The organism is Indolivaga capnocytophagoides DSM 22835 (assembly GCF_000426485.1).
Taxonomy (GTDB): Bacteria; Bacteroidota; Bacteroidia; order Bacteroidales; family Dysgonomonadaceae; genus Dysgonomonas_A; species Dysgonomonas_A capnocytophagoides.
Window position 1 is genome coordinate 115,344 of the sequence record NZ_AUFL01000011.1, and the last position, 57,671, is coordinate 173,014.

Genomic DNA, 57,671 nt, shown 5'->3' on the forward strand with positions numbered 1-57,671 from the left:
CTATACCCGGATTTATTCTTAAAGACGGATCTGAAAAAAATGACAGAATATTAGTCTGCGATGCTAATGGAACAGGTATATGGAAAGATGTACCTCTACTAAGAAAAGTTACAGCAGCCAAGGGAGCAGGTGTAACACTGAATTATACGACAGCAGGTGTTTATGTAAATACTGGTACAACTATTACCGTTCCTCCCGGCACATGGATGATACATACAGTAATGACTCTATCTAAGAATGCTAGTGCTCCAAATGAAAGTGTGTGGGTGAGATCTACTTTTGCGAATCAAGGTATGCTCACACCCTCTCCTGATATTCAAGGTTCACAGCTTATCTCTGGTTTAGGATGGAAAAACACATACAGCCTTGTGCAAGGTTTTATAATTATAAAAAACACATCGAATATCGATAAAGTGTATGATTATATTGCAGGAGCCACTGAAAATAATGGTGGGTTTGCAGGTAATTTCATCGGTTTTGGAGGAGGTTGGAATGAAGATAATATTGTAGGCTACCAAATCGAGCTGAATTGATACACGGCTACAAATCTCAAATCTCTAAAACGAATAAACAGGCGAAGGAGAGACTCTCCCCTAAGAGAGTAGTAAAGTTATATTGTGCAGCTGAGACTTTTCTTCTGCCCGATGGCTTTTCTCTTTTTTATCTATAGGGTAAGATCAGTGATTAGTTAACAGTGAAAAAGGTGACATCTGAAAATGTGCAAAAAGGATGTTACCTTTGTAACCTTTTCGGGAAAATAGAGGCAAATCCAAGAGGAATTTTTTTGGGGGGATAGCTAAATCCCCTTTAGTGGGCAGAGGGAGGAAATAGCAATAGAAAGTGTGTAATTCAGTTGTAACTTTTGTTACCTTTTTTTATAATGGTTTCTAAGTTCGTTATTTGTGGATGGGTGAAAAATAGATTACAGACAGCTGATTTTTTGTGCCAAAGAATGTATCTTTAAGGTCTTGTAACCAGATAAAAATAGTTAAGTCATAAGCGGATGATCCCATTTCTCTATAATGTAGCGGAGGCTTTTTTTAAGCAGTACGGCAACAAGGTGAGCGGTTTTACATTTGTGTTTCCGAATCGCCGTGCCGGATTGTTTTTTCAGAAGTATTTGTCTCAGATTGCAAAACGTCCTGTTTTTTCACCTGAGATACTTACTATTTCCGATTTATTTACCCGTTTGAGTGGTTTGGAAACAGCAGACCGCATAGAGCAGTTGTTCATTTTATATGATTCGTATAAGAATCTGAGCGGAACGGAAGAAACTTTTGATGAGTTTTTGTTTTGGGGCGAAATGTTGCTGAATGATTTTGACGATGTGGATAAGTATTTGGTGGATGCACGTCAGCTGTTCTCAAATATTCAGGACTTGAAAGAAATCGATGCCGGTTTCGGATTTCTAACTGAAGAGCAGATTATTGCAATCCGTCGTTTCTGGGCGAGCTTTATTCCGGTCGGTGACAGTGAGCGCAAGCGCGAATTTCTGGAAATGTGGCAGGTATTGTTTGAACTATACACTTCGCTGAGAGACGAACTTCGTGCAAGAGGACTTGCTTACGAAGGAATGATATTTCGAGAGGTGGCCGAGAAGGCTAAAGCAGATATGGAAATGGAACTGCCTTCGGAGAAGATCGTCTTTGTAGGACTAAATGCTCATAGTATTTGCGAAGAGCAGCTGCTGAAATATTTGAAGCGCAAAGGTGTTGCTGATTTTTATTGGGATTATTCCTCCTCTTTGGTGAAAGATCCTGATAATAAAGCTTCGGCTTTTATAGACCGGAATAAGGTGCAGTTTCCATCGGAGCTGACCTTAAAACCCGAAGATATACCAATGGAAAAACCGATATTGGAGGTTATTGGTATTCCTTCGGCAGTAGGACAGGCTAAGTTTGTACATTCTATTGTGAGGAAACTGATGGATGATAAGCAGATAACTTCTGCCGATCAGGCTTTGAATACTGCCGTCGTACTTTCTGATGAGAATCTGCTTTTGCCGGCTTTATATTCCATACCCGAAGAGATTGATAAGATAAATGTGACTATGGGGTACGGTCTGATCAATTCGTCAATAGCCGGATTAATGGATCATATATTTGAGCTGCAACGCAATATAAGGGAGTCATCAGGAGCAAGATTTTACTATTTCCGTTTTGTACTGCCTATCCTTAATCACCGTTATATACTGTCTATAGTAGGGGATATAGCGCGGAAGCTTCAGCAGCAGATTATTCAGTATAACAAAGTGCAAGTTGCCATATCTGAATTTGAGGTACATCCTCTGCTTGCTTTAATCTTTAAGCCTATAGATGATTGGACTTCATTTGCTCCTTATCTGAGGGATATTTTATCGCAATTGGAGTCGGCTTTAGCGCTTCGCCGTAACGACGATACCGATGACAATAGCACACGCTCGATAGATATGGAATGTGAATTTATTATCGAGTATTATAAGACGATCAATAAGATGGAGGATGCCTTGTCTAATGTTCGTGCCGAAATGAAGGTCGATACGTATGTGAAACTTCTACGGAAGCTGATTTCCGGTATCAGCGTTCCTTTTAGCGGCGAACCCTTGTCGGGTTTGCAGGTTATGGGTATTTTGGAGACCCGTGCGCTTGATTTCGAGAACTTGATTATGCTGTCGATGAATGAGGGGATATTTCCGATGAAGAAGGCTGCTAATTCTTTTATCCCTTACAACCTCAGACGAGGATTCGGTCTACCGGCTTATGAGCATCAGGATAGTATATTCGCATATCATTTCTACCGTCTGATCAACAGAGCCAGACGTATTTATATGTTGTATGATACCCGTACCGAAGGTTTACAGGGGGGGGAAGTGAGCCGTTATTTTTATCAACTGAAGCATTTGTATTCAGATATGTTCGATATCAGGGAGCGGTTGGCTGTATATGAGGTTTCGTCAAGTGAAAGCCTTGCTATATCTGTACCGAAAACACCTCAGATCCTGGAGAAGCTCAGATTGTTTCAAACCGGAGAACGAAGTCTGTCGGCTAGTTCTATAAATATGTATCTCGACTGTCCTTTACAATTCTACTTTTCGGTTGTTGAAAAGATGGAAGATGAAGACGAAGTTGCCGAGACTATTGAAGCTAATACATTCGGTAGTATTTTTCACTCGGTTATGGAGTGGATTTATGAGGAGTTTAAAGGGCGTATGGTTACGGTTGATGTTCTGAATAAGATCAGTAAGGATGATGTGTATCTGTCGTCTTTGATTGAAAAATCGTTTGCCGAGAATTATTTCAAGATCGAAAAGGTAAGGCAGCTTACCGGGCAGAATTTTTTGACAGGTGAAGTCTTAAAACGTTATGTGAAAAAGGTATTGGCTACAGATGCCAAGCAAGCTCCTTTTATTTATGTCGATTCGGAAAAGAGAATAACAGATCTATATCGGTTACCATCAGGAAAGAGTGTTTCTTTGAAGGGTTTTATTGATCGTATTGATGAGGTGAGAGGGCATACCCGTATCATTGACTATAAAACGGGTAGGGGAGTGCTTGCCTTTAAAGATATGCCTGAGTTATTCGATAAAGAGTTGAAGGAACGGCCTAAAGCTGTTATGCAGGTATTTATGTATGCTCTTCTTTATCTGAAAGAGCATCCGGATAAGGTCTTGGAATCGGGAATCTATTACCTACGGAATCTTTTTGATGACAATTTCAATCCTTTGGTTGAATACAAACCGTCAAAAGATGAACGGAAACTGGTGGCAGATTTTGCTGAATTCAGAGAGGAGTTCAAAAAATATTTTGAGGACTGTTTAGATGAGATTTTCGATGAAGAAACCCAATTTGCTCAAACTCCGACAGGTAAGGCTTGCGAATGGTGTGCTTTTACGGGTATCTGCAAAAAATAAGCGAAATATGTTATGAAAAAACGATCTTAAATATTTTGACTTTTCAAAAAAGTCCTTATCTTTGCAACGCTTTTGAGGAAAAGCACAATGCTTATTAAGCATTGGAGAGATGGCAGAGTGGTCGATTGCGGCGGTCTTGAAAACCGTTGAACTGCGAGGTTCCGGGGGTTCGAATCCCTCTCTCTCCGCCAATATAAGAAGAAAAATGAAGTAAAATCCTGAAATTCAATGAGTTTCAGGATTTTTTATTTTCTATAAAGTGGCAAAAAATGGCAAATTCGGGGATAGTTCACTGACAAATTCGGGGACAGTCGAAAATCCGAAAAATTGTCCCCGAATTAGATTGTAATCTATTCATTTTGTAGAATTTACCCGAATCTAAAACCTGCCCGTAACAGCTGAATCTCATACTTTTAAAATCAATAAATTATAAAAAATTAAAAGTTATGAGTAGAAAAACCTTCAAGACCTTGTTCTTGGTAAAGCCATCCCGTGTTTCTAAAAAAGGAGAAAGCCCTGTCTTTATGCGTATAACCGTTGGAGGGCAGCGTATCGAGACAACCATCGCCCTGAATGTGGAACCCGACAAATGGAACAAGTTTGCAGAAAAAGTAATTGGTAAAGACCGTAAATCACAAGAGGTGAATAACCGCTTAGATTCTATCCGGTTGCGGATAATGGAAATTTATCGGGAACTCGAACTTGACGGAGTCGAGATTAACCCGAAAATTATTTTAGACCGCTATCTGGGCAGGGAAGACGAAACCCGTAGGACACTGTTATCTGTTTTTATGGAGCATAATGAAAGGTGCAGGAAACTAGCAGGAAAAGATATGTCGCCGGCTACGGTTATGCGCTACGAAACCTCTTACCGGCATACACAGGAGTTCATACAGTTCAGCTATAGCAAAGACGATGTTTATCTGGAGGAAGTTAATCACCAGTTTATAAAGGATTATGAGTTCTTCTTAAAGACAGAACGTAACTGTAACCATAATTCAGCAACTAAATACCTGAAGAACTTCAAAAAGATTATTCGTATTGCCTTAGCCAACGAATGGATAAGGAAAGACCCCTTTGCTAATATCAAGTTTCATCTCGAGGAAGTGGAACGGGACTTCCTTGAAGACCATGAATTGAAAATGCTGATGGAAAAGAAATTTGAGATAAAGCGTTTGGCGATTATCCGTGATGCCTTTGTATTTTGCTGCTGGACCGGTTTGGCCTTCAGTGATGTGAAGAACTTGAAAAAAGAGCATTTGGCGTTGGACAATGAAGGGGTTACATGGGTTCGTAAACGCAGGGAGAAAACCAACAACATGTGTAATATTCCTTTGATGGAAGTCCCGATGAATATTTTGGAGCGCTATACACAACATTCCGATTGTGTTCGTAAAGGTGTACTTCTTCCTGTTCCTACCAATCAAAAGATGAATGGTTACCTCAAAGAAATTGCCGATTTGTGCGGTATCAAGAAGCAACTTACCACGCACACAGGACGCCATACATATGCCACTTCTGTTTGCCTTGCCAATGGAGTCAGCATAGAAAATGTGGCTAAAATGTTAGGGCATTCAGATACTAAAATGACCCGCCACTATGCTCGCGTGCTGGATAAAAGTATTTTGAAAGATATGCGTAAGGTGAATGAAAGGTATAAGAATGTCCAGTCTGAATAATTGCATATAAATAGGATTATTTCAGTAAGATGAGGTAATCCTATTAATATTTATTGTTCGCCGCTATTTATCTTTTTGCATACAAATATTTGTTTCTCAGATTTGTTTTCAAATATTTCTTCTTTGAACCCATCGAATTTATTAAGAATTTTAAATCCATGAACACTTAAATATGCATCTAATTCTTGAGGATAAAACATTCGCATATCCAGTTTCTATGCCATTCATTTGAGTTCTGAAAGTATCAGTTTTTTCTGCTTAAATGTGTTTATCATTGCTTTTTCCCTCACAGCAGGGTCGTTACTATGTATCAGTTCAAAGTATTCGACAGGAACAACTTGCCATGATAAACCATACTTGTCTTTGCACCATCCGGAATCTCCTTCTTCTCCTCCATTTGAAGTAAGTGCGTCCCAATAATAATCAACCTCGGCTTGGCCTTTACAATTTATGACGAGTGAAATGGCCTCATTGAATTTAAAATACGGTCCTGCGGCAAGAATAGAAAATTCTACACCTGCAAGTTCCATTACAGCAGTACTGAAGCTACCAGCATTGCCGCTATCGTCAACTGTTGGTGTATTTTCAAATAGCCGATAGTCTTTCAGTTTTCCATCTTTAAATATCGAAAGATAATACGCTGCAACCTCTTTGGCATCTTTTTCAACCCAAAGACAAGGTGTGATTTTTTGATTATCCATGGAATTTATTCTTTAATTGTTAATTATAATTTATATGTTTCTCTTTTTATTCTGGCGGAACAAATCTATCGACTTGTAGCCTTGCTTCAATATAGAGGTCATTTCGGCAAAACGCTTTTCAGTGGTTGCTTCGCTTTTCGTGCTATATACGTAACGTACCCAACCACGCTGATAGCCGGGTGTAAGTTGGTCAAATAATGCCAACACATCCTTATTTGTTTCAAAATATTTCCTCACATCGGGGATGCGATCAACATAATCAGCTACACATTGACTTGGCTGATTGGATTTTTTCCTTTTTTCATCGAGCTTTAGTCCAATGACCGTAAATACATCACTGAAAGCAGCCATTTTATTGAATTTAATGAGACTGTCGTACACATAACCGTCGTTGTCCATATCCACTGCCGGCAGAATATCGTCGCGTCCAATAAATTGCTCGTATTGTTTGTTACCCTTTTTTGGATAGGCAAAATAAAGCATTCCGTAAGGATTCAACAGATCATTGTCAATTGCTTTTCTCAACAAGGCGGCAAATTCGTCCAACGAGAAAATGAAAGCAAAAATCATATCGTATTTTCCTTTTCTCAATGTTGTGCCGAAAGATACTCCATCGAAATCTGTAATATCGACAGGTTTATTGAGGATTACTTTCGCATCGAATTTTCCGATATTGAATTTCTTAATAATTTCGCTATTCATCTTTGATTCTTATATTTTCACATATTTACTTCATATTTTGATTGTAAAAAGTCGATCGTGCCTTTCATTAGTTTTTTCAGTACTTCCTGATTAATGTCAGAAAGTTTGTTGACATAAATACAAGCTTTCCCCATTTTGAATTTTCCCAAATCTTTGAGTAAATGTTCGTGTTCTTTGAGTCCTGTATAAACGTAAAGCGATATGGCTGCTTTGCGTGGCGAAAACCCAACAAGAGGCCAATCGCCTTGCTGACGGCTTCTGTCGGATTTGTAATGATAACTTCCAAATCCTATTATACTGGCGCCCCACATTTTTGGTTCATAGCTCGTGAAGTCCTGCATCAGTTTAATCAGTTCAAAACTGTCTTTTCGTCTTTGCTGGGTTGGGCAAACTGGTTGATAAATTCGTGAACATCCGTGTCGGTTTGTTTTGTTTTTATTTCTGCCATAAATAGTCGGTATAAACGGATTATTTGTTTCTCTTTTTTGCTTCAATGGCGAAAAATCAGGCAAATAGTTAGGTGTACAGCCCTTGGACACCATTTCTCCTTTGTAAAGCCCTGTTTTCTCTCCTAATGCAATACATCGTTTTCGATATTACTCTTCATAAACACCAATCCAGCCTGCAGTGAAATTCATGGCCCATTGAACTTCCGGCTTTTCTTTCAAAATAGTAGCTTCTAGTGCTGAAAGTAAATAAGCGGTATTGTCCGGAGGAATTTACCCGATCCATCTCAATCTTGCTTGATAATACCAGAATACCCTTCTTTGGAGGGAAGAAGCACTGTTTTCCCATAATTCGATCAGTGCAATTGTTTTTTTATCTTTTGTGAGTTGGTTAGCCATTAACCAATCCGTCAGTTGATTTCTCTCATTGACCGAGTGGGCGTGCATATCCTGATCCAATTTATTAACCAAATCTTGTGAAATCATCCGGATATCCATAATCAAAATTTCCAATTGCCGGGCTAGAAATATACCGGTTGACCATAGTTCCATAGCAAGACTGTGATCTTTTTTAATTTCTTTTGCAATTTTACGCAGGCCGCCTAATTTAGTTTTGCTATTGATTTGATTCAGGATGCTTTCTGCTTTTGAAGATGGGGCCATATCAATCTCTTGATTTGTTCATTATTCGGCCAGCATTTTTATTTTTTCCAATGCAACCGGAAACTGTTTGAAAAAATAATCTTCATATTCTTCTTCGACAAGTAATTCTACTGTCAAATGGGTTTTTCCATCAGATTCTGTCAGAATATAACTTTCTGTTGACGACTGCTTGTAGGGCGGTTGTTCCTTGTCGTTATCAATTTGTCCCAAATGCCGGAATAACATAAATTCATTGGGGCGTTTTTTCTCAATTACGCTATACATACCCTGTCCTTCCCCATTTAGAAATAAAATCCGGCTACCTTCTTTCCAGTCGCTTACAGCATGCGAACCTTCGCTGAATACTTTTGTCCATGCACGATAATTACTGTCTTCCTAAAGAATAGTCCATACTTTTTCTTTGGAAGCCTTGATCTCGATGTCGAATGATATTGTCTTCATACTAATTTTAACTCTGGATATAATTATAACGTAATAACATAAATCCCACCGAAAAGTTTATCGTTTTTTGCGTATGAAAGCAGCAACGATCTTAGAACTATAAAAACGACATGACGAACGAAAATAAACCAGTAGATTTTGGCAATATATATATCATGCTTCAACAATGTCTTTTCGATAAGAGGTTCTATGTGCTTCCATTTAATTCCGGCTAGTCCGCAGCCGATACGAGGCGTATACACACTTGCAATCAATGATTTGGCTTCCCTCTGTTAGTTTTTCTAAACAGGATTCGATAGCTTCATGGCGAACCTCCTTATGAAGCAAATGATTACATGACTTCTCGTTTTTAAAAGGTTATGAATTATACTCTACGATTTCTGATACAATGTCTTCTTCGAAACTTATTTTTAACCAATCAGGGTCTATTCCCATAATCTGAGGTTTGAACCCTATATAATATATAAGTGCATTTTTTTCTACACGATCCGGTTTTCCTAAATATTCTTTTACCTCTTTTTTTGTTTTACCTTGTAATAGTTTATCCTTCTTTAAACTAGATGAATATTCGTAACGTATTTCTCTATTATTAAGCCAAACTTCTCTGTCAAAATTTCGGTCAGGATAATAGCTCATGGTAAAAATTACGCATGATACTATGATGACATATAATATTGGAACTGTTATTATGGATGCAATTATACTATACAGAGATTTTGAGTTTTTTAGTATCCATCTCCAAATGAAAAATAATACTACCATTAATAGTAGTACAATTATATACACCTAAAAAGTAGAATTATATGGGCCGATAAATGCAAATCCTATATTTATTTGTACTTTTACATAAATATTACCACTATTACCATGAAAAAAATATGATGGATTATTCTAAGAATATGCCAACTGGTACTTACTCAAAAAATGTATCAGAACCAATCATACCTATCTTTCTGAAATTCAGGGACGATTACGCAGACACATGGGGAAGAAATGCTGACAATACGCTTCCATTCGCTCAGGTTAGACAGATTCTTACCACTAATCCCCACCGTTGTTTCTTTCAAAAGCAAAAAAGCGGTGGAAAGGGTGATAAGTCCAGGCACAAAATAATTGTACCCCTGGAAGATGAAAAAGCCATAGAATTAGGGGTTACACTTTGGAATGGCAAAGTAGATGCCTTTACAGAAGTATTTGGATATTTTGCAGGTAAAAGCAAAGAAATCCCGTTTTTTGCAGAACCAACCAAAGATACTTTGGCATACCATTGCTCTTTTCACGTAGGTGACTTAAAAGATAAGCAAGGTACACAATCCTCTTTATTCAAGGATATGTATAAGAGGGTAGAAGCGCTTCCTGTCCCCTCCGTGGATATCAACAAAGAAAAAGACAAACGCATATGGACCAATTATGTCATCGCATTAAAGAAGCTCATAAAGCAAAAAGAGCAGATCTGGAAAATCAAAGAAGTTCGTAGACCTTACACTGATACGAACAGCGACAACGAGCGGGTCAACTACATTGATATCCTCATAAACGAGAAAGACCTGAGCCGGCAGTTTGAAGCCGAACTTAAACATTATTTCAATGCGCAGGGGCTGGAAGACTATGGAGCCAATGAAGACAATGCCTTTATTGAATTCAACACATACCAGGAATTAACCTCCGAACAAAGAGATAAACTCCATGAAATAGCCAATGAATATTTTTACGATATTTCCAACGACTCTCCTATACATTATTTCGCAGGAGACATTATCTTTAAATATGTAGATAGTACCTCGAAAGAAGAAGTTATCTCTCAATTAAAAGGTATTTTAAAAGACGAATATCAGATAGAATGTACCATAGATGAATACGGCCGGCTGGATATTACAGAGACAGACCTGCCCCATATCCGGAAAGTTGTCAGCGACAATTTTGATTCCCTGTTGGAAGTAAAACAGAACAACGACATCGAACTGAAAGTAAATGTAGAGGCCCCCCTTATCACATCCGCAATCTTACTTCAGGCAAAATCCCTGTTACAGGAAGAAGGCCTGAACCCCGACCGGTTAAAAATAAGCATTACGGAAGACCAGCGGCAACTCATCCTTGAAATTAATGCGCACATACGGGCGGATATTTTCAAAGATCTGGGACTTTTCCAGAAAGAAAGGGCAAACAGATTTGGCACCAACAGAAAATGCAACCTACAGGAAATAGAAGGACTACAGATTGTAGAAGGCGAATACCAGGTTGCATTTATCTCCAAAAGAGAGGAAAAAGAGAGAATCCTGGAAACAATTAAACAAACAAACCAGGATCATTCCTTCCGTCAGCTTCCTACCCGGTATGTTTTTATTATCTCCCACGAACAGGATATAAATAAACTCCGTAGTTTTAAAACCGGAACCGACCAGCCAGGGATGACCAGCTTTCAGATTCAAAGATCCATGCTGACCATACAGGCTATGGATAACCAGGAATACCAGTCCCATCTCCAACGAATTCAAAAAGCATTCCCGGAGGTGATGATAGAGAAAAAAGAATACCAACCGACCTTCTACCTGGAATTTAAAACAGACCAGAAGGAACAACGGCAGGAAATAATCAACAAAATTCAGGAAGAAGTCAGCCGTCACCAAGTAGGAGACGTCAGGTATGACTCCGTAAAGAACGATACCCGTATATTTTTTACCTGCTATTTTCAGGCAAAGGAAGAAAGAAGGAACTTTCGCAAAGTAATGGCAGAAGCATGTATTCCCTATAAACATCTTTTGACTTACTCTTTTGAAAACAACTTGGGCAAGACTCGGTATGAGTTTGCAAAAAATGAAACACTCGAAAAAGAGAAAGAAAATGAGACCGTTAAGAATGTCCGGCAAGCCACATTTATTTACCTTACTCCTGACGAAAAAAATAAACTGGACGAAGTTGTACAACAAGATGGACTGGATGCCTATTTCAATGGAGGAAAATCGATAGGTACTCTGATGCGGAAGGAACGGGACAAACTCATCTTCCGGATGAATCATACGTTTGATGAGCTTGTCAATGCCCGGGAAGATGAAAGACTGACGCTGGAAGAAATAAAACGGGGATACATCAAACCCATTTTCCCCGGTGAACTTACCAACATTAGCCGCATGATAAAAGCCATGCGAAAAGTGACCGAACCCGGAGGAAAAGTAGAGTTTCCTGTCAATAAAAACCTGCCCAACTTCCTGTTCGACCCCAATACCGCCCGTCTCTCCTACGAAGATATCGAAGAAGAAAAGAGCCGGATACTGGAAAATCTGAACGAGCCTCTACTGAAAAATCAACCCAAACAGCTTGAAGCAGTTGCCAAATCTCTGCTTGCCACAGACCTGGCATTGATACAGGGACCTCCGGGAACAGGAAAAACTACGGTGATCGCAGAGATTATCTGGCAAACCTTACTCAGAGACCCCGGTGCGAAAATCTTAATTACCTCGCAAACCAATCTCGCCGTGGACAATGCATTGGAAAGACTGAAAGGAAAACAACTGGTACGGCCCATCCGCATCGGAAATATAGACAAGTTTGAAGACGAAGGCAAAGTCTATTCCGACAAGCGATTAAAAGACTGGATCGCCGCTAAAACGGACTCAGACGATGAGCAGATCAATGCGGACAACGCCATTTGCGAATGGATCAAAAACATAAGCCACAGAAGCAGCGACAGCGAAACCCACCAGAATACCATTGCCAAATGGAAAAAAGGGCTGAGCAGGAAAGATTCATGGATCAAAACCACCTTTTCCGGAAGGTATTTCAAACACGTAAATGTATTTGCCGCTACCTGTAGCGAATGCGGCAGCCGCAATTTCGGAGAATCCTATCGCACCATGTTTCAGAAAAACAACGAAAAGCAAGGAGAACCCGAATTTGACCTGGTCATCATGGATGAGGCCAGTAAAGCCACTCCACCCGAATTGATCCTGCCACTGACACTGGCCAAGAAAGTCGTCATTATAGGAGACCATAAACAGCTTCCGCCTATGATCGATGAAAATGAATTCAGCGAAGCGCTGGAAGCTGTCGGTGCCAAAAACCTGGTAGAAGATTGGACAAAAGATGACTACAAAATATCCCAGTTCGAGAAATTATTCGTGAATGCACCGGATAGATTAGTAGCAAGTCTGGATACCCAGTTCCGTATGCATGAACAAATCATGAACTGCATCTCCCAATTCTACAAAGATCAGAATACCCTGGAAAGCGGGTTGATCTGTGGTATAAAATCTCAGATGGATGTACCCAACCTGGCTGTAAAAGCCAGCAGGTGGCACGGGTTTAATTTGCCTCCTTTTATCGAACCCGATATTCACGCCATCTGGGTGAATGTAGAAACCCCCGAGACAAAAAAAGGAACTTCGTACGAAAATGAAGGTGAAATCGATGCCATCCGCACCGTATTGCAGGCATTGACCAAAGCAGAAGGTTTTCGGGAATACCTGGATTTTTTCGAAAAAGAAGAAGACAAAGAAATTGGGATCATCACCTACTACATGCCTCAGATGCAACAGATAAAAAGAGTCATCTATCCCACGCTTGACAAACACGACTGGCGTAATTTTGACCAGCACAAATATAGAAATGAATTTCAGATTCCTTTTCGCATAAACACCGTAGACCGCTTTCAGGGAATGGAACGCAATATTATTCTTATATCAACCGTACGAAGCGACAGGCAGATTGATGTAGAAGGCAAAGAACAAAAAAATAATAAATATCCTTATGCACTGGGATTTGCACGGGAATTGCAACGCGTGAATGTCGGCTTCTCCCGGGCAAAACGATTATTGATTATTGTCGGGAATGAAAAACATTTTGCCAACAAAGCAGAATATGCCGAAGCCATTCAGCGCATGCACCGGGTAGATATTGCACAACTTCAAAATTTGTAATCGCATGAGCACACGTTTGTCAAAAATAGCAAAAGAATTGAATGTTGGTATCTCGGTCGTTTCCGATTTTCTCCACTCCAACGGATATAGTTACGATGAGAATCCCAACGAAAAGATTGGAGACGAAGTCGTATCGTTCATTAAGAACAACATATATTCCTACCTGATCGACATCGGTAAATATACCAACGCGTCTGCAAAGGAGGTGTACGCGAAGCCGCAACGACAGCCTGCGGAACAGATACCCGTAGAATTAAAAATTATTGATGCAGCCAGCAAAGAAAAGAAACTCATTGAGCGCATCATCGGATTCACCGATTTTGACTGGCACTATACCGTAGCGAACTTTGAGGGAACCTGTTCGAGACCTGAGAACTTCACTCTATTCGATGAAGTCATCTGCGACCTGTTGCTGAAAGAGAATATGTCTTTGGCCCAAATAGGTAAACTCCTGGGACTTGATGTGAAATCAGATCCGGCAGAAGAAGAAATTCTTCTGGAAGCTATCAGGGAACTCACAAGAGATGAGATGGTAGAGAGTAACGGAATGGTCTACTGGCTTACCGAGGTGGGAAAGGAGTATGCCAGGAATGGAGTGAAATTTATTACCTTCACCCGGAAGTTTGATCTGTATATCGATGCCATAGGAGACCTGAAAGAGAAAGCAAAACAGATCTTCAGCAGCCTGCGCAGTGAGCGGAAACGCAGTTTCAAACGGGACAACCTGCCCAATAACCTGGAAGAGGTGAAGCCGCTTGCGGAATTACAGGCGCCCGAAATTCATTTCCCTCAAAAAAACTTTTTATTGCAATCCTGTACCCCGCTCGGTGCGGATGGATATGTAGCCAAAGTCTGGGTCGTGCTTCTGGAAAATTTCCGCGACAATACCATTCGTGCCCTTGTATACGACGAAAAACAGGATAAGATCATCGCTCCGTTGTCGGAAGCATTTGATAAACTGGAAGATGAAAAACTGAAGCTACTTGAAAAACTCGTCAGAGTAGGGGAGGACGAAGAATTTGAAGTCCGGTTTACCGAAGAGGAGAAAACAGAGGAGCAGCTGACCATTGAACGTGAATTGATCCAAAAGCAGGAAGCACTGGACTCTGCTGTACAGGCACAAAATAAAGAAGAGGTCCGGGCAATACAGGAACAGGTTTCGCAAATCAAACGTCATTTCAACTCCCTGGAATTTGAAGTGGAACTCAAACGATTGTTTGACGAAACGGCAAACGACCTTTGGATCATTAGTCCCTGGATCAAGCGTTATGCCATCGAGCGGAGAATCCCTTTCTTTGAGAGGTATCTGAAAAAAGGCGGGCGTATCTTCGTCGCGTATTCAAAGCCCGAAAAGGCAACCGACCACATGGCAGATGTGGAAGTACTGAAGAAACTTGTCAGATTGGAGGAGACATACCAGAACTTTTATCTGCACCAGTTGCCGGTATTCCATTACAAACGGGTATGGCTCCGCACCCATGACGAAACAAACTTATATTATACGGGAAGTTACAATATCCTTTCCTTTTTCGTGAAACAGAACGAACACAAGGTACGCCAGGAGGAAATGGCAAAACTGGACTGGGACCAGGAAAAAGAAGACGTCTATCAGGATACGCTTCGCATGTTTTGTCAGAAATACCTGGATAGGGCCGTAGATAACTTCAATGCCCTTTGCGATAACATACCGGAGAAAAGGGATAAAATGTTCCTGCAAAAACTCAGAACGGTGGACGATGGAAAGCTGAAACCGTTTATCAACCAGGGAATCGCAGGTTTTGATGAGAAATACAGCGAATTGCATGAAGAAAAAGAAAAGCAACTGATCTATTATGAAAAACAGTATTTTCTGACCGAACTACAAAACATCAGTCAGGAAGTTACTAAGTGGGGGAAAAAGGACATTAAACCGAAAGAAAAAAGGGCTTTGCAAGAACGTTTGTCTGCTTTACAGGAAGAAAGCAAAGACTATGCCTTGGAAGGAATAAAAGAAGTGGAAGAAGCTATCAGAAATCTAAAAGCACATATTGTTCTACCCAACAGACTGGATAAAAAATAAGAAGAGATGATAAGTCGGAAATTAATTTTATAAAACTTGATTCATAAAATCATAAATGAAAGCGAGAGTGTAAAACAGGTATAAGGTTTATTCTATACTTTTATATTTGAAAGCAAGTAAAAGTTACGTTTCAAACGAATTCTTCATTATACCAGTATCTCGCATTCCTCTTATCTCCTTCAACAGTAAGTATGCCTTTATCCACAGCCTTCTTAAGATCGACGCTTGCTGTAGCCGTCCCTATTTTATGATATTCCATATAATCTTTACGGGAGAAAGGCTCCTTAATAACCCCTTTAAGCATTTCGACACGATTAGAAACCGGATGAATCAACTTATAATGGAATTCAACACTTTTATCCAGTAATTGATCAATTACAGACAAATAAAACTCATAAAAAGGATATATCGAACCTTCATTTTTAGATTTAGTATCCAGGTCTTCGTCATAGTATTTCCCGAGTTTATCAATACCATACTTTTTTTCCATTATATCAGCATAGGGTAAATAAAGAACGAAACCATGTTCATGATAAAATAAGACAATAAGCCATAATTGAACGATTTCATCATCACATATATAATCATAACTATTATAGCAGAATTCAGCGATACGATAAAGAAAAAAATACCTCTGATCGGACAATGCCTTAAATATCAGATTCAGATTATGTTCATCAGCATGCTTAATTGATAAAAAGTCATAAGCCTTCGAAAATGATTCTATACTGTAGGCTTTGTAATCATCTAGCTTAGCATACATCGAAAAAATATCCTTAAATTTACGAAATTGGTAATTATCAATATCTACATCTTCTGTTGTTTTTTTCTTTAGGATATTAACTATCTCTACCTCGGAATGATTCAGATTCTCGCGATTAGCAGCCTCATACATATTTCTTGCATTACACAGCAAATCAAAATCGATATGCTTATTGGCAGACCTGATCTCCTTTATTCTTCCGATTTTTTCCGATATCGATGTCACGGAAGAAATCATCTTATTCGTAATGGTATAATCAATAATCATATATACTATTTTTAATACTATCAAAAATAAGAATATTTTTTGATGAATCCTTTCCAACTTAATAGTATATTATAAAATATAGTATTGGAGGGATCTTGAATATAATAGTTATAGTATTAATAATAGTATTTATTTATTCTATTGTTGTTATATATGCTAAATATTAAGACTTTATAAATAAGTCGTTCATTCCGTATCTCATTTTATTCATTTCCGACCCGATTTTCCGGTTTGTAATATTTGCATATCCTAAAGTTGTTCGTATGCTTGTATGGCCGAGCATTTTGCTCACGGACTCTAGTGATACTCCGTTATTTAGAGCCAATGTTGCGAATGAGTGCCTGCTAACATGGAAAGAGAGCTTCTTATTAATATTACAAATGGAAGCAATTTCTTTCAAATATTCATTTACTTTTTGATTACTTGGCATTCGAAATAATTGTGTGTCTCCTTTTTTTATGTAGAAATCCGGATGAAGCCTTTTCAATATGATCAAAGGAATATCTAATAATGGGATTTGAGATATATTGCTTGTTTTTTTACGGATAATAATAAGCCAATATTGATTGTTACGGTATTCGATATCAGATACTTTCAAGTTATATATATCCGTGTACGATAAACCGGTGTAGCAGCAGAACACGAATGCGTCTTTTATTCGGTTTAATCGTTCTGTCATAAATGGTTTGTTTATAATTGAATTTATTTCATTTTCATTGAGATATACAGGATATTTCTTTTCTATATGAAACCGGAATAAATGAAAAGGATTCACTTGCAATAATCCCGTCTTCTCTGCAAAATTCATAATAGCCGCAAAACGTTTCATGTAGTTGATGGTCGTATTGTTACTGCAATTGTATGTTTTTCTCAGATAAGTATAAAAATGCTCCAGAAACAGCAGGTCAATCTCATGAATGACAATATCCTTCTTTCTGAATCTCTTAATCAAATACTCTTCAATTCGCTGATGTGTTAATTTATAGCATTCAGCCGTCTTTTTGCTGATATTTCTTCCGTTTTTTGACCTGAATATCTTAATTTGTTCTCTGAATTGGTAGCTGAGTAACATCTCTGCATTATTTCCTAAATAGGCCTGTTTCAACCTTTCCGGAGATACACTTTGATACTTTAATGATAATTCGGCATAAATCCTTTGGATCTTGCTTCTTATTTCTTCTAAGTAAGTATTCAGGTAGAGGGAAGATCCTTCCGTTACCCTGTTTTCTTTTTGGTTCCATGCGGATGGCTCTACATCTAAACTACTACTGAATTGTATTTGTTTTCCCTTGATTGTAATACGAATCATAATAGTTGACAAACCATTGTTCTTCAGTTGGTCTTTTCTTGCAAAAAATAAGATTTTAAATGTCTCTTTCATATGTTCTTATAAATCATTGTATAATTATATCAACCTGATCGTACCTATAAATAGGAGGTATTTAGGTATGATTTAACATTCGTTTCGCTGTTTGATGAAATATTATAATCTATATACTATTGAATATAGTATATAGGAAAATTCTACTATAATTATTAATTGGTCATGTATTTTATCTCGCGGCCACGATTTAGCACAACTCTGGCATCATCGATCTTCATCATTTAGCGTTAAATTATTTCTTAAAATCAGTATATATAGAAATTGTTAACTCGCAAGTGTTTTATTATTAGATGTTTGCGCTTTTAGGGAAATGGAGAGTTCAAGTTCCAGGCAGTACTCTAACCCAGAGTCCCAACAAGGCTTTGGTTTATGGCTTATATTCAATGATTTGCATCATATTCGGACTTGTTGATTTGATATGTTAAATCTTGAGATATTTACTAGTTGGAGGAATAGTGTAAAGTATTGAAATTATACACAGAAGAATATGTATACTGACTATAAGATATGCCAATATAATAGATTTTATCAGTAATTAGCAGGTGAAAAATGGGAGGTCGAGCGTTCAAATCTGCCTGGGACTGGTAGTAAAATGATGAATTTTCATGAATTTGGATGCCTGATCAGCTCATTAATTATAAGATCGATAGCGCTAATTTTGCAGAATTGATGAATTTTCTTCTTAGATACCGGATACAAAGATAAGAAATATATTTTATTGTTGATATACGCTGATGTGTCGGAAAAGTAATCAATATACCATTATAATTTTGATTAGTCTGAATAGTATAGAAAGGTAAATAGCCCAATGATATAGATTCTATAACCTTAAACAGATTGAGATGAAAAGACATACATTTACAATCTACTTCTTTATTAAGAAGAGCAGGTTAAACTCACAAGGTTTAGCTCCGGTCAACATACGCATAACGATCGACCGGAAGGAAGTCTCTTTTACTTCTAAAATTCCCATTGACCCCGAATTATGGGATACGTGGGATACGCATGCCCAACGATTATCCGGGAGGTCAAAAACTGCCAGGGAGGTGAATTCTGCACTTAACAGGATATATACTTACCTGTCGGAGCTTTATCACAAAATAAGAGAGAAGGATGGAGGTGTTACCTCTGAAAGACTGCGTGATGTTTTTCTCGGCAGGGAAAAGCTTTGCGAACAACATACAGTCCTTGAACTATTTGATAAATTAATTGTACAGAAACAACTTTTGGCTCAGAGTGAGGTTGTTAAGGAGATCTCAGCAAATTCTTACATTTGTTCGAAAGAAAAGTTGATGGCCTATATGGAGCTTCATCAGAACATATCCGATATTGATATGAAAAAGATTGATTCTGGATTTATGGACATATCTTTTTACTCTTGGTGGTTGCGACCCTATGATAAGACATATGCGACATATAAAACAGGTGACCACAGATGCATATCGCAATAACGATATTGACAGAGATCCATTTTACGATATTACACTGACTGTTAAGAAAACGGAGCGTTTCTTCCTGAGCGAAGAGGAATTGGTTGTTCTTAAAGAAACAGAATTTAAAAATAAGATATTAGAAGAAGTCTGGGATCTTTTCTTGTTTTGCTATTATACAGGTCTTGGATATAGCGATTTGAAGAATTTAAGGTACACAGATATAGTTGATAATGTCGTTTATGTAGAAAGAATAAAGACAGGAAATGATTGCTGCATCCCACTATTGAAGATTCCTCAGGAAATTATAGAAAAGTATAAGGATGATAGTCGTGCCGATGATCATGTGTTTTCGGCATGTGCATGCCAGAGAATGAATTTATATTTGAAAGACATAGGTATCGCATGTGGTTTTAGAAAGGTACTAACCACGCATGTTACAAGACATAATAAAACACCTTATCAATTATTATACAGTACATTACATAATATTCGTTTTTCAATAGCTAACGATTTTGAAACCAGTTTGGTTATTAGATCTGCTTAATTTTCTAACTATACTAAAGAGCGACTTAATATTTGCAAGTATATAAAATAAGATTAAACATCAATTATATTTATAAAAATGATTTGTAATATCTCTATACAGTTTTAATCAAATGATTTTCTAGCGGTACCTAAAAATGGGTGATTTTACAAACTAAGAATTGTTTCTTTCATAATCCATAAGTTTATTTTTAATAACCACTCTACTGAAGAATTTTCCACATTCTTGTATGTTTTAATCTGCAATAAATAGTATCACGACTCATTATCATATATATATAAATGTTGGCTCAATATTTGTTATTACTAAAATAAAAAAACAAATGGCTCTTAGTAATGCTTTTGCTTTTATAAAGTATATTCAATCAAGTAATGATTTTAGAAAATCTTGTTACAGTTGCAAATCAAAGACTGATTTGATAACTATACTAGCATGTTATGAGATTGCATTTACAGATGAAGAGTTTCGTGAAGCAATTAGTGCATCATTATTTAAATGCCAAACGGAGAATGAATCCTTAGAAATTAAGCAAATAGAATGGCTATATAATTTATATCCCGAAAAATGACTTATTATGGATACAAAAGAAAACAAAAACATTATCATACCCAATATAGAAAAAATTCGTTTTATAATTAAAGATGCAACCGGCTTAGACGTTATGTATGCCTATGAAGATTTGTTCTTTGCTGAACACGGTGTTTTTCTAATCAAAGTTTGTGACAATAATCAAAACCTCTTAGAATGCTTCTTTAATCTAGATTGTGATGTACATAATAGTTTGATAATACTCGAGAAGTTAATGACTTCATCTCAACTAAATGGAATGACTCTCCTTAATAAGGGGAGATTCGATATGAAGCAAGATAAGGGAGAACAAACCTTCTCCCTCACATTTTATAAATAGACGTTTTATTTACAAAAATGTTTATTTTCCGATAAGCACTTCTGTTGACTTTATTATAGCGTGAGCTTCATCACCCACCTTTAGTTCCAATTCATCCACGCTATCCACCGTTACAACTGATGCTATAGTTTGTCCATTCCCCAAATCAATAGTTACCTTAGCCATTACAGCTCCTCTTTTGATATCTGTAATAATCCCCTTTAAATCATTGCGAGCACTTAGTTTCATATTTTACAGTTTTAATTGATTATAATAGCATAACAGTAAACCCGTTGTCTTTGTTATTTGATATCGGGGACTTTTTCTTTTGGGCATAAATTATCAAAACAGTAAAATAGACTAAACATCGTTATTGATAAAATCTAATCCTTCTACATTTCGGTAAAAACAACCTCATTAGACTACATAAATGTAGTTTTCCTAGATCAGTTCATTATACACTGAATCATATATTGCTGTATATCTAAAACTTACAACCAATGGCATGATTTCTGATATAATACTGAAAAGAAATAGAACATGCATCAACCCTTTCGAATTATATCTAAGCTAGAAATAGAAAAAAATGGAAATTGTTTTCTCAATGCAAAACGTATTGAACTATTGAAGCGAATTAATAGTCGGGGATCTATTTTGGGAGCCTCCAAAGATATGAAGATGTCTTATCAGCAAGCATGGGTTATAATCAAAGAGCTTAATAGTATCTCGCCATTACCTGTTGTTACACGTCAACGCGGTGGAACAAACGGAGGTGGTGCAGTAATTACAAATTTCGGATTCAAATTAATAGAAAGTTTCGAGAGAATGGTCTCAGAACAAAACAAGTATATATCTGAAATGGAAGATGATATACTGGCATGCTTTATTTGATTTTTTTGCGAATCGTTATTCTTTTTAATTTATATCGATCTATTTCATCTTAATTTATTTAGGTTATGGACAAAAAAAAGTTTTATTCAGGAATTTGTTTTGGCTTATTCTTAATTTTTCTTCAAGAGCCCGTTTATTCGCAATCAGTAAAGATTGACGGAGAAATACGGACGCGGGCAGAGTATCGAAATGGTTTTCAGAGCCCATTAGCAGATACATTGCATAATGCAACTATAGGTTCTCTTCGGACGAGGCTAAATGTTACTTACAGCGATGATAAAATCAAAGCTAAGATTACATTACAAGATTCAAGAACCTATGGTCAGACAGGTATTAATAGTACGAATAATTCTCTTGGACTGTATGAAGCATGGGGGGCATATATGTTTACCCCTGAACTTTCGGCGACTTTGGGACGTCAGTCTCTCGAATATGATGATAAACGCCTTTTCTCTGCGGCAAATTGGAGTAATACAGGTAATTCGCACGATCTGTTGTTACTGAAATATGAAACTAAAACAGGAGTCAAAGCACATCTTGGAAGCGCATGGAACAATGGCAGTGATGTCCTCTATGAATCTGCTTATACTGTAAGTAAATCATATAAAATGATGACTTATATATGGCTAGCTAAATCTTTCGGTAAATTTGATGCTACAGCGCTATGGATTAATGATGGTTTTCAACGAGGAACAACCAATGACTTGATAAACAGGTTGAGTTATCGAAATACAATAGGCGGAAATTTAGGCTTTAAGGACAAAACAATACCCTATTCATTCTATGCAACAGCCTATTATCAATTTGGACACAACCCCAAAGATAAAAGTTTAAGAGGCTATTTATTGGCTCTTAAAAATCAATATTCGTTAACAAATCAGTGGAGCATAACATTAGGAGGAGACTATTTTTCGGGATCGAAATCAGATCTGGAATCAGGAAAAGACCGCACTTTCAATAAGCTATATGGAGTAAACCATTCATTCAACGGATCGATGGAATACTGGGCAACATTGCCAACTCAAGGGCTATCTGATTTATATGCAGGCATTACATTTAAATCCAATTCAAAATTTAATGTTGATGCAACATTTCACACATTTTCTCTGACTAAAGAATTAAGCTCAACAGATAAAAAGAATATTGGTTCTGAATTAGATATCACGGCGAACTATACTATTTCACCTGAAATAACTTTGCAAGGAGGTTGGAGTGCTTATTTCAAAACCGATCAGACCAATACTGTAAAAAAGCAAGTGAATATTGATACTAAATTTCCGACTTGGGCATATGTGATGATTTCATTCAAGCCTACCTTTTTCTCTAAAAAATAAAATACTAATAATTAAATAATGAGAACTATGAAACGACTATTATTTACAGTAATATTACTACTATCTGTCTTTATATATACAAATGCACAGAATGTTAAAGTTGCAGCTGCTGCAAATCTCAGATATGTACTCGAAGACATAAAAAAACTATATGAAAAAGAAAATCCAAAATCTAAAATAGATATCACATTTGGTTCGTCCGGTACGTTAACACAACAGATAGTGAATGGAGCTGCATTTGATCTTTTTATGGCTGCAGATGTTGATTTCCCTAAAAAAGTGAAAGAGAGTGGCTTTGCAAATAGTGAAGTGAAAACATACATATATGGGAAATTAGCTCTTTGGAGTCTTACTCTCGACGTATCTAAAGGGATTAATACTGTATTTCAGTCATCAGTAAAGAAAATAGCAATAGCCAATCCCAAGGGTGCACCATATGGAGAATCCGCTGTTAACTTGCTCAAATCAAAGAAACTATACGATAAGATAAGCAGCCGGATTGTATGGGGCGACAATATTGGTCAGGCAGCACAGTTTGCCTTCTCCGGAAATGCCGAACTGGGTTTTGTTGCACTATCATTGGCTATGGCTCCGGAAATGAGAAATAAAGGTAAATACTATGTATTCAATGAAAAGGATTGCCCTCCTATTAAACAAGCTTATGTATTAATAAAGGGTTCGGAGAAAAATCCAGAAGCATCGAAGTTTATAAACTATGCGATGAGTCGAAAGTGCGATAAGCTTTGGAGTAGCTATGGATACGGCTTATTAAAGAAATAGTAACAGACCAATTCTCTATTGTTACACTAAGAACAATAGGGAACTTATTATATTGAGATATGGAAACTGATTTTATAGATACTCTCTTACTGACTGCTAAATTAGCGACAGCAACAACAGGCATACTTTTTCTTTTGGGATTACCTGTTGCATATATATTGGCTTATACCCGATATCGGATAAAAGTGATCTTTGAAGCTTTGATTTGTATGCCAATGGTATTACCTCCTACAGTATTAGGATATTATGTGCTAGTAGCGTTTAGCCCACAAAATGGATTCGGGCGATTCATTGAGCAATACTTCGATGTCCGATTAGCCTTTTCTTTTGAGGGAATATTGATCGCAAGCGTAATAGCCGGACTACCTTTTATGATACAGCCTCTTCAAAGCGGACTTGCCAGTTTGCCTGCAAGTTTTAGAGAAGCATCGTATATCTTAGGTAAATCAAGAATAACAACATTCTTCCGTGTCTTATTACCCAATATAAAACCTTCTATAATAACCGGTATTTCTCTCACATTTGCCCATTGCATAGGTGAATTTGGCATTGTACTCATGGTTGGGGGTAATATTCCGGGACAAACAAGAATAGCATCAATTGCAATTTATGATGAGGTGCAAACTTTGAATTATAGTGTAGCTAATAAATATTCTCTTATCTTGTTTGTTACTTCTTTTGTGTTGTTGACAATCATTTATAGTATTAATAAAGGATTCAGGATGAAAACCGGAGGGGAATAAACCTCCATATATATGCGAAAGGTATGATTTATATAAATGTAGAACGGAAAATGTTGACATCCGAAGGAGAACGCTCATTAAATATAGATATTAATATAGAAGATAAAGACCTTGTTGCTATTTTTGGTCATTCAGGTGCAGGAAAGACAACCTTGTTACGGATGATTGCAGGACTACAAAAGCCTGATAAAGGCGTTATCGCTATAGGAGATAACGTAGTATTCGACTCGGCAAAGAAGATCAATCTATCTCCACAAAAACGGAATATTGGCTTTATGTCTCAGGATTACGCCCTTTTTCCGAATATGACGGTCGAGGAAAATATCCGTTTTGGACAAAATAAAGGAAAAGAAAAACAGTATACAGACCAATTAATAGAAACATTTGGATTGGATATGCTGCGCAAGCGCAAACCTTCAAAACTATCAGGAGGACAAAAACAACGGGTAGCCTTAGCCCGCTCCATTGCAAGAAAACCAGATGTGCTCCTCCTTGATGAACCGTTGTCTTCTTTAGACGAATCGATGAGATTATCTCTTCAATCTGAAATACTAAAAGCTCATGAATTATTTGCTTCAACAACACTTATTGTAAGTCATGATAAAGAAGAAGTCAAAAAACTAGCGACACATGTCCTTTGTATAGGAACAGAGAGAATCAGTGAGCTGCTGAATCCTACATTTTTGTAGGATTCTCTTTTAAATCTTACATTTTAGAACATTTTATAAAATCAGCTATTTTTTATTTCAAAATGATCAAAGATTATTAATCTATCGATCAGGATATTAAACCGTTATATTATTCAAGGTATAACGGTTTAACATGTTATGGCACATGCTTTGGATATATATTTTCGTGAAACTAAAATTTCTATTATAAATATAATAATATTCAAGGTTATGAGAAAGATTGCGATTTATGGTAAAGGTGGAATTGGCAAATCAACAACTACACAAAATACTGTAGCCGGCTTAGCCGAAATGGGTAAAAAAGTAATGGTGGTTGGCTGTGATCCTAAGGCCGACTCTACTCGTCTGCTGCTTCATGGATTAGCTCAAAAAACGGTTTTAGATACATTGCGGGATGAAGGTGAAGACGTCGAACTTGACGATGTGTTAAAAGAAGGTTTTAAAGAAACAAGTTGTGTAGAGTCTGGGGGGCCTGAACCTGGTGTAGGTTGCGCAGGTCGAGGTATTATAACATCCATAAACTTGTTGGAGCAACTTGGCGCTTATGATGATGACAAACATCTGGATTATGTATTTTATGATGTATTGGGAGATGTTGTATGCGGAGGTTTTGCGATGCCTATCCGAGATGGAAAAGCACAGGAAGTGTACATTGTTTGTTCTGGTGAAATGATGGCTATGTATGCTGCTAATAATATATGCAAATCTATATCAAAATTCGGTAAAGTAGGAGATGTACGCCTAGGAGGCCTTATTTGTAATTCGCGTAAAGTAGACAATGAAGCAAATATGATTGAAGAGTTTGCTAAAAAACTTGGGACACAAATGATTCATTTTGTTCCTCGGGACAATATGGTTCAACATGCCGAAATCAATCGTAAAACAGTTATAGATCATGCACCCGAACATCCTCAGGCTGACGAATACCGTACCCTTGCAAAAAAAATAGATGGTAATAAGATGCATGTAATACCCAAACCTCTTGAGATGGAAGAGCTGGAAGAATTGCTTGTCGGATTTGGTATTATGAACTAATCAGACATTCAATATAGTCCTATTTTCATAAAATTATTCAATTTACAATCATTAAATATCAGGAGGATTTTTATGTTATTAATAAGAGCCATAGTACGTCCGGAGAAATCGCCAGTGGTTATGAAAGATTTATTTAATGCCGGTTTCCCGGCTGTTACGAAGTTGTCGGTTTTCGGTCGCGGGAAACAACGCGGACTAAAAGTCGGCAACGTAACATACGATGAATTACCGAAAGACTTACTAATAATTGCAATCAACGAAAAGGACAAAGAATTTGTCGTAGAAACGATTATAGAATCTGCCCGTTCCGGAGAAAAAGGACAGGCTGGTGACGGAAAAATATTCATTACTCCAATAGAGGAAACTTACACCATATCAAGCCGTAAGAAAGAATAAAATTAAATCGTTAAAAGCATGAAATTAATCTTAGCAATTATAAGAATCGCAAAAATGAGTGAGACTAAAGAAGCTTTGGCTGCTGCGGGTCTTCCGTCCTTTACAGCAATGCCTGTTTTAGGACGGGGACAAGGACATGGCGATTTAGAAAAGATAAAAGCAATATCTCAGCACAACGATGCCGCACCTGAAGATCTGAAAGATGCCTTGGAATTTATCCCTGAAGTGCCTCGTCTGAAGTCAAAACGAATGATAACACTTGTAGTTACCGATGACAAGAAAGAATTAGCTATAGAAACTATTCTGAAAGCAAACCAAACAGGGAAATCGGGCGATGGGAAAGTCTTTATTTTAAACGCATTGGGATCATATAGTGTACATACGGGCGAAGCCGGAGACGTTACACTAGATTAATTAACAAATCTGTTCGAAGAAAAGAACTATAATCAAAAGAAATTATGGTAGACGATAAAGATAAAATAAAGGATGGCATAATTGCCGATTTACAAACTTTCAAAGATGAGGTGATAACCAAATATCCCAAAAAGGTAGGTAAAAAAAGAGCCAAGTCAATTATACTTAGTGATACAGAACAAACACCCGAAATTCAAGCAAACGTACGTACCATACCGGGTATCATAACTCAACGAGGATGTACATATGCCGGATGTAAGGGCGTAGTATTAGGACCAACCCGTGATATCGTAAATATTACACACGGGCCTATCGGATGTGGATTTTACTCATGGCTAACAAGACGTAATCAGACAAAACCGACAACGGATGAAGAAGCAAACTTTATACCCTATTGTTTTTCAACCGATATGCAAGATAAAAATATTGTATTCGGAGGAGAAGATAAGTTAAAGCAGGCTATTCGGGAAGCTTACGAATTATTTCATCCGAAAGCAATTGCTATATTTTCAACATGTCCAGTCGGATTGATTGGAGATGATGTACATCGGGTAGCACGACACATGATGGAGGAAATAGGTGGTGATATCAATATATTCGGATTCTCTTGTGAAGGCTATCGGGGTGTATCTCAGTCTGCCGGTCACCACATTGCAAACAATGGATTATTTAAAAACCTGATAGGTCGTGATGATGAAGTAAGAGGAAGTCTTAAATATCGCGTCAATTTGTTGGGTGAGTATAATATCGGAGGAGATGCTTTCGAATTGGAAAGAGTATTCGAGAAATGTGGAATCAACCTTGTTTCTACATTTAGTGGAAACTCGACTATCGAGAGTTTCGAAAATGCGCATACAGCCGACCTGAATATGGTTATGTGTCATCGTTCTATCAACTATGTTGCTGAAATGATGGAAACAGCATTCGGTATTCCTTGGATCAAAGTTCAGCCGATAGGAGCACGATCAACAGCTAAAATGTTACGCAAAATTGCACAATATTTTGGAGATCAGGAATTAATAGATAAAGTGGAAGAGGTTGTAGCTGAAGAAATGGCTGAAGTAGAAGCTGTAAGGGAGAAGATATATGCGAAAACCAAGGGAAAACTATCCATGCTTTTTGTCGGAGGATCACGAGCACACCATTATCAAGACTTATTTGAAGAATTGGGAATGACTACAATCGCAGCCGGATATGAATTCGGACACCGTGACGATTATGAAGGACGCCGTGTAATACCAACGATACAGATTGATGCTGATAGTCGCAATATCGAAGAGATAACCGTATCTAAAGATGCTACACGTTACAATCCGCGCAAGACAGAAAGCGAATTACAAGAATTAAACAAAGAACTTGAATTCACTGAGTACAAAGGGATCATGGATCAGATGGAAAAAGGGACTCTTGTTATAGATGACCTTAGCCATTATGAGATGGAGAAACTGATTGAAATGTATCATCCGGATGTATTCTGTGCTGGTATAAAAGAAAAATTCTGTGTCCAGAAAATGGGTATTCCTTTGAAGCAACTTCACAATTATGATGTGGGTGGACCATATGCCGGATTTAAAGGTGCTATCAACTTTTATAAAGACATCGAAATGATGGTAGGTGCAAATATCTGGAAGGAAATAAAAGCACCTTGGGAGAGCGATGCATATGTTGAAGCTCAGTATGCTTGCTAAACTATTATGAACAACTAAAAAATAAAAATTATGTTACTACGTCATACAACAGCAAAAGAGATAGATCGAAAGGCATTGACTATTAATCCCGCAAAAACATGCCAACCGGTTGGTGCGATGTATGCAGCTTTGGGATTGCATGGGTGCTTGCCCCATAGCCATGGATCGCAAGGATGTTGCTCTTATCACAGAAGTGCTTTAACCCGACACTTCAAAGAACCGGTTATGGCTGCTACAAGTTCTTTTTCAGAAGGTTCTTCGGTATTTGGGGGATCATCCAATCTTGTGGCTGCAATCGAAACAATATTTACAGTATATGAGCCCGATGTTATTGCTGTACATACAACCTGTTTATCTGAAACTATTGGCGATGATATGACTCAGATTATATCGAAAGCGAATGAGGACGGGAAAATACCAGACGGAAAAAAAGTTATTTATTGTAATACTCCCAGTTATGTTGGAACACATGTTACAGGATATTCCAATCAATTGGCTGCATTTGTCAAATTCTATTCAACCGCCACCCCCAAGAAGAAAAATATAGTAAATCTTATTGCCGGATGGATGGAACCTTCTGATATGCGTGAAATAAAACGGATAGCGGCAGTTATGGAAGCTCGAATAATCATGTTTCCCGATATGTCCGGCGTTTTGGATGCGCCTCTAACAGGAAAATATGAGATGTATCCTAGCGGAGGTACGACTCAATCGGATATGATAGCGACCGGCGACAGTAAGTTTTCTATTGGTCTGGGAGCTTATTCGACAGAAGATGCCTGTATTAAATTGGAGAACAAATGCAAGGTCAAATTTGATGTATTGGAAATTCCTATTGGATTGAAGGCCACTGACCGATTCATCACTTCCCTTAGTCGTCATGCCAATCTTCCTGTTCCTGATTCTTTGACTGAAGAGCGAGGACGATTAATAGATCTTATTGCAGATAATTCTAAATATTTCTGGGGTAAGCGAGTTGCTCTTTTTGGTGACCCTGACACATTGATTCCACTTACTGAGTTTTTGGTAACATTGGATATGAAGCCTGTCTATATTGTTACAGGAACTCCCGGCAAGCACTTCGATGAAGAAATGGCGAATATATTGAAAGATATACCGGAAGCCAAATTCAAAAGTGGGGAACGGGCTGATATGTTCCAATTACATCAATGGATCAAACAAGAACCGGTGGATCTGCTTATAGGCAACTCATATGGAAAATACATTGCTCGTGATGAGAATATTCCATTCATACGTATGGGTTTTCCGGTCGTAGACCGTCCTGGTCACAATTTCTTTCCGCACACAGGGTATATTGGAGCTACTAATATTGCAATAAGTATTCTGGAAAAATTCTTAGATCATCAAGATAGAACTTGTCCCGAAGAAAAGGTAGAGTTCCAAATGTAACAAATAGAAATAATAAGAAAATGGCAGGCTTTTTAAAAGATAGAGAAAAACAGATTTTCACCAAAGGTGGAAATTCTCAAAGTTTGGTTGGAGGTAAGCCCAGCTTGGCGGGATCTGTCAGCCAAAGAGCCTGCGTCTTTTGTGGTTCTCGTGTGGTATTGTACCCAATAGCGGATGCACTGCATTTGGTACATGGTCCTATCGGTTGTGCATCATACACATGGGACATAAGAGGCGCTATGTCTTCAGGACCAGAACTCCATCGCAGCAGTTTTTCTACAGATTTGCGAGAAAAACACGTAATCTTTGGTGGAGAAAAGCAACTATATCAAGCCCTTCATGAGCTTATCGATAAGCACCATCCTAAAGCGGCATTTGTATATTCCACATGTATTGTCGGGGTCATCGGTGACGATGTCCAATCTGTGTGCAAGCGGGTAGCCAAAGAAAAAGATATCCCCGTAATAGCTGTGATGGCTGAAGGTTTTCAAGGCTCAAAAAAAGATGGTTATAAAATAGCCTGTGATGCTATGGCAAGCCTTATCGGAACTGACAATTCGAAAGAAATATCGACGATGAGTATAAATATACTTGGAGACTTTAATCTGGCCGGAGAGCTTTGGATGCTAACAGAGTATTATAAAAGAATGGGTATTCAGATACTAGCCTCTATAACAGGTGATGGCAGAGTAAAAGATATTCAGAATGCTCACAGGGCATCCTTAAATGTGGTTCAATGCTCAGGATCAATGATGCATTTGGCTAAAACAATGCAAGAACAATACGGCATCCCATTTATGAAAGTATCCTATTTTGGAATCGAAGATATGTCAGATGCACTTTACGAGGTTGCCAAATTTTTCAAAAGGGAAGAAACGATGGATAGAGCAAGAGATCTCGTAAAAGACGAATTGACAACACTGTTACCGGCATTAGAGCCATATAAGGTTGCCTTGCAAGGTAAAAAAGCTGCTATTTATGTAGGCGGAGCATTTAAAGCTATCTCATTAGTCAAAGCATTGCGTCTTATAGGTGTGAAAACCGTAATAGCCGGAACTCAAACCGGAAATACAGAGGATTACAAGTTGCTCGAAGCTATTTGCGATGATGGCTGTATATTGGTTGACGACTCTAACCCCGTAGAGTTATCCGAGTTTGTGAAACAAACAGGAGCTGATCTCTTTATCGGAGGAGTGAAGGAACGTCCGATAGCCTATAAACTAGGCATAGGCTTTTGCGATCACAATCACGAACGAAAATTGGCATTGGCAGGATACGAAGGTATGCTCAATTTTGCCAAAGAAGTATATGAAACAGTGAGCAGTCCCGTCTGGCAGTTTGTAAAGCGGTCATTCTAAAACATTAAGTAAAAGAAAGTATTTAATGATATGTTGTTAGCTGATGACAACCTCTGCTTTTTTACTTGCCAAGCAAAAGAATAGGTCTAAGACCTTAATATTGATCAACTGAAAATATAAGAATATGAATCTTGCAGAATCAAATAGAACAAAAGATATGCCTTCCGGTGATAACTTTTCTTCCTCCTGTAATGCCTGCAAACAATGTACCCCACTGGGGGCATGTGTTGCCTTTAAAGGAATTGAGGGAGTATTACCCATGCTTCACGGTTCGCAAGGTTGCGCGACTTATATAAGACGCTATTTGATAAGCCATTTTCGTGAACCGATGGATATTGCATCTTCCAATTTCAGTGAAGAAACAACCATTTTTGGAGGAAATAAGAACTTTAATACAGGAATTGATAATATCATCAGTCAATATCATCCGGCAGTGATAGCCATTGCAAGTACTTGTTTAAGTGAAACGATAGGAGAAGATGTTCAGCGTTTGATAAATGAATATAAAAGTATTCATAACGATACAGATAATCTTCCTGAAATGATTTTTGCCTCTACCCCTAGTTATCAGGGAACACATTATGAAGGATTCCACGAAGCTGTATATGCAACTGTAAAAGCTTTGGCTGATGGACGGGGAACCGTAGGATCTCACATCAATTTGTTTAGCAATTTTATATCGCCCGAAGATATTCGCCATTTGAAAGAAATAGTACAGGATTTTGAACTCGACACAATGCTGTTTCCTGATTATTCCGACACATTGGATAGTACTTCATGGGATACATATCATCGTATAGCACAAGGAGGAACCACAATCGCTGCTTTGAGAAAGAGTGCCCTTGCATCGGTTTCTATTGAATTGGGGTACATCTTAAATTCGGGAGGTAAGAATGGTAAAATAAAAAATAATGCAATAGCTCAATCGGCAGGAGATTATTTACAGACAGAATTCGATGTCGTTTGCCGTAAAACGGGTTTACCAATAGGAATAATTGAGTCTGATAAGTTTTTCAATCTCTTAGCCACTATATCCGGCAACCCTATTCCTGAGAAATATCAAAAACAACGAGGACGTTTGGTCGATTTATATATTGATGGACATAAATATGTTTCAGGCAAAAAAGCGGTCATTTATGGCGAGGAAGATCTGGTTGTAGCTCTTGCCGCCTTTGCCTCAGAAATCGGAATAAAACCGTTATTGTGTGCTACAGGTGGAGAAAGTGGAAAACTACGCGAAACACTCAAACAAACATTAGGTGAACTGTACGATGAAGATATAATTGTAGGTCAGGGTATGAGCTTCGAAAGAATGGAAGAGGTAATGAAAGATCTACAGCCTGATTTAATATTAGGAAACAGTAAGGGATACTATATTGCCCGCAAAATGGATATCCCTATTGTTAGAGTCGGTTTTCCAATCCATGATCGTATTGGTGCTCAACATACTAAAACTTTAGGATACGAAGGAACAACAGCTTTGTTTGAGCAAATTGTAAATACATTATTAGAAGATAAACAACGAAAATCACCCGTTGGGTATAAGTATATGTAATAAATAAAAGGAGGAAACATTATGAAAGATTTATCCCAACATCCATGTTTTAATGCTGAAGCAAAACATAAATATGCAAGAGTACACTTGCCGGTAGCTCCCAAGTGTAATATACAGTGTAATTATTGCAATCGAAAGTACGATTGTTGTAACGAAAGTCGCCCGGGTGTGACAAGTACAGTACTGTCTCCATTGCAATCGGTGCACTATATGAAAGCATTATCCGAGAAAATCCCGAATATCAGTGTCGTTGGCATAGCAGGTCCGGGCGATCCGTTTGCTAATGCTGAAGAAACATTGCAAACAATGAGGTTGGCTCAAAAAGAGTTTCCAGATCTTATATTTTGTCTATCATCCAATGGATTAGACTTGGCTCCATACATAGATGAAATAGCCGAAATAGGAGTGTCTCATGTAACGATAACCGTAAATTCGCTGAACCCCGAAACACTGGCTAAAATATATCGTTGGGTACGCTACAAAAGACGTGTATACAGAGGTGAAGAAGGAGGTAAAGTATTGTTGGAGCAGCAACTTTATTGTATACAAAAGTTGAAAGAAAAAAATATAACAGTAAAGATAAATACAGTTATATGCCCAGGGATTAATGATCACGAAATAGAGGACTTGGCTAAAAAGGTTTCTGAATTAGGTGCTGATACAATGAATTGCATACCAATGTATCCAACAGAAAATACTGAATTCGAAATTTTAAAGGAACCATCGAAAGAGATGATGAAGGACATAAAAGCTCGTATTTCTAAATATATTAAGCCAATGGCACATTGCGCTCGTTGTAGAGCAGATGCTGCCGGATTGTTGGGACACGATAATGCAGAGGCGATGAATATGATAGGTCAGTTTTCATCCTTGGTCGTCAATAAGGGAAAAGGTCGTGAGCGAGTAGCCGTTGCCAGTAACGAAGGATTATTAGTAAATATGCATTTGGGTGAAGCCCGTAAGGTATACATATTCGAACAATCTAAAAATGGATATCATTTTGTAGAAACTCGAAATACTCCCCCCGAAGGAACCGGAATGAGTCGCTGGAAGGAACTAGCAGAAAAGACATTGATGGATTGTCAGGCAATACTCGTTGCCGGGATAGGAGAAACTCCGATGAAGGTAATGCAGGAAAATGGTGTAAAGGTGATCCAAATGAATGGTCTGATAGATGCAGGTCTGGATGCTATTTACCTAAATCTGCCAATAAAGACGCTATGTAGAAGCGAATATACTAAATGTGGAGAAACATGCCGAGGTACCGGTAGCGGCTGCGGATAAGCTCTACTAATCAAAATGCAATTACAATTAAAAAACTAAAATAGAAAAATATATGAAAAAACCTAATTATATGATAATGGTATGTAATTCTTACAGAGTTGCCGGTGATGCACAAGGATTCTGCAATAAACAAGGTGCAACGTCTTTTGTCCAATATATTTCCGAAGAGTGCTCAGATAGGGGTATTAATGCAGTTGTTACCACCACCGCTTGTCTGAGTGTTTGCAGTCAGGGGCCGGTAGTGGTAATTCAGCCCAATAATTTTTGGTATGGAGGTGTGACTGAAGATAAATTGGATGAAATATTAGATGCACTAGAAGAAGACAAAGCTGTAAATGAATATTTGATTACAGATTAATGTTTAGGATTAAATAAAATACACTCTATGGAAGCGATGAAAAATATTCATATTATAGATTCTACACTTCGAGATGGAGAACAAGCCCCAGGTGTTGTATTTTCAGAACAAGAAAAAATACATATAGCTCAAATGTTGGATGAGATTGGCATTGATGAAATAGAAGCCGGGACACCAGCTATGGGTGAAGACGAATGTCTCATAATCCGCAAAATTGCAGATATGAATTTAAATGCTCGTATTTCGGTATGGAGCCGTGCCATAAAACAAGATATATTGACTGCAGCTAAGACCGGAGCTAGAGGGATTCATATTGCATTTCCATTATCAGATATTCAGTTAACAAGTATGAATAAAGACTGGACAATGATGAGAGACAGCCTTCCTGAGATGGTTGGAATAGCTAAATATTATTTCGACTATGTGAGTGTAGGTGCTCAAGATGCAAGCCGATGTGGGATAGAGAGATTGTTTGAGTTTATAGGTATAGCCGAAGAATTAAGTGTCAGTCGTATACGGCTTGCAGATACAGTTGGAATTTTCACTCCTTTGGGAATTATGGATTTGATAAAAAAAATATTGAATCTATATCCTCATCTGAATATAGACTTTCATGGACATAATGACTTAGGTCTGGCAACAGCGAATGCCATTACTGCATGGCAATCCGGAGCATCGACATTGAGTGTAACTGTTAATGGATTGGGCGAACGGGCTGGTAATTCGGCTTTAGAAGAGGTTGTTATGACCATGTTATTAACAGAAAAACAAAATAAATACTCAACTTCAACATTGTACTCATTATGTGAGTACGTATCCATAGTATCAAAACGTCCAATATCTGTAGGGAAAGCTATTTCCGGTAATATGGCTTTTAGCCATGAATCAGGTATTCATGCTAAAAGCTCTTTGATCAATACAAATGCTTTTCAAGCATTCGATGGAGAACTCATCGGTAGAGAAAGTTCCAGAAATCTTTTTGGTAAACATTCAGGTAAAGGTGCTGTTATAGATTTTTTAGACAAACAGCATGTTACAATAGATAATACTAAAATAGATAGGCTAATGGCAATAATTCATCAAATGGCACAGACTTATCGGCGAAATATATATGGTACAGAGATTATAGCAGCATATTGGGCTTTAAAATAGGATTGCAATATCAATGTGATCTAATTATCCATAAATACATATCATTAAGATATTTAAAATTGAAACAAACGGTGGATGTGTGTAAATAATAACTATTTTTGTTTCATAAAGTCGTTTTGTGTTTACTGTGTTAAAATGGGAAAAATATGTATTGCGATAAAATGAAACGTAGCTGCTATGCTGAAACTGATTTAACGTTTTTGGTTAATATAAGCAATGCGATTGGTCATAGTCAGGATATATATAAAGATCTGGAATTGGTATTAAATGATTTGTGCGACTTTTTAGATGCACAATACAGCATGATAACAATAGTTGATCGAAATTATGATAAAATTATGATTAGTGCAGCTCATGGCTTAACTAAAGAGGAGAAAAGCAGAGGAGTATACAAAATAGGAGAAGGCATTATCGGAGAAGTAGTTCAGACCGAAACACCTGTTGTAATAAAAGATATTTCTAAAAACTCTAAGTTTTTAAATAAAACAGGAATAAAAAGAAATAACAATCAGATGATGGCATTTCTTTGTGTTCCTATTATTCTGAAGAATGAAATAACCGGAACATTGAGTATTCATAAGGCTCATCAAGGTATTGTAGATTTCTCAGCAGAAATAAAATTCCTGAATATTGTGGGTATGCTAATAGGAAAGAATGTATCAATAAGACGTAAGCACATAGAAGAATTAGAAGAGTTACGAAAAGAAAATATAAAACTCAGAAAAGAAAACTATGTAAAGCCCGATAATATTGTTGGTAATTCATCTTTGATGAATGATTTATATAACCTTATAAATAGAGTTGCACCAACCAATAGTACAGTTATGATTAGAGGTGAAAGTGGAGTTGGTAAAGAACTAATAGCTGAAGCTATACACAATGCCAGTGAAAGAGCTTCTAAGCCTTTTATCAAAGTAAATTGTTCTGCTCTTCCAGAAAACCTCATAGAAAGTGAATTGTTCGGCCACGAAAAAGGTTCTTTCACAGGAGCTAATGCGTCACATATGGGACGTTTTGAAATGGCTAACGGAGGTACAATATTTTTAGATGAAATAGGAGATGTTCCGCTTTCAATACAAGTAAAGCTATTAAGAGTAATACAGCAACGGCAAATAGAAAGAGTTGGAGGAACTAAAACAATAAATATAAATGTACGGATAATAACAGCAACAAATAGAAATCTGGAAGAAATGATCAAGCAGGATACTTTTCGGGAAGATTTTTATTATCGAATAAATGTATTTCCGATCTACGTGCCGTCATTGAGAGAAAGACGAGCTGACATACCTATATTAACGGATCATTTTATTGCAAAATTAAACAAGATTAATAAGACAAATGTAAAACGTATAACAGGAGGCGCGTTAGATATGCTAATGATGTACTCATGGCCGGGTAATATTCGGGAACTGGAAAATGTTATAGAACGAGCTATGATATTGACTATGGACGGAGTTATACACTCGTATAATTTACCACCCACATTACAGACCGGAGTTTCCTCTGATACTGTAGATAAAGGAACATTAAACAGCATTTTAGAGCGAGTTGAAAAGCAACTAATTATAGATACTTTAATAGCTGTACGCGGAAGTATTGTTAAGGCCTCTAGCCAATTAGGAGTGACAGAGCGTATAATGGGATTAAGAATCAATAAATATAATATTCAGATACAGGACTATAAAAATCTTACGGATGAAGCCAGTTAATACAAACATAGTTAGTTGTGACTATACAAATACTGATCATCTGAATGCGTTAGGTGATTTAATGAATGCATACATTGCTGATAATATGGGTGGCGGTGATCCACTGAATAAGTTAAAGCAATTGAGATTAGTTGATGGCTTAAATCAACATCCAACCTCAATTGTATTATTAGCTATGTGCGAAGATATATTTTGTGGATTATTAGTCGCATTTCAAAATTTTTCCACATTTACAGTTAGCCCTATGATTAATATTCATGATCTGATAGTATTACCGGCATATAGAGGTAAAGATATTGGATGCTTATTATTGAAGGAAATCATAAATATAGCAAACGATAAAAAATGTAGTAGAATTACATTAGAAGTTCGAAATGATAATTTGGTCGCTCAAAATTTATATAAAAAAATAGGATTTGCCGAAGCAGAGCCATCTATGTACTATTGGCGAAAGAATTTACTCTAAATCAGATCATCATCAATCAATTTAAATAAAAATAAAGAATGAGTACAGATTTAATAATTCCGGAAAAAGATTTGTACGCTGTATTATGTACAAGTTTAGAATATGCAAACTCTTATTATTCAATGTTGGCAAAAAGCATCAATACCCCAAAGCCCCGTTTTGATAATGACTTTTTGTATAATCTGGCTATAATGAGCACCGAAAAATATTTTGTTGCGCTTCTAGCTCGTTATGATTGGAATGCTTCTCATCACATGCCATTAGCCATGTATAAAGAGGCATTAGACTTTGATTCCGAACTTCCTGAATCGATAAAACAAACAGCAATTTTTGTGGGTAAGTTTGAAGCAATCTGTTCCATTGACGGTTTCGGATATCGTACACCATCACATCAAGATCTGCAAGAAATGGTAAAGGGTATTGAAGAATTAAAGCAATGGGTTGAAAAAAGAAAAGATGAAATATCATACTTATTCAGCAAATGATCAAAAATAGTTTTTCAACACTAACTTAAAAAGTACGAGATTAAAAAAACGAAATCTTTGGACCATGTTATTGTTCGATAATCCTTTTTAGCCTAAAAATAAAAGAATAACTCACTTATATTTTACTAATCAAATCAATTCTTAAAAAGAGTGACTTAATTTGGTTTGGCATGCTCCTATTTTAATCTATAGATTTCGCCATGTAACAACTCTATAATACTTACTGTGAATTAATGGTTTGGCTACAAACTAATTTGAAGTATTTGGCTGTATTTTATTCCTTTCTGTTTTAAGTAGAGGATGGATGTAAACAAAAAACACGAATACTTATATTTCAAATTCTTCTATCCACTGTGTTTTGGACTTTTCTTATATAAAAAGATGGAAATTAAAAATCTGAGAAAATCTCAGATTTGCTGTTCGTTGCATATTCCCTAAAAGGTAACGACTATTATTCTGTGTTTTTCTTAGATTTACTTACTTGATTTTTAGTATATAAGGCCGTTTTTGTGTATTTTTCTGTGATTTGCTATGTTTTGGATAGGTAACGATTTAGAAACCAGCTTGGTTCTTAGATCTGCTTAATTTCCTCACTATATAAAGAGCGACTTACGAATGTAAAGATAAAAAATATCGGAGTATAATAAGCCTTTTTTAGACTTTTGTATTCCTCTAAAAAAATAACTAATACCTGTATTTAATATAAGTGAATTGTCTAGACAATAAGTATTTAGGGAGACTATCTCCTTTTCAACGAATAGACTGTTGCTGTGCTATTAAATAAGGCGATTTCTTATCATACCCTACTAAAGAATGCAGAAAAGGAAGAAATCGGAGTAAATAATAATTTTATATTCGTTAAATCTGAACATAGATATTTCAAAATACATTATGATGACATTTTATTCATAGAGGGATTAAAGGTGCATGTAATTATTCATACAAGTGACAAGCGTATCATAACAAAAATGTATATCCGAACTGTATTGGATCTGCTTCCCTGAAAGAATTCTTTTGAGCTAACAAATCGTATATAGTCAATCTTGATAAAATTAATTCTTTTAACAATAACAATGTCTACATCTTTAAGACTATAGAATAAATTTCTCTAAGTTTAGAATTTTCAAACAATTTAGACAACAATGATTTTATGTCTTGGATAGAAAAGTTAAAATTTTTTGTTATAGTTATGCGTTTTTTTACCAATAAAAAACACATAACTATAATACTCTCCGTACTTCTCAAACAAATTTATCTCGAGATCAATACCTTTAATAAAATTGAGTACTTCGTTATTAGTCTGATATTTTTCAGACAATCTTTCCAATTCTATATCTATAGGACAAAAATAGTTCCACCAACAAGAATCAGGCATTATATGATGAGAGACAGGAACTAAATCAGAATCAAACATGTCATTAATTCTATTATACAAATAATCAATTTCCATATTATTGTTTTGAAAAAAAGCAGCAACCTCCTCAGGAATATATGAAGTATTCCAGCAGTAAGCACATAAAACAATATAACCATTCTCCCGTATAAATTGGCTCCAATCAATCAATGCTTCTTTATAACTTATACTTGAAGGTAATAGCTCTGACCATATTAAATCCAATTCATTACTTTTCAAATGAATCTGATCCAATGGATAGTGTATCGGATGAATATATTTATCTAATTTTTGAAGATTCAGTTCCTTTTTGAAATTATTAATATATTCTTTACGATGATCTATTGAGATAATTCTTGCTTTAGTGAACTCATAAAGTTCTACACTTTGGTATCCATGGCCACAACCTATATTTGCTATTTTTTTTATATTATGAATATCATCTATTGAATTAATTACCTTTTTTGTCATAGAATAACTTCGAGGAGCTAAACCTTCCAGTTCGTATATAAATTCAGAAATTAATATATCTGGTAAATTCATGATCTTTTTAGATTCAAATATATAGTTATAGCAGGCTTTCTGAAATGATCTTGATCAATTTGGAAAAAGCCAATAATTTAAGTTTACTTTTGTGAATCTTTAATGTTTACGTGTATGAATAACATACCCAACTTGCTTGCAAGAAAATACAATGTTTATTTATCTGATAAATCAATTCAGAAGTTGAATCAAGCGCTAATTTCTGTATCGTACGATGAGGATGAAATTATAATTAGTATGAATCAGGTATGTAGGGATATATACATTATAGAAAAGGGTATAGTTCGACAGTTCTACTATAAGGAAGGACGGGATATTTCAGAACATTTCTCATGCGAAGGAGACATTTTCTTTTGTACGGAAAGTTTATTTCTACAAAAGCCGACTACTTTATTAGTTCAATCAATCGAACCGTCAGTTATACACAAATTAAATTATAAAAAATTCGAACATCTATGCGACCAATACACCGATATAAATCAATTATATAGGCGATTTGTTGAACAGGATCTTATTGAAACCCAGAAAAAAGCAGACTCATGGAGGTTTGAGAACGCAAGAGACCGTTATGTGCAATTTTGTGCTAATTATCCGCAAGTTGCAAGCAGAGCCTCCATCGCTCATATTGCGAGTTATCTGTTAATGACTCCCGAAACTCTGAGCAGAATCCGAAGTCGTAAGTAGATTCAATGACTTACTATTTTTATTTATTATAAGAATAGTATATTAAAAAGAATAATGATATGAAAATTTTTATTGGTAATACTCTGAATTAGCTTTATAAAGGGTAAAGATAAAATAAGGTCACTCTTAATAATTTTGCTTTTGATAATGTAACACACATCTTAGTCATTTGAATATAAAAAAAACTCTGACGGTAATTTCTTGGGCATATTTATTTAAGTACCATTCATTCCTTAAATCGATTCAAACACATACCTATATTTCAGAGGTCATTTTAGTCGGTTGAGTCAAAAAAATCATTTAAATGAATTAGTGTCATAATATCTTTGACATTATATATTATATAAATGAATAATTGATCGATGTATAAGTTATGTATGTGCCTTACTATCTTGTTTTTTATTTTTGAACCAACAAAGTCACAAGAAATAATAAAAGAAAGCCTTGATAGTATAAATGAATCTATTCGACAAACTCCTTTTTTTGTACACAAACAATGGGAGACTAGCGAAGAGGAAATTATAAAGTTTACAGACTCCCAGCCTGCGTTTGGAGTGTATAAAGATAATTTTTTTTGCAACAGGTTTTCCTTTAAATAAAACTCTAAATAGACAAACTTCAGATGTTCTTTTTCAAATAAGTATTCGTCATCGGCTGACACGCAGCCATCTTCCATTTCATTCATTCTTATACTTAACTTATACTCAAAAATCATTTTGGGACATCTATGCCCAGTCTGCACTATTCAGAGATAACAATTATAACCCGGGTATAGGATTGGGGCGATACATTGTGCATGACAATAAACTCTATGGAATAACATTTCTTCAGATAGAGCATGAGTCTTATGTCTTCGGAACTTTGGGTAAATTTTATATGCGGAACTTTGTCTGGAGGTTTGCTTACAAGTCTAAAGGATGATAACTTCTGTAATTCATTTAATACCATTTGAGTATGGATCGCAACATTTCCTTCGGCATGATGAATTTTATGCTGCTCAATAAATTGCATATCTGCTACCCATGAGAATTGTTTTTCAAGGGATGCCCAATCTTTATTTTCAGCTAGTTGCCAGATCATAATTCATTCTCTTTTCTATACTTGGTTTCCCAAAGTAGATTTGCCCGTTTCCAGCTACGAGTCCAATGTTCATCGGTTTTTACATGTCCTTTGCGGACATACTTGAACACATTATGCATAAAATCGCCAACCGGATATTCTTCAATATTTCGGGCGACAACGCCTTCACGAGTACAGTTTTCACCTGTAAATGGATTGAGCGAGCCAAAAACACTTTCTTCTTGTGCCCAACTTTCTATTTCAATTTGTAATGCTTCTTTTGTTAAATCTTTTGTTGGTTCGATAGCTAATTCGGGAACGGTTGGTAAATCAAACATCGCTGCATAAAACTTGACCTCTTCCCATGATAGTCATTTATCCATTTGGCGTACGGCAAAAATAAAATAATATTCATCAATACGTTTGTATTCAATAGAATGGACTGCGTACAGATTTTCTCCAAAGAGTTCTATATTTCCCAAGTCATTTTTCATCAGTTCGCAACGTTCCCGCAATTGGATTGTCCAAGGTGACGTGGTCGGTGCAGCATGTGAGCGGGCAAATACTCCGTACTGGTTGAGGCAGTTATTTTCTCCATCCAGTTTTTCAGTATGTAGAAGGGTTTCTATTTTTTGAATATCTTCCCAATAAGTATGATTGAATCGGTCATCGCTTGTCGTTCCCGGAGAAAACGAATAGTGATAGGTGCGACCATATTTTTGTGATAACATAATTGTAATTGTTTAATTTATAAATATATGAATTTCTCATCCAACGGATATATCAATCTGTCAGACTTCTTAAAACAGGGGTGATACCCCTTATGAAATAAACAATTACATGACTTCTCGTTTTTTAAGGCTATGAGTTATACTCTACGACTTCTGATACAATGTCTTTTTCGAAACTTATTTTTAACCAATCTGGGTCTATTCCAATAATCTGAGGTTTGAACCCTATATAATATATAAGTGCATTTTTTTCTACACAATCCGGTTCTCCTAAATATTCTTTTACTTCTTCTTTTGTTTTTCCTTTTAATAATTTATCCTTCTTTAAACTAGTTGAATATTCGTATCGTATTTCTCTATTATTAAGCCAAATTTCTCTGTCAAAATTTCGGTCAGGATAATAACTCATAGTAAAAATTACGCATAATACTATGATAAGATATACTATTGGAGCTGTTATTATGGATGCAATTATACTATATAGAGATAGTCTTTGTACTTTCAGCTTTTTTAATACCCATTTCCAAATGAAAAATAATACTACCATTAATAGTAGTACAATTATATATACTTCAATGCTAATACCAAATGGTTGAAACATACTGATATAATTTATTTTTGATAAATATATAACTTATTTTGATATATATTTCACATCCACATAATCAGTCAGCCATACACCATTATCCGATTGATAAAAAAGAATACCATCCTTTTGCATTTTACCCGTCATGATAGTCAGTATAACAACTTTACCATGCCTTGCACCAACTTTGGTTGCAGTTTCCTTATCCTTACTCAGATGAACGTGCTGGCGACTGCCTTTTACAATACCTTGTTCCATAATGGAAGATAGAAAACGGGTTGCTGTTCCGTGGTATAGAAATTCAGGAGGCTCGACCGGCGATAGCGCAAGGTCGATATTGATTGAATGCCCCTGATTGGCTCTTATCTTATTTCGTTTCTCATTGAACGAATAACGTTGCTTGTCATTTGTTTCTACGATTTCGATAAGTTCTTCCTCCGAAAAATGGAAACGGTGTTTTTTACATTTTTCAATAAGTTCCTTTACATTAGCCCAACCGTTTTCGTCAAGCTCCAATCCTATTTTATCCGGATCGTGCCTGAGCACAAGGCTCAGGAATTTACCGATCCGCTTTTTATCTTGTTCTGTCATTTTAGTCTTTATTATTTAGAAGGAGAAGTATTCGAAATACTTGTTCCATATTATTTCTTCGTACTTGAAAGCATAGCTTTCCGCATAATTTTCACCTCTGGCTATCCTTCTTGATTTGGTATTTATCCTGTCATGATGATGTCCCAGCTCATGAAGAAAAATATGTAAAAGCAGATATGCTTTAATCTGATTTTCAGTAAAATCACATATTACATAATCTTTCTTTACCTGGCTCTTAACCCCCAATCGGTCAAATATGCTTTTATGAGCTTTGAAATACCCTAAGCTATATTCTTTTCTCATTTCTTTCTCCCATGCACATATAGCAATTACTCCATTCTGATACCAACCATCTGTATAGTAATCACCACTTGCTAATAATACTGCATCAAACATAACATCAATTTCTTCCCTATTAGGTAATATCTCCAAAAATTGTTTTATATCCCTTTTCTTTAAGAAGTGTTTATATCCTTTTCCCGGATTTTCTATATCAATTTGAATTTCATCCTGACTAGTATTCCAATAATTAGAAGTTTCTATATTTCGATTTTTATTGCTTACTCTTCCATTCTTTATTTTTGTTGCTGTTCGTCTCGTAAACATAATTTTCTTTTTTAGTTCAACGATTCCTGTATTACTTTCACAGGATTTCCTCTGTCCAGATTGTTATGGTTATCCCAATTATCCTGTGCTTGTTGCATGGTCTGTTCTTGGTTCCAAGTCGAGAGTTTAATTAATAGCCGTTCGGTAGCCAACTTTTTATTCTGTAATTGTGACCGCTGATCAGATGCTGTTACACTCATTCCCGACGGAGCATGAGTAGCTCTCACTGCCGATTCGGTTTTATTGACATGCTGACCGCCGGGACCAGAAGATCGTAATGTTTGATAGGTGATATATTTCGGATCTATTTCACTCAGTTCTGTCGGAGTAAAAGAATTTACCCCTACGAACCAGTTCTTTCGTTTATGATAGATACGATAAGGGCTTTGTGTTATCCATTGAATAGTCCCTTCCCATTCATCCACTATTTCATCTACCTTACTGCCTTCAAGAAATACAATTGCTGAAAACAGCGTGCGATTCATATCTCCTTCCTCCCGTTCAATGACCTCAGCTATTAATCCCAGCTTTCGGGCTTGTATCAGTATCTTCTCCAATACCAATGCTACCACACGGCAACATTCAGCAGGGCCACGTCCGGAAGTTATTTGTAAATATATTTTATTATTATTCATCTAGTTTGTTTAATAAAAGGGTCTGCGACCCTCAGTCTTTATTCATTCTTACTATCCGTGGCATAAATTTGCCATGAATTTCTACAAGGGATTCCTGTGCCGGCATTATGCGGTCGATGTCTTTATAAGCTAAAGGCATTTCCTCTACACTACCGCCGATAAGGGTCACTTCATTTTGAGAAAGCAGTTTTTTTAATGCTGATTGTGTAAACTGGCTCTTTGCCTTTTGGCGCGACATGGCTCTCCCTGCTCCATGTGAGGCAGAGTTTAGCGATTGTATTTCACCTTTTCCACAAACCAGATACCCCGCCGTTGCCATACTTCCCGGAATAAATCCTGCAACGCCTTTCCCTGCCGGAGTAGCACCTTTACGATGTACAATAGCATATCTGTTTGGAGCAATCTCTTCTCTCCATGCAAAATTGTGGTGGTTGTTCACATTGGCTATGGCTTTCAGCCCAAGAGCCTTCGAAAGATTAATATGTATCCGTTCGTGGCATGCCTGTGCAAAGTCTCCTGCCAAATTCATACTCATCCAATACTCTTGTCCTGCTTCAGTATCTAAGCCTAACCAAGCAAAATGTTGAGCCTCTCTTGGCAACTTGCATACTTCACGGGCAATATCGCTATAATGCCTTGCAATAGCTGCTCCCATACCCCTAGATCCGGAGTGGGAGAGGAGTGCCATATAATTTCCCGATGGAAGATTCAATACATTATTTTCAACTAATTCAATCTCTCCGAATTCTACAAAATGGTTTCCTCCACCGGATGAACCTAATTGGCGTACTACTTTTCCATGTAACATTTTTAATAATGGTGTCAGCTGAAATTCTCTTCTATCGAGTATCTCGTGTTCCTGAGCAAAGCCCAAACATCCATCCATGCCAAAGTGGGTGTATTCTTTCAAAGCTTCTTTTATCTGGTGTGAATAGCGCTTTAGATAATCAGCTTTCGCATCAAATATTGTAAGGCTCATTCGGCAACCAATATCCACACCTACGGCATAAGGTATAACCGCATTTTCTACAGCCAATACACCACCAATAGGTAAGCCGTATCCAGCATGTGCATCCGGCATTAACGCTCCGCCGACTGTAATGGGAAGGCGCATAGCCAGTTCCATTTGTTGTTTGGCAATGCCTTCTATAAACTTACCTCCGTAAGTTTTAAATGATAAAGGTTCATCAAGTAGGTTGTAAGCTGAAAATTGTATCTCTTCTATAACCGGTGAAAAGTGCTCAGCCAATTTGCCCCATACTTCGTTGTTTTTATATTTTTCGGGATTGTTCAACAAATTGATTAAAGTTGCTTTAATCTCCTCTTTTGTATTGTGTTTGCAGTACTTGCTTATTGTGTTTATTGCCAGACTGCGAGCTATATTGTTGGTATATCCCAGTTTACTTAATTCTTTAGGTTGTATGCCCATGATTGTTGTTTGCTATACAAGGATATACAGGTGTCAGATCAATCTTTCTCCAAGACCGAATATCCTTTGGTTGTGACATAGTGCAGCCGGAAGGATATAATAATCCTACAAGCTGATATATCAGCAATTAATAATAAAATTTAATGATGGATTTGAAACTAACCAATGACTATCAACTTTGCAGCCGTAAATTGTGATAGATATGTTTGATATTGTAAGGTTCATCATCCCGATAAACCAAATTAGTTTCCTAGTAGCTGTGTTTTATTTTTTGACCAACATAATTATACCCTTTCTCTAAACTTTTAAGGGTTAGTATTCTTTTTTACGAATGCAAATATATAATAGATTTTATAATTAACAAATATTTAGAATGAAAAGATAATAAATTTTATTTTCAGAATAAAAGCTTTTACTTGTTTTATATCAGGTTGGAAGAGTTCCTGAACGATACCTGTTGCCTTATTGGAATATCATTAGGGGAAGTCAGAATCTTAAAAAGCAATAGAAAAAGGCATACATAAGAATATTTTTTGAGGAGACCATATTTCCGTTCTGGATAATATCTACTGTTGTTTGCGGTGTTTTTATTACAAAAAGACTTTTTTTAAGCTTGCCTTCGGGCGACTTTATAACACATAGTAATTGACGGACTATAGAATTGTATCCCTACTCCATAGACTCACCGTTTGATGTAAATGGCTGATTAATAATCGTAATAAAGATGTTAAATAAGATACAGTTTTTTTATCGTAAACAAAACGTATTCGGAGAGCGACAATTAAACAGATCCTTGATTTAACTATCCGTTTATCATTATCAATATTATCACCGGTAGTACGTATATTGATACTACCGGTAATAAATATTATATTAATATCCTGTGTTTTGAGACAAATTGCTATTAGTTAGAAGTATAGAGTTCGGTATTGGGTATAAATCGTGAGTCTTATTTTTTGTAGCATCATGCGAGAACCATGATTTAGTAGAGAAGACCCCAAATCTGATCAAATCCTGACGGCGACGACCTTCTTGTGTAAATTCCCATCCTAATTCGTCGAGGAATCTACCATATTGAATATCACTACCTCCCTCTTTAGTAGTACTGTATACATCACGGCGACCATAATCGTAAACGCTGCCCAGTTTCAATTCGGCATCCGTAACAACTGCTTTTGCCGGATTGGTATTTCTGAATGCTCTTTCTCTGACCTCGGTTACAAGTGCACCTGCTCCGGATTGATTTGATCTCATCAACGACTCCGCTTTCATCATTAAAATATCAGCATATCTGAACTGAGGCCAATCATTGCTCAAACGGTTAGTCGATCCTTCGGCATATTCAAATTTCCCCCACCTAAATCCGTCAGCTACATCAGAATTGTCGATAGAAGGAACAGATTTTATATAAACAAGTTGTCCATTACCATCACTACGTTCCAAGGGTTCTGTGCCGCTTAGTGATGTGTATTGAGGGCCTGAAATAAAATTTTCGCTCAATCTAATATCATCAGAGTCATAAGAATCTATAAACTGAGGAATAGCGCACACTCCACCCCAAGGTCGAGCTGTGAATCCGTAAGTCGTTTGATTCTCTGGTGCTAAAGTGTACAAATGAAAATCGAAAGCATTCCAGTCTGTTACATAAATTGCATCGAAAGGTAATCCGAATATGATTTCTTTAGAATTTTCATTTTTTGTTATAAAAACATTCTTTTGTTCACTTTCCAGTGCATATGCACCAGATTGTTTTGCATATTGAATAACCTTATCACATGCATCGATACAATTTTGCCATTGAGCTGTACCACTCCATACTTCGGCATTCAAATACATCTTAGCCAACAAAGTATAGCCAACCCATTTATTCATACGGCCGTAATAAGCCCCTCTGGGAGTTTCGGTCAGGTTATCGATATTAGAAGTAATTTCATTTACAATGAAATTATATACCTCAAGGCGAGTTGATTGCTTAGGAAGTGATACGTCTTTATAGTCGGTAACGATAGGCACATTGCCATACAAATCGACTAAAATATAATAATATGAAGCACGTAATACTTTTAGTTCGCCAACAAGAGCCTCTTTGGTTTCTCCTGATACTGAAATAGTTCCATCGTCGATCTGAGATAATAATCGATTGCAAGTATTGATCCCCTTATATGTACGTGCCCATCCTTGCAGAACGCCATCGTCTTCGGACGTCCAAGTATGCTGATGCCATCTTTTATAGATGTAGCCATCAACCCAACCGATACCGTCACGTCCCGGCAAAACATCCTGATCGGCACACAGTTCCTGAGCCCGAACAACACCATTCCAAAGTAGCATTGTTTCGCGCCACGATACATAAGCAGCATTAACTAAATAGCCAATTTCTTCATCTGTTGTAGGTTCATATTGGTCTGATGGGATTGACCCATAGCTATCGCTTTTCAGGTCGGTACAAGATGTGTTATTGAGCAATATGAAAATACCAAAAAGTACGAATGATAATATTTTTGTTTTCATTTTATATTCAATTTATTAGTTAGAATTTAACACCTACGCCAAGTGTGAATGAGCGAACTGTAGGATATCTGTCTCTACTGTCGTATCCGGGAGTTAACCCTGTAATACCCAGCTCAGGATCGATACCATCATATCCTGTTATAGTCAAGGCATTCAATACAGATCCATAGATACGAAGCGACTTGATGTATTTACTCACCTTATTGAAGCTATAGCCAAGTGTTATATTATCTATTTTCCAATAATCGCCATTCTCAACATAATAGCTATTAAATTCGGGCTCAACCGATTTGCTTAATTCAGTTTTCCCAAATACTTTATCAGTTACAGATTTTAATCTGTTTTCGGATCTACTATTTTTAGTATTCTCGTAATTCATGCGAGCTGCATTTATTATCTGAAAGTCAAAAGCACCGCGCATAGTAATATTCAGATCGAAATTTTTGTAGCGGAAACTATTATTCCAACCGGCGTACCATGTAGGAACACCATTTCCTATTATATGCTTATCTTCAGGGGCATGTGTAAATTTATCATAACCAACTTTATTGCCATCTCTGTCTAAATAAATCCATTTTCCCTGATCGTCTACATCTACCACTTTGAACCCGTAGAAGTTTCCTATTTTCTGACCTACCTGTACTCGGTGAGAAGTTGTCCATTGTCCTGAATACTCTGCACTTCCTGTATCAAAATAGTCGTATTCGGTTTTGAATGTACTTCCCGAAAGGCTTTTCAGTTTATTAGAATTAGTTGAGAATGTAACAGTTGTATTCCATTCAAAATCTTTACTGGTAAAAGGAATTCCAGATAAAAGAAGTTCCAGACCTCTATTCTGTAATTTACCTCCATTAGCCCAAGTCGTAGGATATAAATTGGGAGGAGTAGGTACAGTGTATTCATATATTAACCCATCTATTTCGCGATTATAAAAGTCAATCGTTCCTGATAAACGTCCTTTAATAGCAGTGAAGTCGACACCGATATTAGTCTCTTTCTTCTTTTCCCATTTCAGGTCAGGATTAGCATTTGATGCCGGAACGACAGTTTTTACCCATTTTCCGTTTACATACGCATATCCTCCATAATTAACCATTGCTATACCCATGAATCCTCTATTAAGCTGAGATCCGGTAACACCATATCCTACACGAAGTTTCAAATCGTCAAATATTTTTTGATTCTTCATAAACTCTTCTTGAGTGATTCTCCATCCTAAAGATATCGAAGGAAAAGCTCCCCATTCGTTGTTTGTACCCCATAGCTGACTTGCTCCTTCGTAGCGGAAACTTGCCATAAGCAGATATTTATCCATATAAGAATAAGTGGCACGGCCGAAATATCCGATAAGATTGGTTGTCGTTTTTGAGGATGATCCATCTGCTAAGCCTTCTTTAAGAGCTGAACCTGCTCCTATATTGTGCCATCCGCCCATATAATCGTCTTGAAATCCGTAATTGGAAAAATAGATCTCCTCATAATCAGTTTCATTGTAGCTATAACCTCCTAATATGCTAAATTTGTGAGCATTTAGAGATTTGTTATATTGTGCGGTAATTTCAGCAAGCTTTTCCATTTTGGTATATGCTCCTACCGAAGACCAACCTGCAAGTCCATCCCTTAGAGCCGATATATGTTTTTTGGTTTCGGAATATCCGTGATTTCGGTTTTGGCGATCATAAGAAAGAACGGCACTTAGCGTTAAGTCTTTAATTGGATTGAAAACAATATTGCCATTGTAGCGCATTTCTGTGTTTTTTACATTTCCATAACACTCATAAAGTCGGGCAAGAGGGTTTTCATACTCGAATTTATTAACATTTTCATACCAACTTCCGTCTTCATTTTTTACCGGATCGGTAGGATTATGAAGCATAGCCTGACGGTATGTGAAACCATTCCAACTACCGGCATTATTAGTCGATTCATATTGATTTTGTTTACCCAAGATCCCGAATTTCAATTGTAACCTGTCATCGAACATACGATGCGTAACCTGTATCCGTCCTTGAAAGGTTTCATTATCCGACTTCTTCATAATACCTTGTTGGGACGTATAATTTATATTAGCGATATAGTTTGTCGCTGCATTTCCCCCTTGAAAAGAAAGATTGTGTACATGACTCACCGGAGTTCGTGTGATTTGGTCTAGCCAATCTGTATTTCCTCCATGATCTTCGGTAGGATATAATTCACGGAATTGACTAGCACTAAGCATATCCAGTTTATTTGCTATTGCTGAAGTACTAACATAACCATTGTATTCTACCGCATTTATCTGAGCACCTTGCGCCCTTTTTGTTGTTATCAGGATTACCCCATTAGTACCCCGGGTACCATAAATGGCAGCAGCAGAACCGTCTTTCAGTACATCAATAGATTCAACATCTTCCGGAGCAACGGTGCTGAGGCTTCCTGGTATTCCATCAACAAGGATAAGAGGATCGGTGTTTGCCCCCCACATCGAGTTGTTTCCGCGTAATTGTATTTGGGTTCCTCCTGTAGGGTCTCCACTGGGGTTAGAGATAGCTAATCCGGCAACTTTACCTTGGATTAATTGTCCGACATCTTTTACCGCACCTTTTACAAAATTATCTGACTTAATATTTGCTACCGAACTTGTTATGTCGCCTTTACGTTGTGTACCGTAACCGATAACAACAACTACATCCAAATCATTTAAACTTTCATTAAGAATAAGATTAATCGTCGAATTTCCTTTTACCGGAACTTCTTTTGTTTGATAACCAATATATGAGAATACAAGAGTTTCGTTTTCTGGAGCATCTAACTGAAATTTTCCATTAATATCAGTTATCGTACCTATGGTTGTTCCTTTTATGGTTACAGATACCCCAATAAGAGGTTCGTCTTTGATATCCAGTATTGTTCCCGAAATTCTTTCAGATTTCTTACTTGGTATCGGAGCTGCCTGTCGGGGAGCAGCAGTGCCCATACTTAGAGCAATGGTATTGTCATTCTGACGGAATACTAATCCTGTTTGTTTCGATATTTCATCTAAAACGTTGCTTAACGTTCCGTTTTTAATATCAATAGATATGTTTTTGACTTTTTCCAGAACAGACTCTTCATAGATAAAATTGAGATTTGTTTGACTGGTAATTGACGTCAGAATACTTTTAATAGGAGTGTTTACGTATTTCAGAGTTATTTTTTTATCTTGAAATTTTTCATAAATGATGTTATTTGCATATATCGATCCCGAGAAAAACGGATACAAAGCTGTTACCGATATAACAATTATTATCAGTTTTTTTGAAATTAAATTCATAATTTTGTGATGTTTAAGAGTTAACAATTCTTTTAAACTTACTTCTCCTGGTTATCATTTTTGGTAGATCTGAAGTTCCAGGATAAAGGTATGAGCAGTGATGTTGTAATTGCTGCTCATTTTCTTAATCTTTCATTTATTCATAGGCTATTTTTTTAATAAAGAGTTATATTATTGCCATTCTTTTTATATTTTAATTTGGTAATAAAACAAATAGATTCTAAAACAGATTGAAGACTTTTATTATCGTGTTCGCCCGTTATTGAGTATTCCTCGTTGGGCCGTTCTAATTTAATATTTACTGCATATTTACGGTTGAGAGTATTAATTACATCTTTGATAGGAGCTTTATCAAAGTATAAGTATCCATTTCTCCACGAAGAAGCTTGTAATAAATCTTTCTTACTTTTCTGAAAATAATGGTTCTTCTTGTTTATCCATAATTCCTCGTTGGGGGTCAATTGAATAGAGCTATTTTCATCGAAAATACTGACTGCTACTTTTCCTGTTGATACGGTAACACCTATCCATTCGTCTTCGTCGTAACTTTTTACATTGAACGATGTTCCCAGAACTTTTATAGATATCTGTCCGGTATTAATAATAAAAGGTTTTTCTTTATTAGGGGTAACTTTAAAAAATGCTTCACCGGCAAGTTCTACCACCCGTTGTTTTTCATCAAAAATTTCGGGGTATTTCAAGCTGCTGGCAGAATTAATGTATATATCGGATTTATCGGGTAGTTTTATTTCTTTTTTCTCGCCGGCAGGTATGGTAATACTGCACATTTTGGGGTCGAACTGCTCGTTTCTTTTATTCATTAATAAATACATTGATACACTTGTTGCTATAATTATAGTAATAGATGCAGCATAACGTATTATGTGGCGTGCTTTGGGCCTAAATCGAGGGAGAATCTGGCTTTTATCTTTTTCTGAATTTGCAATGATTCTAGATGCTTCGAAGTGGAGATTTAATATTTCCTGTCTATCAATTTCGTCTTTCTGATTAATACTCTTTTCCCACTCTTCAGCAAGCTTGTTTTGAAATTCAGACACACCTTCCTCTCTGGAGATGCTATCCATTAAGTCAATAAAGTCCTGCCTCGAGAATTTGTCAGTCAGGTAATTGTCTATAATTTTTCGTATATCCAGATCTTTTTTGTGCATTTACTAATGGTATTTATATATAATACAATTAACCCTTCCACAACTGGGGGGGAAACTGAAATATTTTTATGTTTTTTTATTGATAAAGAAAATAGAGAAATAATGGAAGGCAAAAGTGGATATCTGTATGTAATGACAGATATTTCTTAATATATTTCAACGATTCTGAAATATGCTCCTGAACGGTATAGATCGAAATATTTAATGTCGCAGCGATTTCTTTATGCGTCATATGCTCCATCCTGCTTAAGACAAATATCTTTTTCCGTGTTGGAGGCAATTTATTTATTGCTGCTTTAAAAAGATTCTTATATTCTGAATCTATTATTTCATTGTCAGCAGAGACTTGTTCGACCAAGCTCTTACTCATAATAATATCTATTATGTTTTTTTCTGTACTGTACCTCTTTAGAGTATTTAATATTCTGTTCTTTGTAATAGTGAAAAGATAGGATGAGATATTGTAGTTAGCGTCTATAAAATAGCGGCTTTCCCATAGGTGAGTAAATATATCTTGTACAATATCTTCTGTGAGATCTTTATCTTTCAAAAATTTCAATGAGAATAAAAACAATCGATTTTTATAACGTATGTATAGTTCGCAAAAAGCCTTTTCTTCGCCTTTCGAGAGCAATTCTGTAAGATGTTTATCTGTTTTGTCCTTATAAACCATCCGTATTAGATTCGAAGTGTATAAACAAAAATATAAACATTAAGTGTATGTTGAACATTTACTAACATGTTCTAAAACATGATCGTATCTTTGAGCTGCTGATTGCAAAGGATATTAAAGCAATTAAAAAAATATACCGGTAACTACAGCCAGTAAACCACCATAACCAAATTTGACCAGAATCATCAGAGTAATACCTGAAAGCATAGCTATAATGGTAGCTGTCCGTAGGATGTGATCAAGGTTGAAAATCTTTACGAACCGTCTATTTAACAAACTAAAGCCAACTAATCCTGCTACATTGATCGCAAACAACCATCCATAGTATTCTTCGGATACTTTGAAATATGTGATGTAGACGGCTGGTGAACCTGCAATAAAAGCATAAGCCGCTATGTAAAAGAAAGTAAGACAGAGCGTATATTGCATAAACTTTTTGTTTCAAAACAAAACTTTGTAATTTGTAAATGCTTGCATTATTGATTTTTCCGAATGATGTTGCTGATGCATAGTTTCGGGCAGAAAAAACACGAAAATCACATAATGAATCCAATGATTGCCAACAACCAAAAGATATAATGCCAAGAGGCAAATTTTAATATTTGTCCGCCCAGTAATGGTCCGACAATAGGTGCAACAGCCATTAATACCATCAATCCGTAAAGTTTTCGTGCAGCTTCAGTTTTTTGATATACATCCCGAACCATTGCTCTTGCAATCATAGGCCCCGTACAAGCGCCAAATGCCTGTATCACAGGCCAGGTTACGATAGTTGTCATAGAAGTGGATAAAGCAAACCTATCGAGCCGATAATTAATAGAATAACCCCTATGATAAGAGGTCGTTTTCGTCCATATTTGTCGCTTATTGGCCCCCAGATTATTTGTGCTGCAGCAAAACCGATTAAAAAACCTGTGATTGTCAACTCAATACTTCCTTTCAAATCAGCTTCCATCGTAGGCATAGCCGGTAAATAAATATCTGTGGATAATGATGTAAATGCCATTAAACCTGCGAGTACAGGCATAAATATTTTACCTGTGTTAATCGTCTCTGTTGATGCAATATCTTGATTTAATACTTTCATATGTGCAAATTTCAGCAGTATAAATGAACATTTATCTATTTTCTTTTACTCTTTGGTTAGAGTCTCTACAAGATTATAGATGTTCTACTTTAAATATAAAGATTGAAGTAAGGTTGAAATAGGAGAGTGGATAAAGATTGAGATAGAAGCCATAAAAAGCCATTTTCTTGACATGGCTGCATAACCTATTTTTTTTACATTTATATGTAAATTCATAATGATGAAAACAATTGAGTAGTTTAATTGTTTCATCTATAAATGAATATGCTTTTTTCTAATATCATGCTTAGAAAACACCGATAGATCGTCTAATAGGGATAATTAACATATATAACACAATAGTACAAAACAAAAGGATAATCTTTCAATCCTTTAATATTAACAGACTAACAATTTTATTATGAACAAAATTTCATCAAGCTTAGCCGTGGTGATTCTCACTTTTGGCTTTTTCGGTTGCAATAGTGGCGATGATGGCCTCGATGTAAATGATTCAAACGAAATCAGATTAACTGCGGGTGTTAAATCCCTCTCTTTGAGAAGCTCTCTTGGGCCTTTAGACAAAGACTTTACTGTAGACTTCCCTATTGGAATTTATGCGTATAATGTTGCGTGGAAGGCAGGAGCAACAAATCTTATCAGCAATAAAAATGCTACTGTTAAGGGAACTGCTTCACATGATGTGACTTTTGAAAATTCTACAGTTTATTATTATCCGACAGATGGTTCGATTGTTGAATTCAGAGCATTTGCCCCTCAAGGTACTGAATCGGCTGCGGCAACAGCAGGTACTGCCCCAAAAGTTAATATCGTAATCAATGGTCACGATGATGTGATGTTTGCTAAAGCCACAGGGTTTAAGGCAGGTTCGGCTCCGGCCTCCAATCCGGTACTAAACTTCGACCACTTATTAACACAACTCCGATTTACACTAAAAACAGATCAGACCTATACTAGTACTGTTGCTAAGGTGGTGTCGTTAAAGCTCAAACAGCAACCATCGATTGTGACTCTGGATGTCGAAGAAGGTGATATCACATTTGGTTCTACTAATCTGATAGATATGGAAGCAATAACAGCCAATAGCCAAACCGGAATAGGTAGTGTTGCGGTGGATACGCGGTCACCCCTGATGACTCGACCTGGAGCTTCTTATTCATTGGAAGTCGTAGTTCAACCAGATCCGGCTGATGCAGCTAAAACTGTGACTTATGATGCAACTATAACTGCAGATGGTTCGACAGGTGTTGCAAATATGATAACATTGACTTTCACTGCTAAAGGAATAACCGCTACCGCAACTGTTGCAGATTGGATAACAGGTGATGGCGGTTCTGTAATCTTGTAAATGTATTTTTAATAATAGGAATGAATGTCGATTGTTACTGATCGAAGTATTTTACGATTTTGTGAGGCAATCGACATTTCTATTGTTTTATGTATAAAAGACTCTTTTGGATGGTATGAGAAACACTTTACTTACGATCGTGATCTCTTTATTCTTTATAACTTTTATTAGTAGTTGTGCATCAGACGACTACGACTTCGATTTTCAGAGAACTCCTGTTGATTTCACCGCTGGAGTTACCCAAACTAAGGGAGAATCGATCGTTGTTCTAAAAAACAGCGATGCACGTGAAAGTTCGACTCTGAAACTAATTCAAGGGAGCGTTGAGCCAATGGTTCCATTATTCAAAACACGAACGGCGTGGGATTCGGGAAATAATCAGGTTCGGTGGCTCGGTGATGATCAGTTTGGAGTGTATATGCGCTATCAAAAAGAAAATATGTCATTTCTTAATAAAAGCAATGTCCCATACAAAGTTCTTGCTGGTGATCAGCCTTCGTCGTCAATAATAGCAATTGCTGATGGTTTATTCTTTAGCGGTAGATCTAATAATGCCCGATTTTATGCTTATTATCCCTATTCGGTATCGAATGGAGCTTCATTGCAAATTCCTTATACACTACCGATAGACCAGACTTCTGCTAAGGCTTTAGCTAATGCAGATGTTATGATTGCTTCAGGTATCATAGCTAATGGTGCTAATCCTGAAGTAAAGTTGCTCTTTGAGCATAAAATGGTTTTACTCTCGTTCAAGATAAATTCGACTATTGCGGTTACTCGCAATGTGAAAAAGGTGTCGGTTACCGGAACAAGTGTA

General features: G+C 36.7%; 54 protein-coding genes, 1 tRNA gene and 2 pseudogenes (2 of these 57 cut by a window edge). 32 read left to right on the forward strand and 25 right to left on the reverse strand.

The window, feature by feature from the left end:
- The 4 genes from K322_RS0106345 to K322_RS0106360 form a co-directional block, all read left to right on the forward strand.
- Positions 1-533: the 3' portion of a hypothetical protein gene (locus K322_RS0106345; RefSeq protein WP_026626138.1), read on the forward strand. It extends 223 nt beyond the left edge of the window; the window shows 533 of its 756 coding nt (coding positions 224-756); the start codon falls outside the window, past its left edge; it ends in the stop codon at positions 531-533.
- Positions 534-1,003: 470 nt separating this feature from the next.
- Complete coding sequence (locus K322_RS0106350; RefSeq protein WP_026626139.1) at positions 1,004-3,889, forward strand: PD-(D/E)XK nuclease family protein; 2,886 nt, start codon at positions 1,004-1,006, stop codon at positions 3,887-3,889.
- A 103-nt stretch (positions 3,890-3,992) separates the two neighbouring features.
- Positions 3,993-4,080, forward strand: a tRNA-Ser gene (locus K322_RS0106355).
- Between the two features lie 255 nt (positions 4,081-4,335).
- Positions 4,336-5,568, forward strand: coding sequence for a site-specific integrase (locus K322_RS0106360; RefSeq protein WP_026626140.1), 1,233 nt, complete (start codon positions 4,336-4,338; stop codon positions 5,566-5,568).
- Positions 5,569-5,792: 224 nt separating this feature from the next.
- On the opposite strand, the gene K322_RS0106370 is transcribed toward K322_RS0106360, so the two are convergent.
- The 7 genes from K322_RS0106370 to K322_RS18745 all read right to left on the reverse strand — a co-directional run bounded on the left by K322_RS0106370 (position 5,793) and on the right by K322_RS18745 (position 9,157).
- On the reverse strand, positions 5,793-6,269 hold the full coding sequence (locus K322_RS0106370) for a VOC family protein (protein ID WP_026626141.1): 477 nt from the start codon (positions 6,267-6,269) through the stop codon (positions 5,793-5,795).
- A gap of 30 nt (positions 6,270-6,299) precedes the next feature.
- Positions 6,300-6,971 carry a YdeI/OmpD-associated family protein gene (locus K322_RS0106375; protein ID WP_026626142.1) on the reverse strand — a complete coding sequence of 224 codons (672 nt, stop codon included), beginning with the start codon at positions 6,969-6,971 and terminating at the stop codon, positions 6,300-6,302.
- Positions 6,972-6,988: 17 nt separating this feature from the next.
- Positions 6,989-7,513 (reverse strand): DUF1801 domain-containing protein, encoded by a 525-nt coding sequence (locus K322_RS18730; RefSeq protein ID WP_221406998.1) that lies wholly within the window; start codon positions 7,511-7,513, stop codon positions 6,989-6,991.
- A 177-nt stretch (positions 7,514-7,690) separates the two neighbouring features.
- Complete coding sequence (locus K322_RS21065; protein WP_221406999.1) at positions 7,691-8,080, reverse strand: DNA alkylation repair protein; 390 nt, start codon at positions 8,078-8,080, stop codon at positions 7,691-7,693.
- A 21-nt stretch (positions 8,081-8,101) separates the two neighbouring features.
- Positions 8,102-8,344 (reverse strand): hypothetical protein, encoded by a 243-nt coding sequence (locus tag K322_RS20175; protein ID WP_157279388.1) that lies wholly within the window; start codon positions 8,342-8,344, stop codon positions 8,102-8,104.
- Positions 8,345-8,544: 200 nt separating this feature from the next.
- The gene (locus K322_RS20795; protein WP_157279390.1) at positions 8,545-8,775 is read right to left on the reverse strand and encodes a macro domain-containing protein; all 231 of its coding nucleotides are present in this window, start codon (positions 8,773-8,775) and stop codon (positions 8,545-8,547) included.
- A gap of 103 nt (positions 8,776-8,878) precedes the next feature.
- Positions 8,879-9,157: a hypothetical protein gene (locus K322_RS18745; protein ID WP_026626143.1), complete on the reverse strand. Its 279-nt coding sequence runs from the start codon at positions 9,155-9,157 to the stop codon at positions 8,879-8,881.
- A 242-nt stretch (positions 9,158-9,399) separates the two neighbouring features.
- On the opposite strand from K322_RS18745, the gene K322_RS0106405 reads away from it, so the two are divergent.
- On the forward strand, positions 9,400-13,434 hold the full coding sequence (locus tag K322_RS0106405; protein ID WP_026626144.1) for an AAA domain-containing protein: 4,035 nt from the start codon (positions 9,400-9,402) through the stop codon (positions 13,432-13,434).
- Positions 13,435-13,438: 4 nt separating this feature from the next.
- The gene (locus K322_RS0106410; protein ID WP_026626145.1) at positions 13,439-15,493 is read left to right on the forward strand and encodes a hypothetical protein; all 2,055 of its coding nucleotides are present in this window, start codon (positions 13,439-13,441) and stop codon (positions 15,491-15,493) included.
- A gap of 130 nt (positions 15,494-15,623) precedes the next feature.
- Here K322_RS0106410 and K322_RS0106415 read toward each other — a convergent pair whose 3' ends face one another.
- Both K322_RS0106415 and K322_RS0106420 read right to left on the reverse strand, forming a co-directional pair.
- Positions 15,624-16,523, reverse strand: coding sequence for a Fic family protein (locus K322_RS0106415; protein WP_026626146.1), 900 nt, complete (start codon positions 16,521-16,523; stop codon positions 15,624-15,626).
- Between the two features lie 163 nt (positions 16,524-16,686).
- Complete coding sequence (locus K322_RS0106420; protein WP_026626147.1) at positions 16,687-17,904, reverse strand: site-specific integrase; 1,218 nt, start codon at positions 17,902-17,904, stop codon at positions 16,687-16,689.
- Positions 17,905-18,749: 845 nt separating this feature from the next.
- On the opposite strand from K322_RS0106420, the gene K322_RS0106430 reads away from it, so the two are divergent.
- From K322_RS0106430 to K322_RS18750, 4 genes are all read left to right on the forward strand, one after another.
- Positions 18,750-19,358 carry an Arm DNA-binding domain-containing protein gene (locus K322_RS0106430; protein ID WP_026626149.1) on the forward strand — a complete coding sequence of 203 codons (609 nt, stop codon included), beginning with the start codon at positions 18,750-18,752 and terminating at the stop codon, positions 19,356-19,358.
- A complete protein-coding gene (locus K322_RS0106435) occupies positions 19,315-19,884 on the forward strand; it encodes a tyrosine-type recombinase/integrase (protein ID WP_026626150.1) in 570 nt (189 codons plus the stop codon). The genes K322_RS0106430 and K322_RS0106435 overlap by 44 nt, the downstream gene beginning before the upstream one ends.
- 322 nt (positions 19,885-20,206) lie before the next feature.
- Positions 20,207-20,452: a hypothetical protein gene (locus tag K322_RS0106440; protein ID WP_026626151.1), complete on the forward strand. Its 246-nt coding sequence runs from the start codon at positions 20,207-20,209 to the stop codon at positions 20,450-20,452.
- A gap of 6 nt (positions 20,453-20,458) precedes the next feature.
- The gene (locus K322_RS18750) at positions 20,459-20,791 is read left to right on the forward strand and encodes an LURP-one-related/scramblase family protein (protein ID WP_035331498.1); all 333 of its coding nucleotides are present in this window, start codon (positions 20,459-20,461) and stop codon (positions 20,789-20,791) included.
- Between the two features lie 21 nt (positions 20,792-20,812).
- Here the strand turns inward: K322_RS18750 and K322_RS0106450 are convergent, their stop codons facing one another.
- Positions 20,813-21,019 carry a TOBE domain-containing protein gene (locus K322_RS0106450; RefSeq protein WP_026626152.1) on the reverse strand — a complete coding sequence of 69 codons (207 nt, stop codon included), beginning with the start codon at positions 21,017-21,019 and terminating at the stop codon, positions 20,813-20,815.
- Between the two features lie 291 nt (positions 21,020-21,310).
- On the opposite strand from K322_RS0106450, the gene K322_RS18755 reads away from it, so the two are divergent.
- From K322_RS18755 to K322_RS0106540, 18 genes are all read left to right on the forward strand, one after another.
- Positions 21,311-21,661, forward strand: a complete 351-nt coding sequence (locus K322_RS18755) for a winged helix-turn-helix domain-containing protein (protein WP_051290672.1) — start codon at positions 21,311-21,313, stop codon at positions 21,659-21,661.
- Positions 21,662-21,726: 65 nt separating this feature from the next.
- Entirely contained in the window at positions 21,727-22,995 is a 1,269-nt protein-coding gene (locus K322_RS0106460; RefSeq protein WP_026626153.1) for an alginate export family protein, read from the forward strand.
- Positions 22,996-23,022: 27 nt separating this feature from the next.
- Positions 23,023-23,775, forward strand: coding sequence for a molybdate ABC transporter substrate-binding protein (gene modA, locus K322_RS0106465; RefSeq protein ID WP_035331500.1), 753 nt, complete (start codon positions 23,023-23,025; stop codon positions 23,773-23,775).
- A 59-nt stretch (positions 23,776-23,834) separates the two neighbouring features.
- Entirely contained in the window at positions 23,835-24,518 is a 684-nt protein-coding gene (gene modB / locus K322_RS0106470) for a molybdate ABC transporter permease subunit (RefSeq protein ID WP_026626155.1), read from the forward strand.
- A 23-nt stretch (positions 24,519-24,541) separates the two neighbouring features.
- Complete coding sequence (locus K322_RS18760) at positions 24,542-25,207, forward strand: sulfate/molybdate ABC transporter ATP-binding protein (RefSeq protein ID WP_260203168.1); 666 nt, start codon at positions 24,542-24,544, stop codon at positions 25,205-25,207.
- A 210-nt stretch (positions 25,208-25,417) separates the two neighbouring features.
- The gene (gene nifH / locus K322_RS0106480; RefSeq protein WP_026626156.1) at positions 25,418-26,242 is read left to right on the forward strand and encodes a nitrogenase iron protein; all 825 of its coding nucleotides are present in this window, start codon (positions 25,418-25,420) and stop codon (positions 26,240-26,242) included.
- A gap of 72 nt (positions 26,243-26,314) precedes the next feature.
- Positions 26,315-26,638: a P-II family nitrogen regulator gene (locus K322_RS0106485; RefSeq protein WP_026626157.1), complete on the forward strand. Its 324-nt coding sequence runs from the start codon at positions 26,315-26,317 to the stop codon at positions 26,636-26,638.
- Between the two features lie 18 nt (positions 26,639-26,656).
- Positions 26,657-27,052 carry a P-II family nitrogen regulator gene (locus tag K322_RS0106490; RefSeq protein WP_026626158.1) on the forward strand — a complete coding sequence of 132 codons (396 nt, stop codon included), beginning with the start codon at positions 26,657-26,659 and terminating at the stop codon, positions 27,050-27,052.
- A 44-nt stretch (positions 27,053-27,096) separates the two neighbouring features.
- The gene (nifD, locus tag K322_RS0106495; protein WP_051290673.1) at positions 27,097-28,740 is read left to right on the forward strand and encodes a nitrogenase molybdenum-iron protein alpha chain; all 1,644 of its coding nucleotides are present in this window, start codon (positions 27,097-27,099) and stop codon (positions 28,738-28,740) included.
- A gap of 30 nt (positions 28,741-28,770) precedes the next feature.
- Entirely contained in the window at positions 28,771-30,150 is a 1,380-nt protein-coding gene (locus tag K322_RS0106500) for a nitrogenase component 1 (protein WP_026626160.1), read from the forward strand.
- Positions 30,151-30,170: 20 nt separating this feature from the next.
- Positions 30,171-31,508 carry a nitrogenase iron-molybdenum cofactor biosynthesis protein NifE gene (nifE, locus tag K322_RS0106505; RefSeq protein ID WP_026626161.1) on the forward strand — a complete coding sequence of 446 codons (1,338 nt, stop codon included), beginning with the start codon at positions 30,171-30,173 and terminating at the stop codon, positions 31,506-31,508.
- 124 nt (positions 31,509-31,632) lie between these two features.
- Positions 31,633-33,063, forward strand: coding sequence for a nitrogenase component 1 (locus K322_RS0106510; RefSeq protein WP_084158523.1), 1,431 nt, complete (start codon positions 31,633-31,635; stop codon positions 33,061-33,063).
- 21 nt (positions 33,064-33,084) lie between these two features.
- Entirely contained in the window at positions 33,085-34,347 is a 1,263-nt protein-coding gene (gene nifB / locus K322_RS0106515) for a nitrogenase cofactor biosynthesis protein NifB (RefSeq protein ID WP_035331502.1), read from the forward strand.
- A 52-nt stretch (positions 34,348-34,399) separates the two neighbouring features.
- Entirely contained in the window at positions 34,400-34,705 is a 306-nt protein-coding gene (locus K322_RS0106520; protein ID WP_026626164.1) for a (2Fe-2S) ferredoxin domain-containing protein, read from the forward strand.
- A gap of 27 nt (positions 34,706-34,732) precedes the next feature.
- A complete protein-coding gene (locus tag K322_RS0106525) occupies positions 34,733-35,857 on the forward strand; it encodes a homocitrate synthase/isopropylmalate synthase family protein (RefSeq protein ID WP_035331504.1) in 1,125 nt (374 codons plus the stop codon).
- Positions 35,858-36,003: 146 nt separating this feature from the next.
- Entirely contained in the window at positions 36,004-37,566 is a 1,563-nt protein-coding gene (locus K322_RS0106530) for a sigma-54 interaction domain-containing protein (RefSeq protein ID WP_026626166.1), read from the forward strand.
- Complete coding sequence (locus K322_RS0106535; RefSeq protein ID WP_026626167.1) at positions 37,553-38,032, forward strand: GNAT family N-acetyltransferase; 480 nt, start codon at positions 37,553-37,555, stop codon at positions 38,030-38,032. The genes K322_RS0106530 and K322_RS0106535 overlap by 14 nt, the downstream gene beginning before the upstream one ends.
- Before the next feature lie 38 nt (positions 38,033-38,070).
- A complete protein-coding gene (locus K322_RS0106540) occupies positions 38,071-38,517 on the forward strand; it encodes a hypothetical protein (protein WP_026626168.1) in 447 nt (148 codons plus the stop codon).
- 1,168 nt (positions 38,518-39,685) lie between these two features.
- Here the strand turns inward: K322_RS0106540 and K322_RS0106550 are convergent.
- Entirely contained in the window at positions 39,686-40,453 is a 768-nt protein-coding gene (locus K322_RS0106550) for a class I SAM-dependent methyltransferase (RefSeq protein ID WP_026626170.1), read from the reverse strand.
- A gap of 114 nt (positions 40,454-40,567) precedes the next feature.
- Between K322_RS0106550 and K322_RS0106555 the strand changes: the two genes are divergently transcribed.
- Positions 40,568-41,137 (forward strand): Crp/Fnr family transcriptional regulator, encoded by a 570-nt coding sequence (locus K322_RS0106555; RefSeq protein ID WP_026626171.1) that lies wholly within the window; start codon positions 40,568-40,570, stop codon positions 41,135-41,137.
- A gap of 549 nt (positions 41,138-41,686) precedes the next feature.
- A pseudogene (locus tag K322_RS21135) lies at positions 41,687-41,866 on the forward strand (phospholipase A); the annotation flags it as partial.
- Positions 41,867-41,878: 12 nt separating this feature from the next.
- Here K322_RS21135 and K322_RS21140 read toward each other — a convergent pair.
- The 14 genes and pseudogenes from K322_RS21140 to K322_RS20190 all read right to left on the reverse strand — a co-directional run bounded on the left by K322_RS21140 (position 41,879) and on the right by K322_RS20190 (position 55,506).
- Positions 41,879-42,217, reverse strand: coding sequence for a hypothetical protein (locus K322_RS21140; RefSeq protein WP_026626173.1), 339 nt, complete (start codon positions 42,215-42,217; stop codon positions 41,879-41,881).
- Positions 42,214-42,927: pseudogene (locus K322_RS18770) on the reverse strand (RNA ligase family protein). Before K322_RS18770 ends, K322_RS21140 begins: the two are co-directional and overlap by 4 nt.
- Positions 42,928-43,057: 130 nt before the next feature.
- Positions 43,058-43,528: a hypothetical protein gene (locus K322_RS18775; RefSeq protein WP_051290674.1), complete on the reverse strand. Its 471-nt coding sequence runs from the start codon at positions 43,526-43,528 to the stop codon at positions 43,058-43,060.
- Positions 43,529-43,561: 33 nt separating this feature from the next.
- Entirely contained in the window at positions 43,562-44,104 is a 543-nt protein-coding gene (locus tag K322_RS0106580; RefSeq protein WP_026626174.1) for an RNA 2'-phosphotransferase, read from the reverse strand.
- A 15-nt stretch (positions 44,105-44,119) separates the two neighbouring features.
- The gene (locus K322_RS0106585; RefSeq protein WP_026626175.1) at positions 44,120-44,710 is read right to left on the reverse strand and encodes a hypothetical protein; all 591 of its coding nucleotides are present in this window, start codon (positions 44,708-44,710) and stop codon (positions 44,120-44,122) included.
- An 11-nt stretch (positions 44,711-44,721) separates the two neighbouring features.
- Positions 44,722-45,345 carry a peptide chain release factor H gene (gene prfH / locus K322_RS0106590; RefSeq protein WP_026626176.1) on the reverse strand — a complete coding sequence of 208 codons (624 nt, stop codon included), beginning with the start codon at positions 45,343-45,345 and terminating at the stop codon, positions 44,722-44,724.
- Positions 45,346-45,376: 31 nt separating this feature from the next.
- A complete protein-coding gene (locus tag K322_RS0106595; RefSeq protein WP_026626177.1) occupies positions 45,377-46,774 on the reverse strand; it encodes an RtcB family protein in 1,398 nt (465 codons plus the stop codon).
- Between the two features lie 873 nt (positions 46,775-47,647).
- Entirely contained in the window at positions 47,648-49,285 is a 1,638-nt protein-coding gene (locus K322_RS0106600; protein WP_026626178.1) for a RagB/SusD family nutrient uptake outer membrane protein, read from the reverse strand.
- A gap of 19 nt (positions 49,286-49,304) precedes the next feature.
- Positions 49,305-52,577, reverse strand: coding sequence for a SusC/RagA family TonB-linked outer membrane protein (locus K322_RS0106605; RefSeq protein WP_035331508.1), 3,273 nt, complete (start codon positions 52,575-52,577; stop codon positions 49,305-49,307).
- Positions 52,578-52,732: 155 nt separating this feature from the next.
- Complete coding sequence (locus K322_RS18780; RefSeq protein ID WP_051290675.1) at positions 52,733-53,746, reverse strand: FecR family protein; 1,014 nt, start codon at positions 53,744-53,746, stop codon at positions 52,733-52,735.
- 76 nt (positions 53,747-53,822) lie between these two features.
- A complete protein-coding gene (locus K322_RS0106615) occupies positions 53,823-54,419 on the reverse strand; it encodes an RNA polymerase sigma-70 factor (protein WP_026626180.1) in 597 nt (198 codons plus the stop codon).
- 123 nt (positions 54,420-54,542) lie between these two features.
- Positions 54,543-54,848: an MFS transporter gene (locus K322_RS20180; protein ID WP_026626181.1), complete on the reverse strand. Its 306-nt coding sequence runs from the start codon at positions 54,846-54,848 to the stop codon at positions 54,543-54,545.
- A 107-nt stretch (positions 54,849-54,955) separates the two neighbouring features.
- Positions 54,956-55,198, reverse strand: a complete 243-nt coding sequence (locus K322_RS20185) for an MFS transporter (protein WP_026626182.1) — start codon at positions 55,196-55,198, stop codon at positions 54,956-54,958.
- A complete protein-coding gene (locus K322_RS20190; protein WP_026626183.1) occupies positions 55,195-55,506 on the reverse strand; it encodes an MFS transporter in 312 nt (103 codons plus the stop codon). Before K322_RS20190 ends, K322_RS20185 begins: the two co-directional genes overlap by 4 nt.
- 400 nt (positions 55,507-55,906) lie before the next feature.
- Between K322_RS20190 and K322_RS0106635 the strand changes: the two genes are divergently transcribed.
- Complete coding sequence (locus K322_RS0106635) at positions 55,907-56,854, forward strand: fimbrillin family protein (RefSeq protein WP_026626184.1); 948 nt, start codon at positions 55,907-55,909, stop codon at positions 56,852-56,854.
- Positions 56,855-56,969: 115 nt separating this feature from the next.
- A protein-coding gene (locus K322_RS0106640) for a fimbrillin family protein (RefSeq protein WP_026626185.1) crosses the window boundary here: on the forward strand, positions 56,970-57,671 show its 5' portion. 294 nt of this gene lie beyond the right edge of the window; the window shows 702 of its 996 coding nt (coding positions 1-702); it begins with the start codon at positions 56,970-56,972; its stop codon lies beyond the right edge, outside the window.

Coding starts and splice junctions, on each gene's coding strand:
- K322_RS0106525 (WP_035331504.1), top strand. CDS start 34,733: ATGGAAGCGATGAAAAATATTCATATTATAGATTCTACACTTCGAGAT.
- K322_RS0106435 (WP_026626150.1), top strand. CDS start 19,315: ATGCGACATATAAAACAGGTGACCACAGATGCATATCGCAATAACGAT.
- K322_RS0106510 (WP_084158523.1), top strand. CDS start 31,633: ATGAATCTTGCAGAATCAAATAGAACAAAAGATATGCCTTCCGGTGAT.
- K322_RS20190 (WP_026626183.1), bottom strand. CDS start 55,506: ATGAAAGTATTAAATCAAGATATTGCATCAACAGAGACGATTAACACA.
- K322_RS0106600 (WP_026626178.1), bottom strand. CDS start 49,285: ATGAAAACAAAAATATTATCATTCGTACTTTTTGGTATTTTCATATTG.
- K322_RS0106555 (WP_026626171.1), top strand. CDS start 40,568: ATGAATAACATACCCAACTTGCTTGCAAGAAAATACAATGTTTATTTA.
- K322_RS0106450 (WP_026626152.1), bottom strand. CDS start 21,019: ATGAAACTAAGTGCTCGCAATGATTTAAAGGGGATTATTACAGATATC.
- K322_RS0106485 (WP_026626157.1), top strand. CDS start 26,315: ATGTTATTAATAAGAGCCATAGTACGTCCGGAGAAATCGCCAGTGGTT.
- K322_RS0106615 (WP_026626180.1), bottom strand. CDS start 54,419: ATGGTTTATAAGGACAAAACAGATAAACATCTTACAGAATTGCTCTCG.
- K322_RS0106500 (WP_026626160.1), top strand. CDS start 28,771: ATGTTACTACGTCATACAACAGCAAAAGAGATAGATCGAAAGGCATTG.
- K322_RS0106540 (WP_026626168.1), top strand. CDS start 38,071: ATGAGTACAGATTTAATAATTCCGGAAAAAGATTTGTACGCTGTATTA.
- K322_RS0106605 (WP_035331508.1), bottom strand. CDS start 52,577: ATGAATTTAATTTCAAAAAAACTGATAATAATTGTTATATCGGTAACA.
- K322_RS18760 (WP_260203168.1), top strand. CDS start 24,542: ATGATTTATATAAATGTAGAACGGAAAATGTTGACATCCGAAGGAGAA.
- nifH (WP_026626156.1), top strand. CDS start 25,418: ATGAGAAAGATTGCGATTTATGGTAAAGGTGGAATTGGCAAATCAACA.
- K322_RS18755 (WP_051290672.1), top strand. CDS start 21,311: ATGCATCAACCCTTTCGAATTATATCTAAGCTAGAAATAGAAAAAAAT.
- K322_RS18750 (WP_035331498.1), top strand. CDS start 20,459: ATGGATACAAAAGAAAACAAAAACATTATCATACCCAATATAGAAAAA.
- K322_RS0106430 (WP_026626149.1), top strand. CDS start 18,750: ATGAAAAGACATACATTTACAATCTACTTCTTTATTAAGAAGAGCAGG.
- K322_RS0106530 (WP_026626166.1), top strand. CDS start 36,004: ATGTATTGCGATAAAATGAAACGTAGCTGCTATGCTGAAACTGATTTA.
- K322_RS0106460 (WP_026626153.1), top strand. CDS start 21,727: ATGGACAAAAAAAAGTTTTATTCAGGAATTTGTTTTGGCTTATTCTTA.
- K322_RS0106420 (WP_026626147.1), bottom strand. CDS start 17,904: ATGAAAGAGACATTTAAAATCTTATTTTTTGCAAGAAAAGACCAACTG.
- K322_RS0106360 (WP_026626140.1), top strand. CDS start 4,336: ATGAGTAGAAAAACCTTCAAGACCTTGTTCTTGGTAAAGCCATCCCGT.
- K322_RS0106580 (WP_026626174.1), bottom strand. CDS start 44,104: ATGACAGAACAAGATAAAAAGCGGATCGGTAAATTCCTGAGCCTTGTG.
- nifE (WP_026626161.1), top strand. CDS start 30,171: ATGGCAGGCTTTTTAAAAGATAGAGAAAAACAGATTTTCACCAAAGGT.
- K322_RS0106585 (WP_026626175.1), bottom strand. CDS start 44,710: ATGTTTACGAGACGAACAGCAACAAAAATAAAGAATGGAAGAGTAAGC.
- prfH (WP_026626176.1), bottom strand. CDS start 45,345: ATGAATAATAATAAAATATATTTACAAATAACTTCCGGACGTGGCCCT.
- modB (WP_026626155.1), top strand. CDS start 23,835: ATGGAAACTGATTTTATAGATACTCTCTTACTGACTGCTAAATTAGCG.
- K322_RS20185 (WP_026626182.1), bottom strand. CDS start 55,198: ATGACAACTATCGTAACCTGGCCTGTGATACAGGCATTTGGCGCTTGT.
- K322_RS0106520 (WP_026626164.1), top strand. CDS start 34,400: ATGAAAAAACCTAATTATATGATAATGGTATGTAATTCTTACAGAGTT.
- K322_RS20175 (WP_157279388.1), bottom strand. CDS start 8,344: ATGTATAGCGTAATTGAGAAAAAACGCCCCAATGAATTTATGTTATTC.
- K322_RS18775 (WP_051290674.1), bottom strand. CDS start 43,528: ATGTTTCAACCATTTGGTATTAGCATTGAAGTATATATAATTGTACTA.
- K322_RS0106595 (WP_026626177.1), bottom strand. CDS start 46,774: ATGGGCATACAACCTAAAGAATTAAGTAAACTGGGATATACCAACAAT.
- nifB (WP_035331502.1), top strand. CDS start 33,085: ATGAAAGATTTATCCCAACATCCATGTTTTAATGCTGAAGCAAAACAT.
- K322_RS21065 (WP_221406999.1), bottom strand. CDS start 8,080: ATGGCCCCATCTTCAAAAGCAGAAAGCATCCTGAATCAAATCAATAGC.
- K322_RS0106415 (WP_026626146.1), bottom strand. CDS start 16,523: ATGATTATTGATTATACCATTACGAATAAGATGATTTCTTCCGTGACA.
- K322_RS21140 (WP_026626173.1), bottom strand. CDS start 42,217: ATGATCTGGCAACTAGCTGAAAATAAAGATTGGGCATCCCTTGAAAAA.
- K322_RS0106635 (WP_026626184.1), top strand. CDS start 55,907: ATGAACAAAATTTCATCAAGCTTAGCCGTGGTGATTCTCACTTTTGGC.
- K322_RS18730 (WP_221406998.1), bottom strand. CDS start 7,513: ATGGTGTCCAAGGGCTGTACACCTAACTATTTGCCTGATTTTTCGCCA.
- K322_RS20180 (WP_026626181.1), bottom strand. CDS start 54,848: ATGCAATATACGCTCTGTCTTACTTTCTTTTACATAGCGGCTTATGCT.
- K322_RS0106370 (WP_026626141.1), bottom strand. CDS start 6,269: ATGGATAATCAAAAAATCACACCTTGTCTTTGGGTTGAAAAAGATGCC.
- K322_RS0106410 (WP_026626145.1), top strand. CDS start 13,439: ATGAGCACACGTTTGTCAAAAATAGCAAAAGAATTGAATGTTGGTATC.
- modA (WP_035331500.1), top strand. CDS start 23,023: ATGAAACGACTATTATTTACAGTAATATTACTACTATCTGTCTTTATA.
- K322_RS0106550 (WP_026626170.1), bottom strand. CDS start 40,453: ATGAATTTACCAGATATATTAATTTCTGAATTTATATACGAACTGGAA.
- K322_RS0106375 (WP_026626142.1), bottom strand. CDS start 6,971: ATGAATAGCGAAATTATTAAGAAATTCAATATCGGAAAATTCGATGCG.
- K322_RS18745 (WP_026626143.1), bottom strand. CDS start 9,157: ATGAGCTATTATCCTGACCGAAATTTTGACAGAGAAGTTTGGCTTAAT.
- K322_RS0106350 (WP_026626139.1), top strand. CDS start 1,004: ATGATCCCATTTCTCTATAATGTAGCGGAGGCTTTTTTTAAGCAGTAC.
- K322_RS0106535 (WP_026626167.1), top strand. CDS start 37,553: ATGAAGCCAGTTAATACAAACATAGTTAGTTGTGACTATACAAATACT.
- nifD (WP_051290673.1), top strand. CDS start 27,097: ATGGTAGACGATAAAGATAAAATAAAGGATGGCATAATTGCCGATTTA.
- K322_RS0106405 (WP_026626144.1), top strand. CDS start 9,400: ATGATGGATTATTCTAAGAATATGCCAACTGGTACTTACTCAAAAAAT.
- K322_RS18780 (WP_051290675.1), bottom strand. CDS start 53,746: ATGCACAAAAAAGATCTGGATATACGAAAAATTATAGACAATTACCTG.
- K322_RS0106490 (WP_026626158.1), top strand. CDS start 26,657: ATGAAATTAATCTTAGCAATTATAAGAATCGCAAAAATGAGTGAGACT.
- K322_RS0106440 (WP_026626151.1), top strand. CDS start 20,207: ATGGCTCTTAGTAATGCTTTTGCTTTTATAAAGTATATTCAATCAAGT.